Raw genomic sequence first — 56,772 nt, 5'->3', positions numbered from 1 at the left:
TTTCTATATCGACGAGCTTGTTTTTATCGAATTCAGTAGGGTGTAATGGCAATTGTAAACGGTAGGATTTATCCTCAAACTTATAATCAAAATAAGTGAATTCTTCAGCAACAATAGGTGTCGAACTGCATGTGGAATTTCGGTTTTCTAATTCCTTCAAATATTTTTTTTCACTTAACCGTTCTGTGAATTTCTTGATGCCGATGTTCTTCTTTAATAAGAAGGAAGCTTCCCAAACCAACCATCTATGAGAGTGCCTGTATTTCTGATAATCACCGTAGTTATGATATTTTATTATAAAGCTAGGGCATCTGACCTTATAGATGGCAAATGCAAGAACAAAGAAAAAGGAAGATAACCAGAGTAACTGCCATGTGAATGGAAGGCTAAAGTTTAATATAATTTCCTCATTTCCAATGCTTAAATGTACAGGGCCATTTATACTGCTCAAAAATGATGCAATGAGTGGTACGATAGAAAACCATAATACCAAGTACCGTAATATAATCATTTGGAAGAAATCACGATATTCCTCCCACCTTTTAGGCTTAAACACAGTAGAGTATCCTTTTTTGATAGATAGGTAATATTTAAAAATCATAGAGTTGGTCTTGAATAGCCGCTATCAGAAAACAATATTCAAGACCATACCATAAGCACTCATAGATGTTAACATGACGATGTGCATCATCAAGCAGAGTTTTTAAGTTGAATATTAACGCCATTTTGCAGCCATTACAATATGCTTTATATTGCAACCATATGAAAAATATAACATTTTATAATTATAAATCGTATTCGGTCTTTTTTTATGTTGTTGATTTATAAAATTTTTATTCGTTAACTCGAAAAAACTAGAATTTTACTCGAATTTTGATATTCGGTCTTTTATAGCATTACGTATTCTTTTCCCCTCGTATTGAGATATTTCAGCGTCATCATTTCCGACGTATGCCCCAGTAATTTCTGCGCAAAATCCCTCCCTCTTTCCTTCTCATACAGCCGCCCGGCCAGGCTTCGGATCTCGTGGAACGTCGGCGGATTTTCTTCAAACTCCAGCCCAGAAGCTTTTCGCGTAGCAACAAACTTTTTCGTCAATCCATCTGGGTGCAATGAGCCGTCCGGGCTATTTTTCCGGATGCCGGCACCGAGCATAAAGCCTGTTGTGCTGGCCAGCCGACAACGATCGATCACAGTGCCGAGACGCAGATTTACCGCCTTCAGCTCTAGGTCGAGGGGGAGGGAGATTAGGGCGCCAGTCTTGCCCTGTTCTACCTGCAGGCGGCCGTCTACTACATGGTCAAATTGCATCTGCGTCAGATCTTCGCGCCGCTGCCCGGTGACCAGTGCCAGATCCATAGCCAAACTGAACCACTCCGGCATAGCGGATGCTGCTTCTCGTGTGGGGAGGTATTGCGCCAACTCCAGCCGTTCGCGCTTCACCACGACTTTTGCCGCACGTGTAGGCGTAACGGGTTATTTTCGATATGTCCTTCAACAATAGCTTCACGAAATATGTCAGATAATACGGATCTCATAGTTGCAGCCATCGTTTTTTTGTCCTATGGAATCCAAAGTTCAAGGAATTCAGCAACGTGGCGCGTGGTGATCTTGGACATAACCATATTACCCAGATGTTCGCGGATAATGGCGAGTTGCCCGGTGCGCACCTTGTAGGTGTTCCTGGCCAACTGGCGCCGCTTGAAAATCACATCGTAACGGTCGAGCCAGGTATTTAGCGTGTACTCGTGGCTAAGAATGAATTTCTACCCTTCGGCACGGCAGCAAATACCAACGTTTTACCTAATGCAGATTACCAGGCGCTGCCAGCGCGCGCTGTATTGTCGGTTTCTGTTTCACCGACAAATAGACCTGATAACAACACAATGATAGGGGCCAATGTTGATAATACCAACTATCAGTTAACAGGTTTGATGTTGTTAGTTATGGTATTGATTTGACAAATAGCAGTACAAGAAAAGGGGCGTATGGATTTACTTGGTTTGCATTTGGAAAATAAACGCCCGTTTCTTAGTTAATATCAATTACTTTTTTTTGATATAAGTCCTCTAATTGTTCTTTGGGCTGGCATTTCATAAAACTTATGACTTGCCATGCTTAAAAATATAAGTAGTAACATGAATGAAATTAAACTTATTGGTGAGTAAAACACTCTTCTATCAAGACCAAATATATCAATAGTTAATGCAAAGACAATCTGCAGAGGGAAGTGTATAAGATAAGAGGAATAACTTAAGTTTCCTACCCAATTTATTTTCTTTAAAAAGTTTTCATTTTCACAGCTAATGAATGCCAAAAATAAAATCAAGCTAGTAAACCCGAAGGCAGTTACAATAAATGCATTGTGGGTGTGAAAGTAAAAAATAAGTCCCCAGCTAACTAGTAAACAAGAACTAGCAATGGTTATGCATAACCCCCTATTTAACTTATTGATTAGTTTGTCTGTGACGGTGAATGCGGTCGCGCCACAAAAGAAAGAAAATAATCCTATGCCAATTTTATAATTAAACTGGAAGATATAGAACCCAGAGAGCACGAAAAATGGAATTGAAAAGTATCGAAGTTTACCAAAAAGGCATGTGATGAAGAAAATTGTGTAAAGCATTATCTCTATTGATACAGACCATACAGGGGCGTTGAATGACCAACCATCTTCCATTCCCCAGGCAGGAATCATAAGTATGTTTAGGAGTGCATGGAATGTATTATTTATTTGATAAACAAAATAGGAATTATGTGATTTTATATATAGTAATTGAAGTGCTGCTACGCAAAGGAAAGTGAGAATGTATAATGGGTATAGGCGACTTAACCTGTTCAAGGAAAATTCTACCATGCCAATTTTTCTTTCCGCTATTTTTTTAGAGTAAAGCCAATAAAAAATGAACCCTGAAATACAGAAAAAAAGCTCAACAGCAAGGTCGCCGTGAAGATAAAAAATGTAAAGATAATTGTAGAGTGGTTGTTTATCTACTATGAAATTGCTTGGTTTGTCGCCAATATAAAAAAAGTGCTGCCAATGCCAAAAAACTACCGAAAGAGCTGCTAACCCTCTTAATACGTCAAGGGAATATATCTTTTCGGGTAAATACCTGTTCATTTAAATACCTGCTGTTTTTATACAGACCATGAAAATTATGATTGTTATTTTAATAAAATAAACATTCTCAATTGTACTATTAAACAGCCAATAAGCTCTACCTTTTTGGAGAGTTATCTATGTCAAGTGAAGGATTGCCAGTCGATGGTGTTGTCAGTGTTGGCGTGGACCTTGGCCCTCGCAACACGGAGCAAGCCGTCGATGTTGCTAAAAGCAGCTTGTCGGCCGACAGCGCTGCCCATTCGGCAGATGCTGCATTCAAAAGTTTAGCCGTCAAGCCAAAGACGCAGTATCAGGTGCAGATGCCGCTGCTGACCGTGCAGAAGCCGCAGCAGATAACGCCCAGAACATCGTTGACGCCAACACTTATTACATCACTCCCACAGATCCAGATGGGACGATTGCGGGTATTGCTGGAACATATTAAGGTAATCATGAAGTTACGTTGCTGCGACTCAATCGACTTACGCTGATTTTGCTTCATCTGCCGGGCTGTTTAATGCATTGACCGGCGAAGTGATGGGATATGAAAGTGGTCGAGTAGTGCAAGCGGGCGTATCCCCGACAGGAACACTGGCTGACTTGAGTGGGACATCGAACTATCTCTGATCGGCACGACCTACCTTGCTCAGGCGGGTAACCTTAACGTCTGTAACGGTACGTTTGCGAGTGCGCGTTGTTTAAACCAGGCAACGGAGAACGACGCGATTTTAATTTCAAACCGCGCATAAGCATGGCCGGGATGGACCCCGGCCCCTTTTGGATTTTATAATTTAATTTCGATTAGTATGTTATCTTACTTATTTTCTCCAGTGGTACTTCCGATACTTTACCATCTTTTTCAGTAATGAAAACACTATCACTTGTCCTAAGTAATAGTGAGGTGTTAACCTCTTTCTTATCCTCTAGATAAATGGAAATTTTAGTTCCGCCGCCATACTTTATTTCCTTTAAGATGGCTCCATATACCTTCTCATTAAACAAGAATAATGGAGTGCTGATTAAATAAAATAAAGTTGTAAAAACACACACTGTAGTAAAGTATTTTTTGTCAATTAGAGGTAGTGACGTGCATATAAAATAAGTAAATGAAACGAAAAATAAAAACAAGTGAATTGGGATTGGTATTTCCTTACTCACCGAAAAATAAGGTAGCGCTGCAATGATAATGGATGAAATAAATGCAACCACAATGGCGACCGTAAGTTTTAGTGGCTTTTGTGAGGTGTTAAATAACCAATGAATAGTCTTTGGAGTTTTGTTTTTTAATTGCAATGAGTCAACGATTTTGCTTTGAATTTCATTTGCCCACTTATTTGATGATAGATTTATTTTTACTATAAAATAAAACATAATATATACGGTGGCACATAATAGCATGACCGAGAAACTTATTGATGCTATTGTGACCTCTAGGTATGGTGATCCCTCTGCTGGGATTCTAAATCCATTCGATAACGCATAGAAGTAAGTTGCATATTCGCTTAGAAAACCAATGTATCCCGATCCGCTAAGCGCACTAACTATTCCGGCTAGAATTATTTTTATTGGTATTGAAAATCTCGAGGCGGTTTTAACTGTTTCTATGTTCATTGGTATTTGAAAGGTCCATGATTGGATTTAATTAATGCTAGTGATTATATGGATGGTTCTTTGTTTTTTGAAACTGGATTTCTATATTAAAAAAATTGTAGTGCAGTGTTTTTTTATAACAGAAATTTCAATTAAAGTACAAGTTATTTATGTGAAAGGTCTATGAAACTTGTGGCCGTTATATTCTAGGGTAATCAATTAACCTTGAGTATGTTATTGGGGTGATATAAATACTAGATCTTAAGATTCAAATCGATCATTGAAATCGATCGTATCGCTGACTATTTTCTTGCATTCTTTTTAATCAAATTTGAAAGGTCGAAAGCCAAGGCTGCTTCTATAGCGAAGCCTTGTGTTTTGAACGGTGTTTCCGATACTAATGGACAGCGTTGACTGTGCCAGGCGTACAATCAGTGTTGGCGTTCTTCATTTTCGCGGATGGCAAACATGATAATGCTGTGATGGTCAGGCACGGGGAATCGGTCATTTTCTGTCAGAAAGAAGGTTTGAATACCAGAAATGTTTAATCTGCCCATTGCTGCTCTCCGGGATGGTCAGATATTAATTATAGTTGATAGGGGAAAGAGAACGGTTGATGAATTGTGATGACCGGTCAATGTTATGGGTTTTTTAGGGATGCGCCTGTGTTCGAATTTTTATCGAATCGATCCGAGATTTTTAATAAGTGTTTGAATGTTAAGGGCGGTTAACGAAGGTGTTTTTGATGGGGTTTTAATCTTTATGGGTGTTATCTATTTGAAATTAAATGATTTGTTTTTCTGGTTGCGACTAAAGGAATAGTATTCGGTGTTTTTTATGTTATTGATTTTAAATGATTATTTAAGGCTGGCTCGAATTTTGATATTCAGTCTTTTTCCAGCATTACGAGCTCTTTCCCCCGCGTATTGAGGTATTTCAGCGTCATCATTTCCGACGTATGCCCCTTCTGCGCAAAATCCCTCCCTCTTTCCTTCTCATACAGCCGCCCGGCTAGGCTACGGATCTCGTGAAATGTCGGGGGGAGGGGGCTTTCCTCAAAATCCAGTCCAGAGGCTTTTCGCGCGACGTACCTCTTCTGTAGGCTAACGCGGCAATAACTAATAGAAATGAAAATCATTCGCAGATAATTTATATTGTCTGGATAGTTGGCAGCGCCCAGCGCTTAACAGACTTTAATAGCATAGAGAAAGAAGGCAATGAATGCTGTTGGCATGATAACCACTCCGCGCGTACTGGTCGTCGATGACCATCGTAAAATCCGTGAGCCGCTGGCCGTTTATCTGCGTCGTCAGGGTTTTGACGTGCGCACCGCCGAAAATGCTGCCGCCATGTGGCTGCTGTTAAAACGGCTCTCTTTTGAAATTGTTATTCTTGACGTGATGCTGCCTGACGGCGACGGCATGGAACTATGCCAGCAACTGCAACGACGAACCCACATACCTGTGATTCTGCTGACGGCGCGTGACGCCACCGACGATCGGGTTCGTGGGCTGGATTTCGGTGCGGACGACTATGTGGTCAAACCCTTTGAGCCACGCGAACTGGTGGCACGTATCAACAGCGTACTGCGGCGCAGCGCATTCGGGGCGGTTACCGTTCCTGCCGACGAAGCAGCTGTGCTGCTGGCGTATCGCTTTGCCGGGCTGCATTTTTTGCCCTCCACCGGCTTGCTGAGCAGCGATGAGGGGTCTGGCATCGCCTTAAGTACGATGGAGGGGCGACTGTTGGTAGCCTTCCTGAATCACCCCAATACCGTGTTAAGCCGCGACCGCTTAATCGATCTCTGCGTATCACCGGGCAACGATATTTTTGACCGCGCCATCGATCGTCAGGTGAGTCGCCTGCGCGGCAAGCTGGCGCATTTTCTGCGTGACAGAGAGGTGCTGATTACCGTCTGGGGTAGCGGATATCGGTTGGCAGCCGACGTCAGTGAAATGCGCACATGAAATGGCTTAATAATCTGCTGCCGAAACGGATGGCCAATCAACTGACGTTACTGCTGGTGCTGGCACTACTGATCTCCAATGTTATTGCCATAGTTTATATTCAACTGACCGGTGCGCTTATTCATCCGATGTCTCGTGCCAATGCATTGGAGCGTCTCGGTATCGCGTATCAGGCGGTGCAGCATCTGAGCCCAACTGACAGCGAAATACTGCTGCGAACCATTGATACCAGCGATGCCCATTTTTGGGTCGATACACGACCTGATGTCCCTTATTTCCCGATGCGCAGTGAAGAACAACGTTTGGTTGCCGACCTTACTCGTTTGGCACCTTCCGCCAGTCATAGTGTGATGCAGTTGGAGCGTACTGATGGAGGGTTGGCGCGTGAGCATTTGTTCCGTTCGACCGGCTGGCAACCGCTACGGTTGCGTACCAGCATCAAGCTGCCGGACGGCCGCTATCTGAATGGCGTTCAACACCCCCAGCAGGCTTATGAGTGGAGCCGCCTGCTAGCCTATGCGCTGCCGGTCACCAGCATGCCGGTGCTCCTGATCGTAATATTCTTTATGCGTCGGGTAGTACAGCCAGTGAAGTCGCTGGCGGAAGCCACTGAACGTGTCAGCCGTGGCGAGTGGATTACGCCGCTACCGCTGCGTGGCCCACAGGAAGCCCGCGAACTTACGCAAGCATTCAACCTGATGCAGGAGCGCCTCGCCCGGCATGTGGAGGGCCGAACCCGCATGCTGGCCGCCGTCAGCCACGATCTTAATACACCGATCACCGAGCTGCGTTTGCAGGTTGAACTGTTGGAGGAGGGGCCGGCGCGCGACGATATGCTGGATAGTTTGCAGGAACTCAGCGCTATGGTCAGCGAGACGCTGAAGTTTGTACGCGGGGATGCCTTGCAGGAAAAAACCGTCAGCATGTCGATTACCCGTTTGCTGGACGATTTAGCCCGCCGCTACCGCACTCTTGGTAAACCGGTTGAATGGCCGGGCGCTGAGCAGATTGAGATCTTATGCCGCCCCTTGTCATTGAAGCGAGCGCTGACCAATCTGATCGATAATGCGCTGATTTATGCGGGAGAGGCGACTCTCAGTCTGACTCAGGATGCGGACAATGTGCGGATTGAGGTGTTGGATCATGGGGCAGGGATTGCCCTTTCGGAACTGGAGCAGGTATTCGAGCCTTTTGTGCAGTTGCCCCACCAGAGTATGCTCGAGGATAAGGGGATTGGCGGTGGGCTGGGGCTCGGGCTGTCCATTGCCCGTGCTACTGTACATGCCCACGGTGGCGAGCTGATCCTTGAGAATCGTCCGCCTGCCGGGTTATGTGCTGTCGTTATACTACCGAAAATTTAGAAGGTAACGGTGCTGCCAAACCAGAAAGTCCGACCATAGTTGACGGTACCGTAGGTTTCATCGTCGAGGCGTTTATCATTCAGGTTGTAAATGGCACCATTCAGTGTTACTGCCTTCGTCAACTGGTATGAAGTGCCTATATCCGCAGTCGTGTAAGCCGGTGCCGGGGTACCATTTACCGTGGTGCCAAACTCTTTGCCGTAATAGTTCACTGCCGCCCAGGTTTGCAGATGTTCATTGATATTCCATTCGCTGCGCAGACTGGCTTTGCGTTTAGGTGTTAATGCCAATGGCGCACCGGTATTGGCGCCACTTTTTTGCTCAGAATCAGTGTAAGTAAAGTTTCCCTTCAACGACACAGACGGCACAATTTGCCAGCGTCCGTTCAGCTCAACGCCTTTAATCACTGCTTTGTCGATATTCACCCGTTCCATAATGATGTATCGGCCCCACATCTGGTCGGTGGTGACAGTGGAGAGCTTATCTTTGAAGTCGTTGTAGAACACCGTTGCGCCTGCGGAAAGGTTATCGCGATTGTTCCAGAGTGCTGACAACTCATAGTTGGTGCTGGTTTCTGGCTTCAGGCCGGAATTACCGAACATCACATAGGTGTTGCGGCGCAGAACGGCGTAATCATCGATCACTGCACGTAGCTCAGGGGCTTTAAAGCCGCGTGCAACGCCGCCTTTCAACGTCCACTCGTCACTCACGTGCCAAACACCATATAAGCGTGGGTTGACGTGGTTACCGTACTGCTCGTGGTGATCGAGACGCAGGCCGGTGGTCAAGGCAAAATTCTCGGTCAGACGCCATTCATCTTCGGCGAATACCGCTTTTTGCACCACATCAAATTTATAGTTTTTCCGATCGCCTGCAGCCTGGTTCCAGTCGGTTAGGGCGCTCTCATTCCACTGCACGCCGCTGGTGATGACGTGGTAATCGGTAGGAACAATCAGTTTGGCATCAAAGACGGTATTTTTTATTTCCGGTTTACGCCCGAGGACGTCCGTTTGCGTACTACTGGCAAGCCCTTCGCGGCTGGTTTTTTCCTGTGACAAACTCAGATTACTGGTGGCCCAGCCCCAGCGTCCTTCGTGTGATGCCGACCAATGATCACGGTTATTTTTTTGTTCGCGTGTCGCCCAGTTGGCGCTGACCCCGTCGCCATTTTTCAGACGGGTCACACCACCTTCCAGCAGAAAATCCTGATTAGGCGTCGGTGTGAAGGACAGCCTCGCAGTGATGTCTTTATGTTTTGCTTTGGTAAAACCATTGGTGGTCTGGACATCATCATCTGCCTGGCGATCGAGATAGCGCCCCCATACCTGTAACCCCAGCACGTCCGACATCAGCGGACCATTGAGATAGAACTGAGTCTGACCGGCATTGCCCTGGTCACTGTGTTGACGCGCAGAGTAATCGTAAGAGAGTGAACCGCCCCATTCACGCGATACCTTGCGGGTAATAACGTTGATCACGCCGCCGATAGCATCAGAGCCATACAGTGATGACATTGGGCCGCGAATCACTTCGATACGCTCGATAGCAGCTGCGGGTGGCACAAAGCTCTGCTCATAACCGCTGTTGCCGTTAACGCGTGAATCGCGTCCGCTCTGGCGCTTACCATCTACCAGCAGCAGGGTATAGTCGGCCGGCATGCCGCGAATGGAGATATCGGTTTCATTGGCGCTGCCATTGACTACGACACCTTCCACATCACGTACGGCATCGCCCAGATTCTGGAAAGAGCGTTTACGTAGGTCCTTACCGTCGATCACGGTGATAGAAGCCGGGGCATCCTCCTGCGTTTGTTCGTAACCGGCTGCCGTCACTACGATTGTCTGTGAGTCTGAGGTATCGGTTGCTTCGTTTGCCCAGGAGCAGGCGGGCAGAAGTAGCGTAAGTTTGATGATGACAGCCAATGGTTGGCGATGAAAATGGGGATGCATGATAAAACGTCTCTTGTGTGATTTATATCAAACGCGAATCATACGCATCCGTATCTGCATAAATTGGACAAAGTGAGACAACTTCCCGGTTGGGCTGACGGCTCTTACTGCAGGCGATTTAGACGGGCGGGTTACGTCTGGCCAAGATAGCTGCGTCTCTATTGATAATACCAACACGGGGGTACTGCTGGACCTTTCCTGCCTGATGGTGCTTACGCACCTGTCAGCCCTGAATGAAAGAGCAAATTGTTGACCTTGCAATGAAAAATACCGGTATTCGGAATACTGTACGGGCGCTGCATATCGGCATTAATACCGTTGTGCGCACGTGAAAAGACTCGCTTCCAAAAATGCCTTTCGTTATCGATCAGTGCTGGTTTCGACTGTATCCGTACCGCGCTTTAGAATACGTGGACGGGTCGTGCGAGTTTGAGGGCGAGCCGGTTATTTGATGACCGGTCGTTAATGTATTTTTATGTCGAATTTTTCCGAATCGTTCCGAGAATTCTGCCAACCAACTTTACCCCGCAATTGATAGCGGGGTTTAAAGATGGGTAGAGTAGTCTGATAACTATGGCTTATCCTTGACTAGCCACTTCGGTATTTAGTAAGGATAATAATTCGGTTATAAATTTTTGCGGTGCCTCTAGCATTGGGCTATGTCCGCAATTTTTGATTACGGTCATACTGACGTTTTTTAATTGTTGCGATAGCGTAACCCATGGCTCCATGGGAGTTATCATATCATGTTCCCCCCAAATAAAGTGGGTGGGAGTGGCCATTTTATTAAGAGTGTCTGGGACATCATACTTTCTACTGAACGATAACCATCTTACGATGTTTTTATGAATCTGTTCATCACTGAAAAGATGAGAAATCTCATCTATTCCACGTTGTGGCACTTTGCTTTTATCAAAATAAACATTGCTCATCAAAGAACGAGCATATTTAGTATCGCCCGTACGCAGTTCACTTAATGATACGCCGGCATCCGCTTCAATCTGGCCTGGCGCTCCACTCATAAAAAGGCCTTTAACCTGAGAGGGCGCGAGGGATGCGTAATGTAAAGCAATTAATGCACCCAATGAGTTGCCTACTAAATAAGGTGCTTCATTACAAGAGGCGATCACCTGATCCAGCGAGTCTTTTGCCTTTTTATAGCCGCTACCAAAAGTTACAGGTATTGATTCATTGAATACTATAGGACTATATCCATGATCAACCATGCTCTCAATAACTGAGTTCCATATCCAACCCCCGGCAAATAAACCAGGCAGAAAAATAATTGGGTGGCCAGAACCAGTCTTGGTATATAACATGATAATTATTTCCTTTTGCGATTTTTTGAGGTTTTTTTCCTAAGCGTGAAGGTGCCTACCACCGGTTAATAAAAGGTAACAATTATGATGATCTTGGCTTTCTATTTGACTCACTGATCTGTTTTTGATGATACATCGATATTAATAATCATACAATGTTACTTGGCAAAAAATATTACTCTGCAATAGATATGATTAATAGGATAACTGTATTTTTGATTTAATGTTTTTTTTGGGGATTTTTTCTGATTGTGATTAATAGCTTGGTTTGTTATTTATTTAGGCCTTATTAAGCTATCAATATTCATGATCTTTTGAATTAGATGTGTCACCAAGGGCACATCGCCAGTCATGCGATATCCCGCAAATAAGTTGATAAAGTCCGCTCGCTGTATATGGATACAGTAATAATGAAAAAGGGACCAAAATGACAAATTTGATTATTGATGAGAATAACTGTGTGACGCTAACCCCGGAGCAGGCAAAAGCGTTAACCAAGGTAGTGGTAGGGGGTGGGTTCGAAGGTGCCGTCCTTTTAAACAAGTACCTCGGGCGTTTACCGTTGCCGATTGATCCGGCGATTGTGTACGACGAAGTACTGCATTCCGCCGCAGCCTACTACTTGGCTATCTCCCTGGAAGGGCGTTGCTTCTCTGGCGTGGGTGTGCCGGTTGTTGATCAAGATGGCGTCAGTTGGGCATTTAAATACTCGTTTGATATGGAGGAAAGTTATGGTGAACAAATAACGACCCAACACATGACGGTAACCTCTCCAAGCTAAGTACTCAAAAAAGCCCTGGCAAATTTGCCAGGGCTTTCTCGTTGCACTGGGTAATATCTTCCCTTTATAAACCTCATTGACTCCTTTGCCGACCTTAAGCATTATCGAGCGATGAAATATACCTTGCTCACCTCTACCACAACCACGACAACCGCCTTTTTCTGGCGGGCCGTGAGGGTGTGCGTGAGCTAAAAACGCAGTTCCCCAAAGCCCCGCCAGCAATGGCCGGGGTGTCTTTATGCTCCGTCCTGGTTGGTAACGACGGAGATTCACATGCAACAACATCATCACCGTACCGCACTTTTGATCATTGATATGCAGCTCGGCATGTACGAGGGACCGGAGTCGCCTTATGAAGGCGAACGCGTTCTGACTAATATCAACGCGCTGATTGGTAGGGCGCGCGATGCGGGCTGCCCCATATTCTTTGTGCGCCATGCCGGGCCAGAAGGGTCACCGATCGCAGCAGGCAGTCATTTTTGGCAACTACACCCGCGTCTGGCAATCGATGCGGCAGTGGACAGGGTTATAGATAAAAACCGGCCCAGCTGTTTCTATCACACGGGGCTGGCCGAGCAGTTGAACGAAGGGGGCATAACCCGGTTAGCGATAATGGGAATGAAAACGCAATATTGCGTGGATACCGCCTGCCGGCAGGCTGGTGAGCTGGGATTTCAAACGCTACTGATCGCTGATGCGCACACTTGCAGCGATACGCAGGCGCTGAGTGCCGAGGCGATAATCAGGCATCATAATCTGACTCTCTCGGGTCCTTTTGCCCAGTTGATACAAACTGCGGACGTGCAGTTCTGAAAAAACGGCGGGCCGAGGATTTCGGTTCGCCGATCAATTCGGAACACGCCGCTGGCCCCGGTAGCCGTAGCTTTGGTACTATCCCTCCCACCCAAACAGTCAATGGTGTATTACATTGAAAATCCAAGCGTTATTATTTGTTGCCGTCGCCGGTCTGGCTGGCTGCAGCCAAGAGGGAACCTCAGTGAATCAACCCAAGAAAAACAAGGGTGATCATACGGAAGTGTTACTGGTTAACAGTGCGCTGGTGGATTGCATGGGCGTCTCCCCAATGAAATGCATGCAGGTACGTCATTCAATACAAGGGCAGTGGGAAATGTTTTATAGCCAGATTGAAGGTTTCAACTTTGAACCGGGCTACCGCTATCGCCTGAAGGTTAAGGTGACCCAGGCTGAAAACGTACCGGCCGATGCGTCCTCATTGCGCTATACGCTGGTTGAACAGTTGGAAAAGAAGAAGGTCTGATTACGCCCCGGCAGGTCAGGGCCGAAAATCCTGACCTGATGGCCGTGTACCCAACTGGCAAGGTACTTTTCGCCGTAAACTCCCCAGGCCATCACGCTTTATGGTCTCCCTTTGTGGCCAGAGTTTACCGGGCGAGACTGGTCTGCTCACTGGGCTTGTTGCGATTCTGCAATGCGCCTGTCTTAAGTATATTGTGAAAATCAGGTATATTGTCCTTCGGTTTTTAGCTACCAAGACAAAATTACTATGATTATCAAACCTAAAATTCGTGGTTTTATCTGCACCACCGCTCATCCGGCAGGCTGTGAAGCCAACGTCCGCGAGCAAATTGCTTACGTTAAATCCCGTGGCGAACTGAAAAACGGGCCTAAAAAGGTGCTGGTGATTGGTGCCTCTACCGGTTACGGCCTGGCGTCACGTATCAATGCTGCGTTCGGCAGCGGTGCGGCCACCATCGGCGTATTTTTTGAAAAGCCGGGCAGCGAAGGCAAAACCGGTTCTGCCGGTTGGTACAACTCTGCCGGTTTTGATAAGGCAGCTAAAGAAGAAGGCCTGTACGCGAAAAGCATTAACGGCGACGCTTTCTCCAACGAATGCCGTCAGACCGTTATTGACCTGATCAAACAGGACCTGGGTCAGATCGACATGGTGGTTTACTCGCTGGCTTCCCCGGTGCGTAAAATGCCGGAAACCGGTGAAGTGGTGCGCTCGGCGCTGAAACCTATCGGCGAACCGTACAAATCCGTGGCGCTCGACACCAACAAAGACGTGCTGGTAGAAGCCGTGGTTGAACCTGCCAACGAGCAAGAAATTGCCGATACCGTCAAAGTGATGGGGGGCCAGGACTGGCAGCTGTGGATGGACGCGCTGGACGAAGCCGGCGTGCTGGCAGACAACGTACAGGCTGTAGCTTATTCCTACATCGGTACCGATCTGACCTGGCCAATCTACTGGCACGGTACGCTGGGCAAAGCAAAAGAAGATCTGGATCGCGCGGCTCAGGCCATCGATCAGAAGCTGAAGGCCAAAGGCGGCGCGGCTTACGTTGCGGTGCTGAAGTCGGTAGTGACTCAGGCTTCCTCGGCCATTCCGGTAATGCCGTTGTACATCGCCATCGTCTTCAAAATCATGAAGGCTCAGGGGATCCACGAAGGTTGCATCGAGCAAATCCAACGTCTGTTCGCCACCAAACTGTACAGCGGTACCGCACCGGACACCGACGAGAAGCATCGTCTGCGTCTGGACGACTGGGAACTGCGTGACGACGTGCAGAACACCTGCCGTGAAATTTGGGCGCAGATCAACGACAACAACATCAATGAGCTGACCGATTATCAGGGCTACAAGGCCGAGTTCCTGCGTCTGTTCGGTTTTGGTCTGCAGGGTGTTGATTACGAAGCAGATCTCAGCGGTGAAGCGAAGTTCGACGTGATCGAACTGGTCTAAACCTATCGAGTATTCGGAAAAAGCCGGGTTATCCCGGCTTTTTTACGTCCATACCTGCCTGTTCCCGTCGCTACTCATCAGTCCACTTGATCGTTGACAGCAATAAGTTATCGTTTTACGATAACTTATTGCTGTTTTCCAAGGATGAACTTGTTATGGCTGCCGTGCCACGGATCCACCTTCCACTTTACGTACGTTGCTTGTGTTTGTTGATCATGGCGATGCTGATTATCAGCACCGGCGTGGAGATGTTTATGATTATCCAGGGCTGGGTGCAAGGCGAAGCGTTCAACAGCATTGTGGCCGCCTATCGCGACTACTACCCGGAGTTGAATGCCTACGCCATCCCGCAGCAGCGCTGGGCGATTTTCACCACCCTGTTGCTGGATATGTTCGCCTACGTGCCTTATTACAGCGCGCTGCTGTGCGGTGCCGGGCTGTTTTATCAGTTTTATCGCGGCAATGTCTGGCACCGCAACAATATGCTGTTGCTGCAGATCATCGGCATTTTACTGATTGTCGATGTACTGTTCCCTTCATTGGCCGGCATGTTGCAGGTGATGATACTGACCGCCAGTGAAAAAATGCTGTTAATAATTTATTATGGCGTCAACAGCGAGTCGGTACGCTCGTTGATCGTAGGCTGCGCAATCCTGGTGTTTAGCCGGGTATTCCTGGAAGCGTTGCGGCTGAATGAAGAACAGCTTTCTTTCGTGTGAGAATAGAGTGGCGATAATAGTAAGTCTTGATGTCATGTTAGCCAAAAGGAAGATGCGATCGAAGGAGCTTGCGGAGCAGGTGGGGATCACGGAGCAAAATTTATCGTTGCTGAAGAACGGTAAAGTGAAAGGTGTCAGGTTGGAGACGTTAGATAAAATCTGCCGTATTCTCGATTGCCAACCGGGCGATCTGCTGGCCTGGGAACCTGATAGCGAAGGCTGATGCGGCGGCGCATTTTGTGCGCCGCTCTCTTTGCTGAATGTCATTGCCGCTGCGCTTGGCCGGTTTATTTGTTTGTTTTAAGTTAAATCACTCGCCACATTATTTAACAGTAATGCGTTTTGCCTTGGCATGGCCGCTGGGCGCATTCTGATTAATAAACTAAAAAAAGTGATTTTTTTATTTACCGTCACCGGCGGTTAAGTCTATTTTAAGGAGAATATATGGCATTGCGTCATGGGATCCCCGCGCTGATAATATTGCTGAGTGGTTGTAGCGCTATTCATGCAGATTCATCTTATTCGTCCTGGGAGCCGCCCGTGCGGGCAACGCGGGAACAAAAACAACGCATTGGCAGCGGTGAATCGGCCTATTCCGTATTGAACGAAGGCTCGCCCAGCATCGGCGGAACCCTGGACTGGTCCCGGTTATGGGATCGCTAATCAGCATAAATATATTATGCCTGCGAATTATAAGTCTCAATACTGACCATTTAATTAAGGTTTATTATTGTTCGGTTAATGTGTTTTCTCTCGGCCAACGTTTATTTTAATGGCAAATAATGCCTCTTTTGATTTTATGGAAATGAGCGCCTGCATGGGGCTTATTACAGGAGTTTATTGTGGAAAAAGGCATTCCCGTTATTTTTATATTCTTATTGTTTCCCTGGAGCTACCCGGCCACCGCCGCCCGTTATGATCGGGAGCATGAAGGGGTCTCGCCTGTGTTGTTTCGCAAGAAACTGAAAGAAGTGGCCCACGGCCTGTGGGACGAAATGGGTAATGAAAAACAGCGGTCGCTGGTGGCGACGCCAAGCGAAGACAATATGCTGGCCCTGCGTAAAGGCTGCAAGGCCCAGGGAAAAACTGCTTCTGCCACGGGTGAACCGCATCCGTCGGCCTTGCCACGCGAAGAACAGCCGTTGCTTATCGACGGCTGCTAGCCCCAACGGTATTAATGGAGTTTATGCTTTTGAAATTGACCTCTGTGATTGCGGCGGCGTTCACCTTGCTGGCGTCTTGCTGTTGCTATTCATTTGTCGACCGGCACGTTCAGCACGCAGCCTCTGAGGCGAAAGACGATGCCGTTGACTATCGGCAGCGGTTTAACGGGCTGTTGCAACATCTCTGGTACGTAGAGCAAATCCGTTCGGAACAGGCGCTGCTTGCCGATTTGCGGGCACAGCGAAAAGCGCTGGAGACCACCATCCATCGATTGGAATCCGAGTTACCCACGGCGGAGCACCGCCGGCACAAAGAACTCCTGTGCGGCTCGGCCTCTGTGGCGAACCCTTGCCTGCTGGTCAGGCGGTTGCCAATTCCAGTGATGGGGGCGCATCGCTTGTATGTCGGTACTTTTTGTCGCGCAAGGTTCAACTAAAGGCAGGTACTGGGCCGTGGGTGGAGTAGGATAAATTTAATGTTGGGAGTGCATCGATGAAACGGATTTTTTTGGCCTGCGTGGCGCAATGTTGTTCTTTCTCTTCACAAGCGCTGGTTGATTTGCAATACCATGCCGCCCAACCGCTGGATAACAAAATTTCTGAGGATTACCGGCAAAAGCGCAGCGGGCTACAGCATAAGATATGGAGCGCTGAAGGGGTGGCGTTGGCCAATGAAAAGGCGCTTGAACGGGAACGGCAACGGGGATCGACCGAAGAGGCGAACCGGCGGCGCAACAGCACGATGTTCGGTGAACGTCGTTGCGGCAATAAATCCCAGCAGGACGGAACGTGCCGGCTACCGGGCCGCGATAGGGCTTTCTCGAATCTCAAGCGCCGTTATTGATCCCCAGCAACATCGCCGGCATCCGGTCCAATAAAGTGTCGATAGCGGCGCGGGTTTTGGCCGGAAGATAACGAGTCTGTGGCCACACGGCATGAATATCGCTGGGCAGCAGGTGAATATCGCCGAGCACTGGCACCAGTTCGCCGCAGCGGAGATAGCGCGCCAGCAGCCAGTTTGGCAGCCATACCAGCCCGGCGCCGGCAATGGCGGCATCGGCCAGCGAATGCAGATCGTCGAGGCGTAGGCGGATATCGATGTTCAGTTTACTCGCAGCGGCATCGGCCTGGAGTTGGCGCCAACCGACGTCCTCACCAAACCGATGATAGGCGATGCCGCTGTGGCCATCGAGCGCGGCAACGCTTTGCGGGTTACCATGCGCAGCCAAATAAGCAGGCGCTGCACACAGTGCAAGGTGTTGGCCGCCCAGTCGACGGGCGATGATGTTCGCGCTGTCATTCAGCGGGCCGATACGTATTGCCAGATCAAAACCTTCCTCTGCCAAATCCGCCACCCGATCATTGAAGGCGATATCGACCTGCAGATTAGGGTAGCGACCGACCAACGCCATCAGCACCGGGGTGATGCAGTGGCGGCCCAGCAGTTTCGGCGCGCTGACCCGCAAAGTGCCTTGCGGTTCTCGCCGCCCGCTGTCCAGTTCGGCGTCGGCGGCATCCAGTTCGCTTAATGCGCGCAGGCAGCGATCGTAATAGGCCTGGCCCTCGTGGGTCAGGCTCAGACCGCGGGCGTTGCGGTGGAACAGCAAAACTCCGAGGCGCAGCTCAAGACGGGCGATACTTTTACCCACGGCAGAGCGGGTCAGGTGCAGGCGTTCGGCGGCCAGAGAAAAATTGCCGGCCTCGACCACCCGTACGAAGGTCGTAATGCCGGTGAGACGTTCGTTCATGGTCAAAATGGGGGTTCCTGTCAGGCTACACAGCCGGTCATTTAAGGCGCTCGTCAGCCTTCTTTAATCCTATAGCATAGTGGATATCGGGCGTCGGGATCCTCCCGCGCTCAAGGGCTATTGGGGTGACCATGAACAGCTTGTCTTTTATTACCGCCGGTGACGGCTGCAAGATTACCTACAGGTTTGACGGCGCGGCCGATAAACCGGTTCTGGTGTTATCCAACTCGATTGGCACCACAATGGCGATGTGGGACGATCAAATTGCGGCGTTATCCGCGCACTTTAGCCTGCTGCGTTACGACGGCAGAGGGCATGGCGCGTCAGACGCCCCGGCGGGAGCCTATTCGGTCGCCAGGCTGGGGCGTGACGTGATTGAACTGCTGGATGCGTTGCAGCTCGATAAGGTGTTCTTCTGCGGCCTGTCGTTGGGGGGCATGGTCGGGCAGTGGCTTGGCGTACATGCGCCGGAGAGGATCGAAAAGCTGGTTCTGGCCAACACCTCGTCTTATTTGGGGCCGGCTGGGCAATGGGATGCGCGGATTGCCGAGCTGCGACAGGCTGACATGCACGACGTCGCAGAAGGGTTTCTGGCCAACTGGTTTTCGGCAGCATACCGGCAGCAACATGCGGCGACGGTGGCCCGATTTCGCACTATGCTGCTGGCCACCCCCATGCAGGGATTGGCCGGGTGTTTTGCCGCCGTTCGCGAGCTGGATATGCGCCGTACGGCGGCATTGATCCTGGCACCGACGCTGGTGATCGCCGGCAGGGATGACACCGTTACCACGCTGCCGCAGGGTGAATTGCTGGCCCGTACGGTGCCGGGCGCAGAGTTACTGGTGTTGCCGGTGGTGCACCTGTCCAACGTCGAGTTGCCCGATGATTTTTTGGCGGCGATGTTGGATTTTCTGACCGGTTAGGCCGGCCGGCAATACTCTTTCAGCATGGCAAGGGCGTCCGGCTTCAGTTGGTAAAGATAGACCGGCCTGCCGGTGGTACCGTACAGAATACGGGTGCCAAGGATGCCGCTTTCTGCCAGATAGATCAGATATTTGCGGCAGGAAACGCGCGAGATGCCGATGGCGTTGGCCAGATTGTCGGTGGAGAACTCGCCGTCATGCTGCTGCTCAATCCATTCGCACACCGTACTCAGCGTGATGGTGGTCAGCCCCTTCGGCAGCTTCTTGCCTTCGCTGCTGCTGGGCTGGCGGCGCAGCAGGCTGTCGACGTCGCTTTGCGAAAACTCGCGTTGCGCCAGGATCTGCGACTGCTGTTGGTAGTTGTTCAACGCCTCTTTGAAACGGGTGAACTGGAAAGGCTTGATCAGATAATCCACCACGCCGTAGTGCAGCGCGCGCTGCACCGTGTCCACGTCGCTGGCGGAAGAAATGATAATGACGTCGGTTTTTTCGCCCAGTTCGCGCAGGCCGGGCAGCAGATCCAGCCCGTTTTCCTGCTGCATATAAATGTCCAGCAGCACCAGATCGACCGGGACGTTGGCGTCGGCCAGCAATGCGCGCGCCTGCGCCAGCGTGGCGACCGTTGCCTGGCAGTGAAAACCGCTGACCTGGCTCAAATAGTATTTATTGAGCTCCGCTACCATAGGATCGTCATCGATAATCAATACGTTAATCATGGGTTCAGTCCTTGGCCCGATAGGGGATATGCACAAAAAATTGGGTTAGCTCACCCGGTTCAGAGTCGAAATCAATGCTGCCGCCCAGCTTTTCCAGGCTGCTGCGGATCAGCGCCAGCCCAATACCGCGCCCCGGTCCTTTAGTGGAAAACCCTTGCTCAAAAATACGCGCGCCGATAGCCGGATCGATACCGGGGCCGTCATCACTGACAATACAGTGTAAGCGATCCTCATTGTGATGGAAGCTCAGGTTGATCTCATGCCCTTCAACGCCGTCGATGGCGTCGATGGCGTTTTCAATCAGATTGCCCAGCACGCTGATCAGCACATGGGTGGTTTCCGCATCGTCGGTTTCCGGCAGCAGGCTGGCCTCATCAATGGTCAGCTCAATACCGGCCTCATGGGCGCGGCTGATCTTGCCGATAAAGAAGCCCGCGACCTCCGGCGACTGGATCTTGCGCAGCAGTGCGCCGATTTCTTCCTGATAGTTGCTGGCAGTGTTGATGATGTAGTTTTCCAACTGCTGGTAAGCCTTCATGTGCAACATACCGAGGATAACATGCAGCTTGTTCATAAACTCATGCGACTGTACGCGCAGCGCGTCGGCGTAGTGCGCCATACCGCTCAGGCGCTGCACCAACTGGCTGACCTCGGTTTTATCGCGGAAGGTGGCGATGGCGCCGATAACCTGGCCTTTGACGATCACCGGCACGGTATTGGTTAACAGCTCGCTGCCGTTAAAATTAATCTGCCGGTCGCGCAGCGGCTTGCCGCTGGCCAGCACCTCCGCCAGATGCAACAGGGCCGGCCAATGCTTGCTGGCAGATTCCAGCAGCAAATTCTCAAGCGGCCCGCATTGACGCAGCAGCCGTTTGGCTTCGTCGTTGACGATGGTGATGCGCGATTGATTATCGACCGCAATCACGCCTTCTTTAATGGACTGCAGCATGGCGTTGCGTTGTTCGAACAGGTTGGAAATTTCGTAGGGTTCAAAGCCGAGCATGATGCGCTTCAGTGCTCTCACCAGGAAGAAGGTGCCGAGCGTGCCGACCAGCGCGGCGAAGGCGATGGTCCAGTAAATAATCCAGCGACTTTCGCCCACCACCCGGCGGACGGTATCCAGTGCGATGCCGAGCGACACCACGCCGATCTGCTGCCGCTGCGCGTCATAGACCGGGACAAAAACCCGCAATGATGGCCCCAGTGAGCCGCGAGTGATGGCGCTGTTGGTTTTGCCGTGCAGCGCCGGCTCCAGATCCTCGCCGATAAAATGCTGGCCGATGCGCCAGGGTTTGGGGTGCGAGTAGCGGATGCCTTTCATATCGACCACCACCACGAACAACAGCTCGTTCTGCTTACGCACCTGCTCGGCAAAGCGCTGGATTTCGCCGCTGCGATCCTGACGCTCAAGACCCTCGACCACGGTGGAAGAGAGCGCCAACGTATTGGCAATCGCCATGGCTTTTTGCTGTAACTGATCTTGCCCCTCTTGGTTCATCTGCACAAAAAACAGCGCGAACACCACCAGCAGCACCGAAGCAATAATGGCGGACACCATCAGCGTGAGCGTGGTGCTAAGCTTCAGTGGGATCCGTTGTTTGGGCATGGCGGTTCTCCGAATGGCGATATCAACGATTCTTGCGGGGAATAGGCTGCAGGGCAGTGACCGGCAGCAGGTTATAACATGCCGCCGCCGGGTGAGGGATTATTTTAGTTACAAAAGCCGCCTTCAGGGCTGATGGTAGATTTCCAGCGCCTGCTGGCCGCTGGCGCCCTGGTGGATGATCGCCATTAGCGCACTGACCACTTTTGACGGGTTGCTGTGCTGATAAACGTTACGGCCATACACCATGCCGGATGCGCCTTGCGCCATCAGTGCGGCGGATTTCTCCAGCACCGCGCCCAGTTCGCCTTTGCCGCCGCCGCGCACCAGCGTCGGGCAGCGTGCCGCTTCCACTATGCGGTGAAAATCGTCCACCCGCTCGGTCGGATCGGCCTTGATAATGTCGGCGCCCAGTTCACGCGCCAGCCGTACCAGAGGCACCATTTTTTCCACATCGCCCAGCGAGCCGTAAGCGGCGCCCTGGCCGGGCGGGGCCATCACCAGCGGTTCGATCATCAGCGGCATGGCGTAGCGATCGCAGGCATGGCGCAGTCGGCCGATGTTTTCCACGCACTGGCGGAAAATGCCCGGCTCATCGGGGATCAGGTACAGATTCACCACCACCGCTGCGGCATCCATTTGCAGCGCGGCGAGGATCGGTGCGTCCGGGTTATGCAGCACCGCCCACATTTCGCGGTGGCGGGCGGCGTTATAGGCATTGCCGACGTCGGTGCGCATCACCAGCGCCGGTTTGTCGCGCTGCGGCGAGCGTTGCAGCAAATCCGCCTGGCCGTAATTAACCTGAATGGCATCCGGCCGAGCGGCGATCAAGCTGCCCATGACCCGTTCGATATCCTCCAGGCCGATCAAAAAATCCGGTTCATTGGCGATGCCGTGGTCGATCGCCACATCGAGGCATTTGCCGTTATTAAACAGCCGGTTCATCCGTACCTTACTGTTGAGCTGCATGTCAGATCCTCCTGAAAATAGGGATATATCCAGTATCGCTGAGTAAGCATGGGCATGAAATGGGGAAACCGCAAACTGCGCGCTCGCTCGCACATTTACGAAGAAACCTGCGCGCCATTTTCTATTGCTGCGGGCGTTAACTGCGGCTGAGCGCAGTAAAGCCGGCGCAGGGCTGATGGCTTTTGCGCCATTTGTTAGATCCGTGTCATGTTTTTGTTACTTGGTCATTCCAAAACGCATGTTTCGCTTGTTTGAGTTAAAAAGTTTCAATAATCTCAATTATGAAATAAACATTTGATAATGGCGTGGAGACCTGAATTTACCGCCAAGGTGTATATTTCAATATGTTGTTTTTATTCTATTTTGAGATATCGATCAAAATTTTACACACCGCCCGAATACGCAGAAAAAGCGGTAAATCTGCCGTATCAAAGGGATAACATCGACCGGATTGTTGTTTGAATGTAAAAAATATTTTTCATTAGCTGTCAAATCAACAGGCATCTTCATTCTAACGATTAAAGGGTACAGAACATGAAGCTGAAGAAACTGATCGTCACCTCGGTACTGATGTGCATGTTGCCGGCCAGCGTGTTGGCGAAAGACATCAAGATCGGCGTTTCAATGGCTTATTTCGATGACAACTTCCTCACCATCCTGCGCCAGTCAATGCAGAACAAAATGAAGGCGGACGGCAACGTCAGCGGTCAGTTTGAAGATGCCAAAGGGGATATTGCCCAGCAAATTCAACAGGTCGAGAACTTTGTCAGTCAGGGCGTCGACGCCATCATCCTCAACCCGGTCGATACCCAGGGCGTGAAACCGATGATCAAACTGGCGGAAAGCGCCAAGATCCCATTGGTGTTCGTTAACCGTCGCCCGGAAGTCACGCTGCCGGCGGGCATGGCCTACGTGGGCTCAGACTCCAAACTGGCCGGCAAACTGCAGATGGAAGAGTTGGCCAAGCTGATGAACGGCAAGGGCAACGTGATGATTCTGATGGGGGAACTGTCCAATGAAGCGACCCGCGACCGTACTCGCGGTGTGGAAGAGGTGGCGGCCAAATACCCCGGCATCAAAATCCTCGATAAACAAACCGCCAAGTGGGGCCGTAAAGAAGCCGTCGACATTACCACCGACTGGGTGCTGACCGGTCAGCAAATTGATGCCATTGCCTCCAATAACGACGAAATGGCCATCGGCGCGATCCTGGCGCTGAAGCAGGCGAAGAAAACCGGCGTGCTGGTGGCCGGCGTTGACGGCACTCCGGACGCGCTGGAGTTCATCAAGAAGGGCGATCTGGCGCTGAGCGTATTCCAGGACGCCAAAGGTCAGGGTGAGGGCGCGGTGCAAACCGCCATTCAATTGGTGAAAGGCGAGAAGGTGGAAAGCAACGTCCTGATCCCGTATCAGCTGATCACCAAGGCCAATTATCAGGAATTCGCCGACAAGAACAGAAAATAAGCGTTAAAGCAGCGCGGCTATACCCTATGAATTTCATGCTGCAGCTAGGCGCCCAACTTGCTAATCCCCAGGCGCTTACTTTAGTAAGTAACAGGGGTAAGCAAGAGCAGGTAACAACGCTGCAGTTTGAAAGGCGACGGGTATATATCCCTTGCCGTATTTACCCGGCACACGGCGGTAAATACGGCAGGGATGCATTGACGAACGGCGGAGGTTATCAGTATGTATCCTTATGTTCTTGAGGCTGAAGGCATCAGTAAGCAGTTTCCCGGCGTGAAGGCGTTGGACAAGGTCTCAATTAAAATCAAACCAGGCAGCGTACACGCGTTAATGGGGGAGAACGGCGCGGGTAAATCGACGCTGATGAAATGTTTAATCGGCATTTATCACCCCGATGAAGGCACCATTAAAATAAAAGGCGAGCCGGTGATCTTCAGCGATACGCTACAGGCGCTGCATTCGGGTATTTCCATGATTCACCAGGAGCTTAACCTGGTGCCTTACATGACGGTGGCGGAAAACATCTGGCTGGGGCGTGAACCGGTGCGGCTTGGCTTCGTCAATCATGACGAGCTGAACAGGAAAACCCGCGATCTGCTGGCGCGGCTGAACATCAAGTTAAAACCGGAGACCCTGGTCGGCGAACTTAGCATCGCCAGCCAGCAAATGGTGGAGATCGCCAAGGCGGTTTCCTATAACGCAGACGTCCTGATTATGGACGAACCCACCTCGGCGCTGACCGAGAGCGAGGTCGGGCATCTGTTCGCCATCATTCGCGAGCTGCGCGAACAGGGTAAAGGCATTATTTATATCAGCCACAAGATGGACGAGATTTTTGCCATCACCGATGAAGTGAGTATTTTCCGCGACGGCACCTTTATCGCCTGCGATAAAACGGAAAACCTGACCAAGCAGTCGCTGATCACCATGATGGTGGGGCGCGAACTGACCCAAATGTTCCCCAAGTTCAACAACAATATCGGCGAGGAAGTGCTGCGGGTCGAAGGGTTGCGGCGTTCGGACTGGTTCCACGATGTTTCGTTCAGCGTTAAACGCGGCGAGATCCTCGGCGTCGCCGGGTTGGTGGGCGCAGGCCGCAGCGAGGTGATGGAAAGTTTGTTCGGCATGCACCCGGCGGACGGTGGCAGCATCTTTATCGAGGGTAAGGCGGCAAAGGTTGATTCTCCCTCAAAGGCCATCGAGCTGGGGCTGGCCTTTCTGACCGAAGATCGCAAAAAGTCCGGGTTGTTTCTGGTGCTGTCGGTGGTCGAGAACATGAGTATCGTCAACCTGTCGGAATACATCGGCAAGAACGGGTTTGTCAGCCATGTGCAAATGGCCAAAGACTGCATGGAGCAGATCAAAAAGCTCAACATCAAAACCCCGACCATGGATCAAATCATCAATAACCTGAGCGGCGGTAATCAGCAGAAGGTGCTTATCGCCCGCTGGCTGCTGGCACAGCCGAAAATATTGATTCTCGACGAGCCCACGCGCGGTATCGACGTGGGGGCGAAAGCGGAAATTTATCGCCTGATCAGCGAGCTGGCGAACCGTGGCGTCGCCATTATTTTGGTGTCCTCGGAATTGCCGGAAATCCTCGGCATGAGCGACCGGGTGATGGTCATGCACGGTGGCCGCATTACCGGCATTTTGGATAAAGAAGAAGCGGATCAGGAAAAAATCCTGGCGCTGGCCTCTGAATAACGCAAAGGTGAACCACCATGAGTAATGTAAAAATCGAGAAGCCGCTTGCGGGTAAAGCGCCACTGTTCTCTGGCCTGAGCGGCAAAATGCCGAAAGACACCGGCATCTTTATCGTGATGATCGGCATCGCGCTGATATTCGAAATTCTCGGCTGGTATATCCGCGATCAGTCATTCCTGATGAACCCCAACCGGCTGTTGCTGATCGTGCTGCAGGTGGCGATTATCGGCATTATCGCCGTTGGCGTTACCCAGGTCATTATCACCACCGGCATCGATCTTTCATCCGGCTCGCTGATTGCGCTGACGGCGGTGGTGGCGGCCAGCCTGGCGCAAACCTCCGACAGCATTTCACCGATGTACCCGGCACTGCTCGATTTGCCGGCGGCGATCCCGATCGGCGCGGGGATTGGGGTGGGCATCGTTTGCGGTTTCATCAACGGTTTCCTGATTACCCGCACCGGCATTCCGCCTTTTATCGCCACTCTGGGCATGATGGTGTCGGCGCGCGGCCTGGCGCAGTATTACACCCAGGGTAACCCGGTCAGCTTCCTGTCCGACGGGTTTACCTCGATCGGCCAGGGCGCGATGCCGGTGATCATCTTCCTGGTGATTGCGGTGATCTTCCATATTGCGCTGAAACATACCCGCTACGGCAAATATATCTACGCCATCGGCGGCAACATGACCTCGGCTCGGGTATCCGGCATCAACGTCAATAAATACCTGGTGACGGTGTATACCATCGCCGGTGGTCTGGCGGGATTGGCGGGCGTGGTGCTGGCGGCGCGCGTCAGCAGCGGCCAGTCGAGCATGGGGATGTCTTATGAACTGGACGCCATCGCCGCGGCGGTGATCGGCGGCAGCAGCCTGATGGGCGGCGTCGGGCGCATTACCGGCACGTTGATCGGCGCGGTGATCCTCGGGCTGATTAAAAGCGGCTTCACCTTTATCGGTGTGGACTCCTACATTCAGGACATTATCAAAGGCGTGATTATCGTCGCCGCCGTGTCGATCGACATGCACCGTAACCGCAAAAAACACTGATTGCCGTGAATTTCCGCCGGAGCAACCTGGCCGGCGGTATTTTTTTACCTCTGGGGAATCACCATGAAATACTTAAAAAAAATCGTGCTGGTGGCGGCGCTCAGCTGTTCCACCTCGGCGCTGGCGGAAACCATCGGCGTGTCCATGGCCTATTTTGACCAGAACTTCCTGACCATTATCCGCCACTCGATAGACAAAGAGGCCAAGGCGCGCGGTATCACCGTGCAGTTCGAAGACGCACGTGGCGACGTTGGCCGCCAGACCGATCAGGTGCAGAGCTTTATCAGTGCCGGCGTGGACGCGATTATTGTCGATCCGGTTAATTCGGCGGGTACGCCGGCCATCACCAAACTGGTGACCAAGGCGGGTATTCCGTTGGTGTACGTGAACCGCACGCCGGGCGACAGCAAGTTGCCTTCCGGCGTGGTGTTTGTCGGTTCCGACGAGAAAGAGTCCGGCACCCTGCAAATGGAAGAGTTGGCGCGCCTGGCGAACTACAAGGGCAATGTCGCGATCATGATCGGTAATCTGACCGATGCCGGTGCGCTGCAACGCACCAAAGACGTGGAGCAGGTGGTAGCGAAGTACCCGAACATGAAGGTCGTGCAAAAGCAAAGTGCCAACTACTCGCGCAGCGAAGGCATGGATTTGATGATGAACTGGGTCACTAACGGCGAACCTATCGATATTGTTGCAGCCAACAACGACGAGATGGCGATTGGCGCGATCATGGCATTGCAGCAGGCCGGCAAGCGTGACAGCAAGGTGCTGATCGGCGGCATCGACGCCACCCCGGACGGCCTGAAGGCGCTGTCTTCCGGCAAGATGCAGGTGACGGTATTCCAGGACGCGGTTGGCCAAGGCAAAGCCTCGGTCGACGTAGCGCAACGGATGATCAAAGGCGAAAAGCTGGAGCCGTATTATTGGATCCCGTTTGAACTGGTGACGCCGGCCACTATGCAAAAGTTCGTGACGAAGCAGTGACTCCGGCTGGTTGAGGTTAGGGCGCTGCTGATGCAGCGCCCTGGTTGGCACTGGCGTTATAAAGGGCGTTACCAGCCCTTCACCGCGTCGCCCTTGTAGATGTCGGCCGCGCTGGCGGCCACTTCATCGGTCTGATAGGCCTTGACCAAATCCTTCACGTTTTCGTTGTCTTTGTTATCGATGCGGGTGGCGAAGATATTGACGTAAGGCGAGTTTTTATCTTCGACAAACAGACCGTCCCTGGCCGGTGACAGGCCGATCTGGCTGGCGTAGTTGGTATTGATAATCGCCAGCGCGACCTGTTTATCGTCCAGCGCGCGCGGCAACTGTGGCGCTTCGATCTCGACGATTTTCAATTTCTTCGGGTTACCGACGATATCCAACGCGGTAGGCAGCAAGCCGACGCCGTCTTTCAGAACGATCAGCCCCTGTTTTTGCAACAGCAGCAGCGAGCGGCCGAGGTTGGTGGGATCGTTCGGCACGGCGATCTGCGCGCCGTCCGGCAGTTGGCTGAGCGAGGTGATCTTTTTCGAATAACCGGCTATCGGGTAAACGAAGGTGTTGCCCACCGCGACCAGCTTGTAGCCGCGCTCCTGAATTTGCTTGTCCAGGTAAGGCCGGTGCTGGAAGGCATTAATATCCAGATCGCCGTTGTTCAATGCCTCGTTGGGCAGTACGTAGTCATTGAACGTCACCACTTCCACATCCAGGTTGTACTTCTGTTTGGCGACCTTCTGTACCACTGCCCACATCGATTGATCGATGCCGGAGCTGATACCGACCTTAATATGATGGCTGTCTTGATCCGCTGGCCCGCAGGCGGTGAGCAGCAGGGTACCGGCTACCGCCAACGTTGCGGCGAGTTTTTTTAGCGTAAATGTCATTTTCCCAGAGTCCTTTTCAAAATAGCCTGCTGGTTATTGCAGGATAAGCAGTGACGATGACTCTAAGTAAACCTCTGGATAAAACAAAAGACGGATTCACTATGATTAATAGCGATTTGCTATGAGCAAGCTCAAGCGTCGGCGATCGTGAAATAACGGGAATCGGATTGCTCTGTTTGTGCCCCTGTTCTCCGGTTTGTTTTGACTGCGGATCCACCGGGTTATTATGATGTTCGCAGGCCCGGCAGGGGTAGAATTCACGAAAGGAAAATACAATGCGATTTAACATCTGGAGCAAGGCGCTGCTGCCGTTGGTGGTGTTGGCCTGCGTATCGACGGCGCAGGTGCAGGCGGCGGATCAGAGCCTGCAGGCGGCAGTTGAGCCCATCCCCAAAACATTGTTGGGTAACTGGCATGTCAGCAAAATTTTGCCGACGCAAACAGTGGGCTGCTGGGACGAACAGCAGGCAAAAAGCCTGGTCGGCGGCAAAATCAGTTATAAGGCCGATGGCTTCAACTGGAACGGCACCGCATTGAAAAATCAGGGGGCTACCCTCAGCACGGTTGAGGCGCAGGAGTTTGTCGAGGACAATTCCGGCAGCAGTTCCTACATTGACTTCCCGATGCTGGGCATCAGCACGCCTTCGGTTGAGCGGGTGACAATCCAGCACGCCGACACCGAGATTAAAGGCATTACCGATCAAGGCACCGAAGGCGTACCCGGCGACAACGTGCTGGTGAAAGACGCCAATACGCTGATTTTGTCGGTTTGCAATGTGTGGTTTGAAGTGCAGCGCGTGCGCTGATCCCCTCAGGCCCCGGCAGCGGGGCCATTCCCGCCAATATCCCCGTCCGAACGCTGCGTTTCTGAACTAAAATTAACCATAACGATATAACCCTGATGGGATATCGGAGCCTCGGCTCTCTACCGAGTCAATGACAGGAGGCGCTATGTGTTATCAACATATTTTAATTACCACCGATCTGAGCGATGACGGCAAACGGCTGGTTGAAAAAGGCGCGTTGCTGGCCGCTGCGCTGAAGGCCAAACTCTCCCTGATCTACGTGGACGTTCATTACGATACCTATCACGCAGCGATTGGTTTCTCGGAGAGAAGCTACGACGGCGTGTCTTTCGCCGACAAGATCAAGAAAGAGATGGAACCGATGACCCAAAATGTGAATTACCCGATCCACGAGGTGATTATCGGGCGCGGGGATTTTATTGAACAATTGCAGAACGCGGTAGTGGATAAAGGGATCGATCTGGCGATCTTCGGCCATCATCACGATCTGTGGAACAACCTGTTTTCATCGACCCGCCATGCCATCAATCAGCTGAACGTCGACGTGCTGGTGATCCCGATTAAACAGTAACGCATAAACAAACCGCGCCGCTGCGCGGTTTGTCGCCTTCAGGCTACCCAACCCCTCAAGATAAATGCGCGAAAGTTCTCTTTCTGCCGGCAAGCGGAACGGAGGGCGTTCATCTCAAAAACGACAAAAATCAGGTAACCCAACAAAAGTTAGCTTTTGAGAGGAATGCGGTTACCCGTTTGTTTTTACGAGATTATTGTAAGAATAAAATGCTTCATCATGCCTAATGGTTATTTTTGACTGCGTTAAACGGTAATCGCAGATTTTATGATGCGACGCATATCACAAAAAACACGTTGAAACCTTATACATCGGTATTACGATCGCCTTCCCAAATTCGATGGGAATATATAAAAGCCGCTTTACTGAGTGCTAAGCCCGTTATAAAACAAACGCATGTTTAAAAACAAACAAGTGTCCAATATGACCAGCAGAGAAAAACAGATATTGCAGCTTCTGAGACGCGATCCTTTGATCCCACAGCAGGAAATTGCCGATGTTTTAGGTATTAGCCGCTCTGGTGTTGCAGGACATATTATGAATTTAATGAATAAAGGATATATAAAAGGAAAGGGCTACATATTATCGGAACACAGCTACGTGGTTACCGTAGGTTCAACCAATATGGATGTCTGCGGTTATTCCTCGTCAACATTAGTGTATGAAGACTCTAACCCCGGAAAAATAAAATGTACCCCCGGCGGCGTCGGCAGAAATATTGCGCAGAATGTCGCTTTGCTAGGCCGTGAATGCCACCTTATTTCCGTCGTCGGCGACGATTTTTATGGTGAAACGCTCTTGGAGCAGGCAAAGCTGGCGGGGGTGCATATCGGCAACTTCCACAAGCTGCATGGTGAAAATACGTCGACCTATATCTCGTTGCTCGATGCCGGCGGTGAAATGTTGGTGGCTATTAATGATATGAGGATCCTGGAGAAGCTGACGCCGGCATTATTAGCGACGTCCAAAGACCTTATTCAGCATGCGGGCGTGTTGGTGGTTGACTGCAACCTCACCGAGGAGGCTCTGGCCTGGTTATTCGGCCATTGCGGCAACGTACCGATCTTTGTCGATACCGTCTCGGCGTTTAAAGCGCCAAAAATCCGCAGTTGGCTCTCGCATATTCATACTTTAAAACCGAATCGCCTCGAGGCCGAAATCCTCAGCGGCATGACGATTAGCGGGCCGCAGGATGCGCAACCGGTTGCTCACTGGTTCCATCAGCAGGGCGTACAGCGGCTGGCGCTCAGCATGGGGGCTGAAGGTGTTTATTACAGCGAGATTGACGGGCAAAACGGCTGGTCACGGCCGCTGATGGTCGACGTGGTTAATGTGACCGGTGCCGGCGATGCCATGATGGCGGGGCTGGCCCACTGTTGGCTGGAGGACATGACGCTGGCGGACAGCATCCGCTTCGCCCAAGGCTGCTCTGCGTTAACGCTTTTATCTGAATTTACCAATAACCCTAATCTGTCGAATGGCAGTGTCCAAAAACTGTTGGAGCTTCAATCATGAAAACGACCCTTATCACCCATGACTACCTGGATATTTCAGCGGAAGTGGCCGAAGCCCTGGCCAATAAGCGCCCGGTTGTCGCTCTGGAATCCACCATTATCTCCCATGGCATGCCGTATCCGCAGAACGCGCAAACCGCGTTGGAGGTTGAGCAACAAATCCGCGATAACGGCGCAGTACCCGCCACGATCGCCATTATAAATGGCCGCATGAAAGCGGGATTAACGCGTGCTGAAATTGAGCTGCTGGGCAAAGAAGGCCATAACGTGGCGAAGGTGAGCCGTCGCGATCTGCCGTTTATCGTCGCCGCCGGCAAGCACGGCGCCACGACCGTGGCCTCTACCATGATTATCGCCGAGATGGCGGGGATCCACGTATTTGCCACCGGCGGTATCGGCGGGGTTCACCGCGGCGCCGAACAGACCTTTGATATATCCGCGGATCTGCAGGAACTGGCGCGAACCAATGTCGCGGTGATCTGCGCCGGCGCCAAGTCTATTTTGGATTTAGGGCTGACTACCGAATATCTCGAGACGCACGGCGTGCCGCTGATTGGCTACCGGACGCAAACGCTGCCGGCATTCTTTTGCCGCACCAGTCCTTTCTCGGTGAGCATCCGGTTGGATGAACCTGCGGAAATCGCGCGAGCAATGACGACCAAATGGCAGACAGGACTGGGCGGCGGCATGGTTATCGCCAACCCTATTCCGGCGCAGTATGCGGTGCCGGAAGACAAAATTAATGCCGCCATTGAGCAGGCGGTGCAAGAATCCGTTGAGCAGGGCGTACATGGCAAAGACAGCACGCCATTTTTACTGGCGCGCGTAGCCGAGTTGACCGGCGGCGATAGCCTGAACGCCAATATTCAATTGGTGTTCAATAACGCCAAACTGGCGGCGCAGATCGCCTGCTGCTTCCAGCAGGCTGCGGCATAAGAGCTCGCCGTTTCTTAAGTTTTATTCGGTAAAAAAATCAATAAAAAAGCCAGCCTGAAAGGTGGCGGGGCACGCTTTGTCTCGCACTCCTTTCAGGTATCGACCTATCTATATCCTTTGACGTTCAAGTTGCCGCCAATAACGCTACAGCTTGAATGATGGGGATAAATTAAGGATGGATTTATGGACTTATTACGCAGCTTATTGGGTATCTTTATTCTTCTCCTTATCGCTTTTGTTTTTTCCAACAACCGAAAGAAAATAAGTTTAAGAACGGTGGGTGTGGCGTTATTTTTGCAGATAGTGCTTGGTGCCATTATGCTTTATATCCCGGCGGGGAAATGGCTGGTTAATGCGATAGCCGGCGGCGTTAATAAAGTGATTTCTTACAGCGATGCAGGCAGTACTTTTATTTTTGGCGGATTGGTGGGGCCAAAAATGAACGTTTTATTTGATGGCGCCGGGTTTGTTTTCGCCTTCCATGTGCTTCCCGCCATCATATTCATTACCTCTCTGATCTCGATTCTCTATTACCTCGGCGTGATGGGGTGGGTGATCAACCTATTGGGCTATGTTTTTCAGAAAATGCTGCGGGTCAGCAAGGTGGAGGCTTTTGCCGCCGTAACCACCATCTTTCTGGGACAAAACGAACTGCCGGCGGTGTTAAAGCCTTTCATCAACAAGATGAACCGCAACGAGCTATTCACGGTAATTTGCAGCGGAATGGCATCGATAGCCGGTTCTATGTTGGTCGGCTATGCCGGGCTGGGCGTGCCCATTGAATATTTGCTGGCGGCTTCGCTGATGGCGATCCCCGGTGGGATATTGTTTGCGCGCATGTTGAGCCCGGCCACCGAAGCTTCGCAGGTGGCGTTTAGCCAGATGTCGTTCAGTGACAAACGCCCGGCGAGCATTATTGAAGCGGCGGCGAGCGGTGCCATGCTGGGGCTGAAAATTGCGATCGGCGTTGCCACCGTGGTGATGGCGTTTGTGGCGTTGATCGCCCTGATCAATGGCCTTATCGGCGGCGTGGGTGGTTTGTTGGGTTGGCAGAGCCTGAGTCTGGGAAGCCTCTTCGGCTATCTGTTCTCGCCGTTGGCTTACATTATGGGTGTGAACTGGGATGATTCGGGATTGGTCGGCGGGTTGATTGGCCAAAAATTGGCGATCAACGAGTTCGTCGCTTACCTGAACTTCTCGGCGCACCTCAAGGGGACGGCGGCAGCGCTGGATCCCAAAACCATCGCCGTGATTTCCTTTGCCCTGTGCGGGTTCGCCAACTTTGGTTCGATCGCCGTAGTGGTGGGGGCATTCAGCGCAGTTGCGCCGGAGCGCGCTTCGGATATCGCCCGTTTAGGGATGCGCGCCTTGCTGGCGGCGACGCTGTCCAACCTGATGAGCGCCACCATCGCCGGGTTGTTCATCGGCCTGGGCGCGTTGACGATAGCGTCATGACCAATACCAGACTCTTGCTCTGCCTGGCGCTAAGCACCGGGGTTTTATCAGGTTGCTGGGCCTGGCTGGCCGGGCAACTTCAGCTTGCGGGCTGGATAGGCTTTTTAGGCTGCACTACCTATTTCGCCATCCCGAAAAAAGGCCCGGCCGGTTTGCTGCGTGGCATGGCGGCCAACATTAGCGGCGTGCTATGGGCTGCCGGCACCATCCTGTTAACGGCCTCGGCGGGCGCAGTGTACGGCGGCATTCTGACCGGCCTGATTTCGTTTGCCCTGTGCGCACAATCCCGCTTGCCGCTGCTGGGTTTTGTGCCTGGCAGTTTTATTGGCGCTTGTGCCATGTTTGGGGCGTCGACCGACGGGCTGGCGGTGATTGAAGCGTTATGCCTGGGCGGCGTGATGGGGTATTTGATGCAAGCAGGCGGCCTGTGGCTGGCAAACTTTCGACGGCCTTCGAAGACGCGTCGATAAGAATTTCGTGCTGTAAACTTGCGCATTAGATAAGTGAGTACTAATGTATTGTCATGAATGAAAATGAGATCTTCAAAGCGCTGGCGGATCCCACCCGTCGCGCCATCTTCGAAAAGCTGGCGATTGGCAGCATGAATGCCAGTGCGCTGCGCGAAGGCATGCAAATCAGCCAATCGGCCATGTCCCAACACCTGGCGGTGCTGCGCCATGCCGGGCTGGTGTGCGAAGAGCGGCAGGGGCGTTTCGTCAATTACGAAGTCGATCCCCAGGGTCTGGCGCTGATCGCCCGTTGGCTGGATAAGTACCGTGCCTTCTGGCCGGCGCAGATAGACAAGTTGCACCTTTTGCTCAAGGACATGGACCAATGAACGACACCGGCTGCGAAACACGGGGCGAGCCTTTGGTTCTCGAATACCGGCTCGACGCACCGCCGGAGAAAGTCTGGCGGGCGCTCGGCATCCCTGAGTTGCGTGAACAATGGTTGCCACAACAGGTATTGGCCGATGCCGAGCCGGTCGTTTCGATACCGGGTGAGGAAATCCGTTACCGGATGCGCGATGACGAACCGCCATTCCTCGAAAGCACGGTGACGTTGCAAATCCGGCCCGGCGCCGATGGTGGCTGCCTGTTGCGCATTATCCATCTTCTGGACGACGCACGCCTGACGGCGGCCAACGACAGCGGCCAACCCCTTATGTGCGCCGCCTGACCCCTTCATTCATCAACTGTATCTGCAAAACGGAGTTCACCTATGCGTGAAGCGATGCTGCTCGTCCCGACGGTGGTAGAACAATCCAGCCAGGGGGAAAGATCCTTTGATATTTACTCGCGGTTATTGCGCGATCGCATCATCTTTCTGAATGGCGAAGTCAACGACGCCATCGCCGAACTGGTCTGTGCGCAGTTGCTGTTTCTCGAGGCGGAGAACCCGGAAAAACCCATTCACCTCTACATCAATTCACCTGGCGGCGCCATTACCAGCGGCTTCGCCATTTATGACACCATGCGATTCATCAATGCGCAGGTGCATACGCTGTGCATGGGAACCGCCCGCTCGATGGGGTCGTTTCTGCTGATGGCGGGGGAGCCGGGCCACCGTGCGGCATTACCCAATGCCAGCCTGCATGTTCATCAGCCGTTGGGCGGTTTTCAGGGCCAGGCATCGGATATTTTTATTCATGCGGAAGAGATGCGGCGCACCAAGGACCTGGTGATCCGGCTGTATGCCGAACATTGCGGCCACAGCGCTGAAGAGGTTGAACACGTGCTGGATCGCGACCGCTTTATGACGGCCGACGAGGCGGTTGAGTGGGGTTTGGTGGATCGGGTGCTGGTGCGGCGGTAGCCGGGGGACAAGGGAAAAGATTTCACCTGTGCCACAGGATATGGTGTATTTTGCGGGGTGAGTTTTAGTCGGGGATTCCGTATAATTAAGCTATATTTTGTGTGTTCTCAAGATAAGGTGTTTTCAGTGAAAAAGACCAGTCTGCAAGCCAAAGTAGCCTACTGTGCCAAGACGCGTCGTTCTAACTACGCTGCCAGCCTGCGTTTAGAAGGTTATGAAGTCACAGAGGCGGAGTCTAAACGCGAGCTACCCGAACGCGAAGCTGTTTTACGCACGTATCGGAAACTGGCCTAACTTTTGGACAAGTACGGTACCGGACAAGATCCCTACTGTTACCCTGGTAGTAGCACGCTACGTAATCGGTTAAACCTTCAGGATGATGTGTTACTCGTACAGGCCGAACGTGATCTTTCAGAGATTGCGGTTGACCAGATCGATTTTTCCCTTCCTCCTTATGATCTGAGCTACCTTCAGCAAATTCACCGTAGTTTATTTTCCGATATTTATGATTGGGCTGGTGAGCTTCGCACTATTGACATCTCAAAGGGCGACACGCGTTTTTGCAGCCTTACTCGAATCGAGCCAGAGGCTGCCAAAATCTTCGACATCATGGCGCGGAAGGATTGGTTTGAAGGGTGGGAGCGTTCAGCCTTGATCGATACAGTGGCCGAGCTATTTGGCGATCTGAATATGATCCATCCTTTTCGGGAGGGTAACGGCAGAGCTCAACGCGTTCTGTTCGAGCATATCATCGTCAACGCGGGCTTTACGATCAGTTGGTGGCCTGTCGAAGAGGCTGAGTGGATACGCGCTAACATAGCGGCGGTCATTTGTGATTATGGGCCATTGAAAGCTGTGTTCGAGAAATGTATTGGGGAGCCGATCGGTGAGATGAAAGAAAGACCGGATACTTCAGTTTAGACTGGCACTGTTTTCAGGGAGGAGATCAAAATCATGGTGTCATCTTTTCGTAAAGTAAAAACTTATTATTGATATGATTTAATTGTTATGTAGGAGGGCAGATGAAAGCATATACTACCCGGAAAATTCAAAAGTGCGTGGAACTAAAACGAGCATGCTTACATGACCAGCTTAAAATGTTAATACTGCTATATACTCAGAGATAACATGAGATAACCCTTTCGCATTAAATGGTCCTCTCGTAAAGAAATAAGACTCATCATCGCATATGGGGATAAAGCATCTTGAATAATACTGTTCTGATTGATTAAGTTGTCGAAGGTTGTCGATTGATTCAATTCCTTGAATTCTTTTACTATGTATGCGTATTCGTATGATAAACCATGTCTCTGTTCCAAAGATGTAAACAAATCACAGTAATATATCCTTTGTCCGGCAGGATAGGAGTCAATCATTTCTGCTAAGCTGCTCAACACCATTATATCCCATGTTTGAAACGGCCAAAGCATAGAATACTCCCTTTTCATTTTAAGGATATTTGGAAAAGAAAGTTTATAGTTTTCCGGTGTTGGTGTGAATAATTTATTTTCGATCATCCATTTCTTCCACTTTCGATAGTCTCGATCGAAATAGAATTTTCGATTAGCCAAGTATTCAGAACAAAGCCCATGAGCTTTGTTCTTTAAATATAAAAGTTTTTGACGCTGGCGATAGAGATTCTGGCAATTAGTTTGGAATTGAATATAAATCCTATCAAACATCTTAGTTATAGACGGATGTTTGATCCATGACCATGTCGGTTTATTGGACTCATCCGTATAATGACGACATACTATACTTCGGTCATCTTGATATGCCAGTTCAGGTATATTCTCAGAAAATGAATATATTACAGATATTACACGATTTCCGATAAATCCTTCGAGTACTACATAGTCATCAGTATCTATTGATATAGATACATTTTCACAGGCTATATCTCGTTTGGGATAAATTAGTTGGCTTTCTTTAAAGGTTACTCCAGTATAGGTGTATTCCATTTCTTTATGGATACTAGGTAAGTGAATTTTCTTTGAAGTCAGAGATTTTTTAACTGATTGCAGTGATCTGCTTTTCCTCTCAGCTTTTTTCTTCTGTTTCTCTAGTTCTATCTTTTCTAGATATTCAAGTTTTTTTGTTTCAAGGGTAGAGTGATAGATCCATTCGTACTCTACAAGGTTGTCACTAACCAGTGCAATCCATTCAGTGATGCTGTTGCCTTCATTTAGAGGAAAATAGTACTCAATTGAATCAATCTGATTATCAATATAGTACTGTCGCTTTTCCTCTTCGCACTTGTGAGTAACACAAACTTCAATAGCCACCTCGCCAGTTCCTGTTCTCAGGTATACATCTGCTAGATAGGGGCCGATCCTGTATTCACGAACTGACTCATTAACCGCCGTGGCCTGCTCTGGAACTATGAGGTCTTCTCCGTTAACTTCAATCTCGTTTTCGGGGAGAGTGATCTCCGATAGAGAAGCAAAATGCAACTGCATCGCGATATGCAATTGTGTCATCTGACAGTCCCGGCTTTCCTCTTTAGTTGTGTGGGAGAAATGGTGCTGAATAATCATACCATTGTTCTTTGCTACTAGGTCGTCACCACAGTTCTTACAAATGCATTCACAGTGTTTGCCGTTAGGAACGGCATCAACGTGGACTATCTTGTTCGAATCTTTGTGAAGGGCATACTCAAATAGCATATTTGGGGTTCGCATCCATGCTTAGATTTATACTGAAAGGCCTAGGCCGCTCTCAACCAGGTCATAATCGAATGTCTATCTATTGATCGCAGACCATTCATCGAGCTTGTCGACCCATTCTTGCATCATTACCTTTCTTTCATCAAGGTAGGTTGACCCGCTCCCCGTATGTGATCCATTCATATGCGCTGTTAAGAGATGTTATGAATGCTGCAGACATAAAAATCCACGCAACTGCGTGGATTTAAAGTCTATTTTCTGCTTCCTGAGACGGTAAGAGACAGCCAGAAACAACAGATTATATTTAGACGTTGAACAAGAAGTTCATCACGTCGCCATCTTTGACGATGTAGTCTTTGCCTTCTGAACGCATCTTGCCGGCTTCTTTGGCGCCTTGCTCACCCTTGTAGGTGATGAAGTCCTCAAACGCGATGGTTTGCGCGCGGATAAAGCCTTTCTCGAAGTCGGTGTGGATCTTGCCGGCCGCTTGCGGGGCGGTAGCGCCCACCGGGATGGTCCAGGCGCGCACTTCTTTTACGCCGGCGGTGAAATAGGTTTGCAGGTTCAGCAACTCGTAACCGGCGCGGATCACGCGATTCAGACCCGGCTCTTCCAGGCCCAGCTCGGCCATGAATTCGGCGCGGTCTTCGTCTTCCAGCTCGGCGATGTCGGATTCCACGGCGGCGCACACGGCAACCACTACGGAGCCTTCGGCTGCGGCGATTTCGCGCACTTTGTCCAGGTACGGGTTGTTCTCGTAACCGTCTTCGTTGACGTTGGCGATGTACATGGTCGGTTTCAGCGTCAGGAAGCTCAGGTAGCGGATGGCCGCTTTATCTTCTTCGGTCAGGTCCAACGCGCGCAACATACCGGCGTTTTCCAGCTGCGGCAGGCATTTTTCCAGCGCCACCAGTTCGGCTTTCGCGTCTTTATCGCCGCCTTTGGCTTTCTTCTGCACACGGTGAATGGCGCGTTCGCAGGTGTCGAGATCCGACAGCGCCAGCTCGGTGTTGATGACTTCGATATCGTCAGCCGGATCAACCTTGTTGTTCACATGGATGATGTTGTCGTTTTCGAAGCAGCGTACCACGTGGCCGATAGCTTCTGTTTCACGGATGTTGGTCAGGAACTGGTTGCCCAGGCCTTCGCCTTTGGATGCACCCTTCACCAGGCCGGCGATGTCGACGAATTCCATGGTGGTTGGCAGGATGCGCTGAGGCTTGACGATCTCGGCCAGCTTGTCCAGACGCGGATCGGGCATCGGCACCACACCGGTATTAGGTTCAATGGTACAGAACGGGAAGTTGGCTGCTTCGATACCCGCTTTGGTCAACGCGTTGAACAGGGTGGATTTGCCTACGTTAGGCAGGCCGACGATACCGCATTTGAATCCCATGTTGTTATCACCTTAAATATCTTGACTATCAGCTGGTTAGGGTTAACCCGCTGCATAAATGGCAGAATAATGCGGCCATTATACACGTAATGGCCGTTTTTCTCGATCTGGCTGTATAGGGGAGGAAAATGCGGCGGCGGGGCCGCTTTGCATTGAGATTTGGATCACATTTACACATACTGCGCTTCTGATTCACCTACAGGAAACGCGCCGGATGTCCTTCTTGCCCAGTCCACCCTGAGTTGCCTCTCTCTGCCGCGGTTTGCCGCGCCATGCGGCTCTGGTTCCCGTTCTGCGGGGATGTGTTTTTTATCTGTCAGAAGCGAATAATTCATGTTTAACCTGAGCAATATCAGGCTGTCGGACGTCAAGAACGAGGTCCTGGCGGGCTTTGTGGTGGCGGTATCGATGATCCCGGAAGCGGTCGGCTTTTCGCTGGTCGCCGGGCTTTCCCCGATCGTCGGGCTGCACACCGCTTTTATTATCGGCCTGGTTACGGCGCTGTTCGGCGGTAAGCCGGGCATGGTGTCGGGTGCTGCCGGTTCGATCGTGGTGGTGCTGATGAGCCTCGCGGCGCAGCACGGCATGGGATACGTGCTGTGGGCGACGATTTTCGCGGGCGTTATCCAAATCCTGATTGGCGTGTTCCGGTTGGGCAAATTTATTCGGTTGGTGCCGCTGCCCGCCATACACGGTTTTGTTAACGGCCTGGCGATTGTCATCATGCTGGCACAACTGCATATGATTGCCGGGCAGGGGCCGCTGATGTACGGGCTGGTGGCGCTGGCGATCCTGGTAGTGGTGTTCTTCCCCCGGCTGACGCGCGTGATCCCGGCTTCGCTGGCGGCGCTGATCCTGGTTTCCGCATTGGCGATCGGGTTCAATCTGCATACGCTGCGGGTCGGCGATCTGGCGGATATTTCCGGTGCCTTGCCGCATTTCAGCTTGCCGATGGCGCCGTTCAGCCTGGAAATGCTGAAAGTGGTGCTGCCGTACGCGTTGGTGATCGCCCTGGTCGGCCTGATTGAATCACTATTGACCATGACGGTGCTCGACGAAATGGGCGGCAAGAAGGGCAACGGCAACCGCGAGAGCATCGCTCAGGGGGCAGGCAACACGATTTGCGGTCTGTTTGGCTGTTTTGCCGGTTGCGCGATGATTGGGCAGTCGATCATCAACTTCACCTCCGGCGGCCGCGGGCGTATTTCCGGCGTAGTGGGTGCATTGCTATTAATCTTGTTTGTGGTCAGCCTGTCGGGCTATATCGGCCTGCTGCCGGTGGCGGCGCTGGCCGGGGTCATGCTGGTGGTCTGTTACAACACCTTTGAATGGAGTTCGCTGCGCCGTCTGCGCCGCATGCCGAAGATGGATGCGCTGGTGATGTTGCTGGTTACCCTGATCACCATCTTTACCGATCTGGCGGTGGCGGTAATCAGCGGAGTGATTATCTCGGCGCTGGTATTTGCCTGGCAGCAGGCGCGCATCCGCGTTCGTCAGCGCCAGGTGGAGGGCGATGTGGTGGTGTATCAACTCGACGGCCCGCTGTTCTTTGGCTCCACGGCGGCGTTTGCCGACCTGTTTGAACCGAAAAACGATCCGGAAAACGTGGTGCTGGATTTTGCCGGCACCCGGGTGATGGATTCCAGTGGGGTGGAGGCGATCGACAAGCTGACGGCGCGTTATCTGGCGGCAGGCAAATCCATCCGCCTGCGTCATCTGAGCGGCGATTGCGTGCGGCTGCTGAAACGGGCCGGCCCTTTTTGCAGCCATGAGCTGGATGACCCGCAATATTATGTGGCAGAAGAAGGGTATCAGACCGATGACAGTAACGTCGGCGAAGAAACCTTTAAGATACGGACGTAACGCCGCTAGCAGCGGGCGGTATGCCCGCTGCGGCAAGCATCAGGCCTGCGCCTTGAAGCTGTGCAGGCGGCGAACGGTTTTCTCCAGCCCGTCAGTCATCAGAACTTCGGTGCAGCGGGCGGCTTCATCTATCGCTTCATCAATCATTTTTTGCTCGCTGGCCGGTGGCTTGCCGAGCACAAATCCTACGACCTTGTTTTTATCGCCCGGATGGCCAATGCCAATGCGCAAACGGTAGAAGTTCGGGTTATTGCCGAACTTGTTCTGAATATCCTTCAACCCGTTGTGGCCGCCGTTACCGCCGCCGAGTTTGATTTTGGCGACGCCCGGCGGGATATCCAGCTCGTCATGCGCCACCAGGATTTCGTCCGGCTCAATGCGGTAGAAACTGGCCATCGCCAGCACCGCTTTGCCGCTTAGGTTCATAAAGGTGGTCGGTACCAGCAGGCGCACATCGTTACCCGCCAGGTTCAGCCGTGCGGTGTAGCCGAAGAACTTGCTCTCTTCCTTCAACTGCTGGTTATGGCGCTGGGCCAGCAAATCTACGTACCAGGCGCCGGCGTTGTGCCGCGTCTGGGCATATTCAGCGCCCGGATTCGCCAGGCCGACTATCAATTTAATACTGCTCACTGGGAAATTCGCTATGATCGAGATAATGGAAAGGGCATTAGTCTACCTGCCGCCGCCACGAATGACAAAATCCTGATGCCCAGCCCCGAGTATTGATTCAGCGATAGACTGAAAATTGAATAATTCATTAGAAAAACAATTCAATTTGTCGGCTAACAAGCAGGATAAGGTAAAGATTTGTCACGTTTTCTTTACCATTTGTGATCGTCTCCGCAAACCCCTTGTCGGACCAGGGGCTATACTTAATTTATCAAAGTGGGTTAACCCTTTGCTGAGTTATCCCGGTTGGCATAAAGCGCAATGGAGGTGACAAATGAAACGTAGAAACGCGTGCAGAATGGGCAACTTTTTTATGGGGCTGGGGCTGGTCGTGATGATCGGCGGCGTCGGATACAACATTCTTGCTGAAGTATCGCAGCTCGATTTACCGCAACTTTTCGCCCATGGCGCCATCATGAGTATTTTCGTGGGTGCGTTGTTGTGGCTGGTCGGTGCCCGTCTCGGCGGTCGCGAGCAGGTTGCCGATCGTTACTGGTGGGTAAAACACTTCGATAAACGCTGCCGCAACGATCAGCATCGTTCGTCGCATTGATTAAAAAAACGAAAGGGAGCGGCATTACGGCAAAGGAGATCTGCCGCGCACTCAGGTCTAAGGTCATGTTTGACTACGAGTAGAAAACCCGTTGCTGCTTGCGCACCAACGGGTTTTTCTTTTTCTGCTGCCGGGCAATAGGCTCTTCCGGTACGGCAGGACACCGCACCGAAAGGGAACGAATTAATGCTCGAACATCGCAGAGATTGACTCTTCATTGCTGATACGGCGGATGGCTTCAGCCAGCATGCCTGACAGCGTCAGAGTACGTACGTTTTTCAGTGCCTTGATTTCTGCAGACAACGGAATGGTGTCGCAGACGATCACTTCATCAATCACCGAGTTCCTGATGTTTTCAACGGCGTTACCGGAGAAGATCGGGTGCGTCGCGTAGGCAAATACACGCTTGGCACCGCGTTCTTTCAACGCTTCAGCCGCTTTACATAAGGTACCGCCGGTGTCGATCATGTCGTCAACCAGCACGCAGTCACGGCCTGCCACGTCACCAATGATGTGCATCACCTGAGAAACGTTCGCACGCGGGCGGCGTTTATCGATGATAGCCATATCGGTATCGTTGAGCAGTTTGGCGATAGCGCGGGCGCGCACTACGCCGCCGATGTCCGGGGAAACCACGATTGGGTTCACCAGATTCTGTTGCAGCATGTCTTCCAGCAGGATCGGGCTACCGAACACGTTATCTACCGGAACATCGAAGAAGCCTTGAATCTGTTCAGCATGCAGATCCACCGTCAATACGCGGTCAACCCCTACGCTGGAGAGGAAATCGGCGACAACCTTGGCCGTGATTGGCACACGCGCAGAACGCACGCGGCGATCCTGGCGGGCATAACCGAAGTAAGGGATAACAGCAGTAATACGACCTGCGGAGGCGCGACGCAGGGCATCTACCATAACAACCAGTTCCATCAGGTTGTCGTTGGTAGGGGCACAGGTGGACTGGATGATGAAAATATCACCGCCGCGTACATTTTCGTTGATTTGCACGCTCACTTCGCCGTCGCTAAAACGACCTACAGCGGCGTCACCAAGGCTGGTGTACAAACGGTTGGCAATACGTTGTGCTAGTTCCGGGGTGGCGTTACCAGCAAAAAGCTTCATATCAGGCACGAGAAGAACCTCAGGCATGCGTCCAGAGAAGATATTGTCGTACGGCCTTCGATAAGGGGCAGTTAACGATGCCGGCGCAATATCATACGGGTGTGTAAAAAACTAACTTGAAACCGCAGCGGCGCAGGGATTACAGGGCCAGGTGTGCATGACCCTGCGCAGCGAAACGAGAACTACGGTTCAATCTGCCCGGAACGGATGCGATGTAGTGGAGAGACGTTAACGCCACGCGCTACAAAACCACACAACCACTCCGGAGCTTGATTTAACACCTGACGGGCGGCGATTTCTGTGTCGAATTCAGCAAACACACATGCACCTGTGCCAGTCAGGCGTGACGGCGCGTATTCTAACAGCCAAGAAAGAAGCTGTTCAACCTCGCGAAAACGTTTTCTTGCTATTGGTTCGCAATCATTTGCGTAAGTTGCCTGCAACAGCACATTTAACGGGCGAACCGGGGTGTCTCTTTTTAATTCCGCGTCGCCAAAAATAACCGGGGTAGGGATGCTGACGCCTGGATGCGCCACCAAATACCACTTTTCCGCCGGATTTGCCGGCTGCAACCGTTCGCCGATGCCTTCGGCAAACGCCGCATGGCCGCGCACAAAGACCGGAACGTCGGCACCCAGGGTCAACCCCAGCTCCGCCAACTGCTCGTCGCTCAGCCCGCAATGCCACAGCTCATTCAACGCCACCAGCACGGTGGCGGCGTTGGACGAGCCGCCGCCCAGCCCTCCGCCCATCGGCAGGCGCTTATCGATACTGATATCGGCGCCGCGCGGGAGCGTTTTGAGCCCGTGGCTATCGCAATGCTGTTGCAACAAGCGGGCGGCGCGGACAATCAGGTTTTGCTCGTCCGGCACGCCATCGACCGGCGTCAGCAGGCGGATGCGGTCATCCTGCCGCACGTCGAGGGTCAGCGTATCGCCGTAATCCAGAAACTGGAACAGCGTCTGCAGCAGGTGGTAGCCGTCTTCGCGCCGGCCGGTAATGTACAAAAACAAATTAAGTTTAGCGGGAGATGGCCACTGGCGGATCATTTGAGGGTCCAGTTATCCATTTTCAGTTTGATGCGTTGATCGCCCTGTTTCAGTTCCAGGCGGCTTGGCAGCTGCGGCTTGAGATCGCTGTTGTAATCCTGGTAATCCACGGTCCAGGTCTGGCTGCCTTGCCGATAAGTCAGTTTGCTCAGGCGGTACTGGTCATCCAGCGTGAAATCATTGGCCTCGCCCGGCAGGCCGAGCATCCACTGACGCAGGTTATCCAGCGGGATCGCCATGCCGGTCAGTTTGCGGATCATTTCTTCGGCGTTGTCGCTGACATAGCGTTTGCCCTGGTTGTCCGTCAACTGCACCACGTTTTGCTGTACGTTCAGGTCAAGTTCGGTGCTGCCAAGCGGGTTGGTCAGCAGCAGGCGGTAACGTTCCGGCGAATATTGCTGCCAGAAGAAGCGCGCATAGACTTTTTTCTGGTCTGACAGATAGGCGAAAGAGCCACGGGTCTGATATTGCCCGAGCTGTTGCACCGCTTGCTCGTGAGCGCGCCACTGCGGTGAGGTTGGGCTGGTCGCCGGGCCGCTTGGCTTGGTGGTGGTACAGGCGGCCAGCACCAGGCTGGCCAGCGGGATCAGACGTAGCAAACTAACTTTGCGGATTGGCATAACTTTCTCTTGTCCTTTTGTCCTTGCGGGCATGCGCAGCGAAATCTTTTTTCAGCGTTCACGCTAGCGGGGGAACGCGATAGCGTCAACACGCCCCGTTCTGAATATCACCGTCTTTTTGCGGTGATAACAAGCGCTTTGACGGCCGGGTGGCTGAGCTTTGGGTTGCCATAAGATTAACACAATCGCCCGGTCGTGCTGCGCTGGCCGCGAGAATATCTTCGGTTACGGTCCACGGCGGCGTTGTGCCAAAGCAACATATATTAGCAATTAAATTAATGTTTAATGGATAGTAACGGCGTATTTAGGCGTATTTCATTCGATAACTAGCGCAAATTGATTAATTTTATTTATGCAATTTACTGGGGGGATGTCTATGCTGGTAAAGCCAAATGGATAGCAGGGCTATCCTGCTGCGCATCATCTGCGTCACGCAAGCGATGCGGGCATCTCAACCCCTACACATAATGAAATAAGGTATTTCGTATGAAAAAGCGTTTTTCTCTGTTGGCAGGAATGCTGTTTGCATTAACGATGCCGGCGCATGCCGCCGAGAATACCGAACCGAAAGCGATCGGGCCAAAGCATGGCGCTACCTTGATTCCCAAGGCGCGTCAGGTGATTTGTGAACAGGACGGCGGTTACAACCACCCGGATGATGGCTCGAACATGCCTAATGCGGCCTGCAGAAATGCCTTTTTGTACAAAGCGGAGACTATTCCTATTTGGGAACGCCGCCAGATGTTTACCGAATGGCCCGCCTACTCGCAAAACCTGCAAGGTACCCAGCATCCGTCAGACAAGGTCCCCGATGGCCAACTTTGCTCGGCGGGCATCGCCAAGTTTGAAGGCATCGACCAGCCGCATGCCGACTGGCAGGTGAGCAGCGTCTCGGTAAAAGACGGCCAGGCTACGCTGTACTTCGACGCCACCCAGGTGCATGAGCCGAGCAAGTGGACGGTGTCGCTTGCCAAGCCGAGTTTCAATGCTGCCACGGATAAGTTGAAATGGAGCGATCTGACACCGCTTGAGGTGACTAAAGTGATAGTTCCGCCGCCGGCCAAAGGCAACCATGTCAAATATGCCGGCGTCTACCAGATTGACGTCAAGATCCCGGCCGATCGTGCCGACGGGAAGCAAACACTGTTGTATGTGCAGTGGGAACGGCAGGACCCAGCGAGAGAAACCTTTTTCAGCTGTAGCGACGTAAGGTTCGACGGGGAATACGCAGCTAAATAAGCCACGGCAGCCTAAAGGTGCCGGCGCAGCATGCCGGCACCCTAACCGGCGATGAAGAGAGCTCTGCTTACTATTTGGGCGACCCTAAGCGTTCAATCAGGATAACTTATTGATGAATACTGTGCGGATCGTCGCGTTTCAAACTAAAATTTAGTGTGCTTATTGATCTGGATATAATTTAACTTTTTGAATTTATTATTATTCATTGATTGGTTTCGGCTATATCAGTGATTGAACGGAAGATGCGGTTGTTACTTTTATTGATCCCGCGCATCAAGTAGAATGCCGTTCAACGAGAACCCGTACCAACAGAAGTATTACTCGAAGCAATGACCCTGCTGGCGTTAGGTATAAATCACAAAACCGCTCCGGTTTCTCTGCGTGAAAGGGTGACCTTCTCCCCAGAGTCTATCGATCAGGCGCTGACCAGCTTGCTCCAACAACCGTTGGTGCAGGGCGGAGTGGTGTTGTCTACGTGTAACCGCACCGAGCTTTATCTCAGCGTGGAGCAACAGGAACACCTTCACGAACAGCTGGTCGCCTGGTTGTGTGAATACCATCACCTGCGCCCGGAAGAAGTGAGCAAAAGCCTGTACTGGCACCACGGCAACGACGCCGTGAGCCATCTGATGCGCGTAGCCAGCGGGCTGGATTCGTTGGTATTGGGCGAACCGCAAATCCTCGGGCAGGTGAAAAAAGCCTTCGCCGAGTCGCAACGCGGCCAGTCGCTTTCCGGCGAGCTTGAACGTCTGTTCCAAAAATCCTTCTCCGTCGCCAAACGCGTGCGCACCGAAACTGAAATCGGCGCCAGCGCAGTTTCCGTGGCCTTCGCCGCCTGTACGCTGGCGCGCCAAATCTTCGAGTCGCTGGCCGATCTGAACGTGCTGCTGGTCGGCGCCGGCGAAACCATTGAATTGGTGGCGCGTCATCTGCGCGAGCATAAAGTGCGGCATATGATTATCGCCAACCGTACCCGCGAACGCGCCCAGTTGCTGGCAGACGAAGTCGGCGCTGAAGTGATCACGTTGCCGGAAATCGACGAACGTCTGGCGGATGCCGACATCATCATCAGTTCTACCGCCAGCCCGCTGCCGATCATCGGTAAAGGGATGGTGGAGCGTGCCCTGAAAGCGCGTCGCAACCAGCCGATGCTGCTGGTGGATATCGCCGTGCCGCGCGATATCGAGCCGGAAGTGGGTAAGCTGGCGAATGCTTATCTGTATAGCGTGGACGATCTGCACGCTATCATTCAAAGCAACCTGGCGCAGCGCAAAGCCGCGGCGGTGCAGGCGGAAACGATCGTTCAGCAGGAAAGCACCAATTTTATGGCCTGGCTGCGCTCGCAGGGCGCGGTGGAAACCATTCGCGACTATCGCTCGCAGGCCGACCAGATCCGCGCCGAAATGGAAGCCAAAGCGCTGGCCGCCATCGCGCAAGGCGCGGACGTGGAACAGGTTATCCACGAACTGGCCCACCGGCTGACCAACCGCCTTATTCATGCCCCTACCAAATCCCTCCAGCAGGCCGCCGGCGATGGCGACGTGGAGCGGTTGCAATTATTACGCGACAGCCTCGGGCTGGATCAGCATTAGTTTTCTCTTTTAACAGGGTTTAATACCACGCATGAAGCCTTCTATTGTTGCCAAACTGGAAGCGTTACAAGAGCGCCATGAAGAAGTGCAGGCGCTGCTCGGCGATGCCGGCGTTATCGCCGAGCAGGATCGGTTCCGCGCCCTGTCGCGCGAATACTCGCAACTGACCGATGTCAGCCGCTGTTTCCTGGAATGGCGTCAGGTGCAAGAGGATCTGGCTACCGCAGAAATGATGCTGGACGATCCTGAAATGCGCGAGATGGCGCAAGAAGAGATGAAGCAGGCCAAGGCGGCGACGGAAGAACTTGAACAGCAGCTGCAAGTGTTGCTGCTGCCGAAAGACCCGGACGACGAACGCGGTATCTTCCTGGAAGTGCGCGCCGGTACCGGCGGTGACGAAGCGGCGATCTTCGCCGGCGACCTGTTCCGCATGTACAGCCGCTATGCTGAAACGCGCCGCTGGCGCGTCGAGATCATGAGCGCCAACGAAGGCGAACACGGCGGTTATAAAGAAGTGATTGCCAAGGTCTCCGGCGACGGCGTCTACGGCCAACTGAAATTTGAATCCGGCGGTCACCGCGTACAGCGCGTACCCGAAACCGAGTCTCAGGGGCGTATTCATACCTCCGCCTGCACCGTGGCGGTGATGCCGGAAGTGCCGGAAGCCGAACTGCCGGAGATCAATGCGGGCGATTTAAAAATCGATACCTTCCGCTCCTCTGGTGCCGGCGGTCAGCACGTCAACACCACAGATTCGGCGATCCGTATCACCCACTTGCCGACCGGCATTGTGGTGGAGTGTCAGGACGAACGTTCGCAGCACAAGAACAAAGCCAAGGCGATGTCGGTGCTGGGCGCACGCATCCGTGCTGCCGAAATGGCCAAGCGCCAGCAGGAAGAGGCGTCAACCCGCCGCAACCTGTTGGGCAGCGGCGATCGTTCCGACCGTAACCGTACCTACAACTTCCCGCAGGGAAGGGTGACCGATCACCGCATCAACCTGACGATTTACCGTCTGGACGAGGTGATGGAAGGCAAGCTGGACATGTTGATTCAACCGATCGTGCAGGAATATCAGGCCGATCAGCTCGCTGCGCTGTCCGCAGAGCTTGAGTAATGGATTATCAATCCTGGCTGAAGGCAGCAAGTGCGCGGCTGACGCAGAGCGAAAGCGCCCGACGTGATGCCGAGATCCTGCTGGGCTTCGTGACCGGCAGGGCCAGGACCTTCCTGATGGCGTTTGGTGAAACCGTTTTGACGCCGCAGGAACAAGAACAGTTGGAAAGGCTGCTGGTGCGCCGCGAACGCGGCGAACCTGTGGCTTATTTGATTGGCGAGCGCGAATTTTGGTCGCTGCCGCTGTCGGTATCACCTGCAACCCTGATCCCGCGTCCGGACACCGAATGCCTGGTGGAACTGGCGCTGGAGCGCTTGCCGCCTTCTCCCTGCACTATCCTCGATCTGGGCACCGGCACCGGCGCCATTGCATTGGCGCTGGCCAGCGAACGCCCGGATTGCGCGGTGACTGGCGTTGATTTACAGCCGGAAGCGGTGGCGCTGGCGCAGCATAACGCGCAGAAGCTGACAATAGGTAACGCGCAGTTCTTGCAAGGCAGTTGGTTCGAACCACTGGCCGGCCAAACTTTCGCCCTGATCGCCAGTAATCCGCCTTATATCGACGCCGCTGACCCGCATCTGGCGCAAGGGGATGTGCGTTTCGAGCCAAGCAGCGCGCTGGTGGCGCAACAGCACGGGCTGGCGGATTTGGCCGCCATTGTGCAGCAGGCACCGCATTATCTGCAGTCACAGGGTTGGCTGTTGCTTGAACATGGCTGGCAGCAGGGGGAAAGCGTACGCGCGCTGCTGCAGGCTGCCGGTTTTATTTCGGTCGCTACCCACCGTGACTACGGCGATAACGATCGCGTGACGTTTGGCCAATGGCCGCAGTAACTGAAAACCAACAATAACGAAGCACACAGCGAATAAAAAGGAAGCGATATGGCAGTCTACACGGCGTTAAAACATCTGCATCTGTTGACGGTCGCCCTCAGCATTACCTTGTTTGTCTTGCGTTTTTTCTGGAAGTGGCGCAACTCGGCCATGCTGAACAAGCGCTGGGTGAAGATAACGCCGCACGTTAATGATACGGTGTTGTTCGCCAGCGGCATTGCGCTGGTGGTGATGTTCAAGCTTTATCCGCTGCTGGGCATGGACTCATGGCTGACCGAGAAGCTGTTTGGCGTTATTATCTATATCCTGCTTGGCTACGTCGCATTGGGCAAGAAGACCAAAAGCCAGAACCTGCGCACTTTGGCGTTTGTGCTGGCGTTGGGCTGTCTGTACCTGATAATTAAACTTGCCACGACGAAATTACCCTTTCTGATGGGATACTTATGAGTAGCATTGCTGATTTTGAATTTAACACCTCGCTGCTGAGCGAGGGCGTAATCCTGGTATCGCAGTCGGTGCGGCGTGATTTCCCCGTCGCCGAAGTCGAACGCAAGCTGCAACAGCTGGTCGACGACGCGCGCGCGGCCATGCCGCAGGATCTCAACCAGGAACAGCAACTTGACGCACTCATTGAGCTGTTCTTCAAAACCTGGGGTTTTGGCGGTGCAGGCGGCGTGTATCGCCTGTCCGACGCTATCTGGCTCGACAAGGTGCTGGAGGGGCGTCAGGGTACGCCGGTCTCGCTCGGCACCATTTTCCTGCATATCGCCCATCATCTCGATTTGCCGCTGTTGCCGGTTATTTTCCCCACTCAACTGATCCTGCGTGCAGACTGGCTGGATGAAGAAATGTGGTTGATCAACCCGCTGAACGGCGAAACGCTGAACGAGCATCAGTTGGAAGTGTGGATCAAGGGCAATCTGGGTCTGGGCGCTGAGCTGGAAGACGACGATCTCGATGAATCAGAAAACGTCATGGTGGTGCGTAAAATGCTGGATACGCTGAAAGCCTCCCTGATGGAAGAAAAACAGATGGAATTGGCCCTGCGCGCCAGCGAAACGGTGCTGTGCTTCGATCCGGACGATCCTTACGAGATCCGCGACCGCGGGCTGATCTACGCCCAGTTGGAATGCAACCATATCGCGATTTCCGATCTCAACTATTTTGTCGAACAGTGTCCTGAAGATCCGGTCAGCGAAGTGATCAAAGTACAGATCCACTCGATTGAACCTAAACAGGTTACGTTGCATTAATTCATTTAAAATACCCGGTGAATTTCAAGCCGCGGCCTGGAAGGCGACGGGTATAACATCAACAAAGGCGAAAGCATGAAACAGAAAGTAGTTAGCATTGGCGACATCAACGTAGCGAACGATCTGCCGTTTGTGCTGTTTGGCGGGATGAACGTGCTGGAATCGCGCGATTTGGCGATGAGCATCTGCGAGCACTACGTCACCGTGACGCAAAAACTGGGCATTCCTTACGTTTTCAAAGCCTCTTTTGATAAAGCCAACCGTTCTTCCATTCACTCGTACCGTGGTCCGGGTCTGGAAGAGGGGATGAGAATCTTCGAAGAAATCAAAAAAACCTTCGGCGTGAAAATCATCACCGACGTGCACGAAGCGTCACAGGCGCAGCCGGTATCCGAAGTGGTTGATGTTATCCAACTGCCGGCCTTCCTGGCGCGCCAGACCGATCTGGTTGAAGCTATGGCGAAAACCGGCGCGGTGATCAACGTCAAGAAGCCACAGTTCGTCAGCCCAGGCCAAATGGGCAACATCGTCGACAAGTTCAAGGAAGGCGGTAACGATCAGGTGATCCTGTGCGATCGCGGCAGCAACTTTGGCTACGATAACCTGGTGGTCGACATGCTCGGCATCAACGTGATGAAGAACGTGACCGGTGGCCATCCGGTGATCTTCGACGTTACCCACGCCCTGCAGACCCGTGACCCGTTTGGCGCCGCTTCCGGCGGTCGTCGTGCGCAGGTTGCCGAACTGGCGCGCGCCGGTATGGCGGTAGGTCTGGCCGGTCTGTTCATTGAAGCGCACCCGGAGCCGAACAGTGCCAAGTGCGACGGCCCATCCGCGTTGCCGCTGGACAAGTTGGAGCCGTTCCTGGTGCAGATGAAAGCCATCGACGATCTGGTGAAGAGCTTCCCAGAGCTGGATACCAGCAACTAAGCCGGTTTCCGCATCTAAAAAAGCCCGACTTGTCGGGCTTTTGCTTTTTTAAGCGTCCAGCGCCGCCAGCGCTTCCGGCAGCGTTGAATAGAAATGCAATTTTCCTTCGATCGGTTGCACCCGCGCCCGCGCCAGCGTTTTCAACGGCTGGAACGGAATATCGGTGATCGCCAACTGCTTGCCTGCAGGCAAGGCCTCAATAAAACGTTGCAGGGCGGTTAAGCCCCCGGCGTCCAGCACCGGCACCGCGTCCCATTGCAGCACAATCACGTCATAGTTTTCACTGAGCGCCAGCAATTCATTAAAAATGCGCTCGGCGGCGGCGAAGAACAGCGGGCCGTTCACTCTCAGCACCAGGCGGCCGTTTTCGGCGCTCAGTTCGCTCAGCCGGGTCATGCGCGCAATGCGGCGCATAAACAGCAGCGAGGCCAGCACTATGCCCACGGTAATGGCGATCACCATATCGAACAGCACCGTCAGCGACATGCACAGCAACATCACCAGAATGTCGTCCTTCGGCGCTCGGCGCAGCAGATAAACCACCTTGTGCGCTTCGCTCATGTTCCAGGCCACCATCAGCAACAGCGCCGCCATCGCCGACAACGGCAACCAGGACAGCCACGGCGCCAGCACCAGCAATGCCAGCAGCACCAGCAGCGCATGGATGATGGCGGCCACCGGCGAGGTAGCGCCGGCGCGCACGTTGGCTGCCGAACGGGCGATGGCGGCGGTGGCGGTAATGCCGCCAAAAAACGGCGCGATGAGATTACCCGCGCCCTGGCCGATGAGTTCGGTGTTGGAGTTGTGTTTTTTGCCGGTCATGCCGTCCAGCACCACCGCGCACAGCAGCGATTCAATCGCGCCCAGCATCGCCATGGAAAACGCCGCCGGCAGCAGGGCGGAGAGGGTCTGCCAGCTCAGCGGCATCGGCTTGCCGTCAGCGGCCGGCAGATCCCACGGCAGCATCAGCTGCGGCAAGATCGGCGGGATGCCGTGCCCGCGGCTGCCATCGGCCAGCAGGTAACTGAAACGGGAACCGATGGTCGCCACTTGATGGTCAAACAGCGCCAAAATGCCCATGACCGCCATCCCCGCCAGCAGCGCGGGCAGGTGGCCGGGCACCCGTACGCCGAGCTTCGGCCAGAGCACCAGTATCAGCAGCGTGACTGCGCCGATCAGCGTATCGCCGATATCCAGCGTGGGCAGCGCCTGCAACAGGGCGTAAACCTTGCCGACATAATTTTCCGGCATCGCCGCCAGTTGCAGACCGAAGAAATCCTTCACTTGCAGGGTGGCGATGGTGATGGCGATCCCGGAAGTAAAGCCCAGCGTGACGGACAGGGGAATATATTCAATCAGCCGGCCGAAGCGAGCCAACCCCATAATCACCAGAAACACGCCGGAAAGCAGGGTAGCGATCAGCAGGCCGGAAAGGCCGAACTGCTGCGATACCGGGTAGAGGATCACCACAAAGGCAGCGGTGGGGCCGGAGACGCTGTAGCGCGAACCGCCGCCGATGGCGATCACTATTCCGGCGACTGCCGAAGTGTAAAGTCCGTACTGGGGGGGCACGCCGCTGGCGATCGCCAGCGCCATCGCCAGCGGGATGGCGATAATGCCGACGGTGACGCCGGCGATGGCGTCTTTAAGCAGGCGTTGCAGGGAATAGGGTTCTCGCCAGCAGGCGTCAATCAGCGCGCTGAACGGCCGAATGCCGTTAATTTCATGCGTTTTCATCTAAGGTGCGGACCAAGTCTATAAAAGAGAACGGAATGGCGGGCCAGGTAAGGTCCGTCTCGAATAGCTGATAGACAGACTACGCCAGTTGCGGCGGCGATTCCTAGATATACATCAAAGGGACGCAGAAAATCGGAGTTACGCTATTTTGGTTGGGTGGGGTAAGCGGGAAAACCAGACCGGCCGCGGGTAAGGCGGCCGGCAGGGTAAATATAAAGAGACTTTTACCGCTTAATGCACCGAGGGCAGGGATAAACCGAGAAAATGTGCCAGCGTGCCGACCAGCAGGTTATGGTCCTCCAACTGCGGTGAACCGGAGATGCTCAGGGTGCCGATGCAGCCTATGCCCGCCAGATTGATGGGAAAAGCGCCGCCGTGCACCGAGTAGTCACGCACGCTCAGGCCATAGCGCTCCTCCAGCGTCGCCTGCCGCTGTTGCAAGCGCAGGCCGATAGCGTAAGAGCTTTTGTGAAAGTGATTCACCACGTTGCGTTTGCGTCGCACCCAGTCGGCGATGTCCGGCGTGGTGCCAGGCATCGCGTAATAGAACAGCGTCTGCCCGGCCAACTGGATTTCGATGGCGATACTCAAACGCCGCTGCTCTGCGGCGGTCTTCAGCGCCGTGCCCAGTTCCCAGGCGGTTGCATGGTCAAAATGGCTAAAGGTCAGCGTGGCTTCCTGTTCGCTGAGCGCACGCAACTCATCATCAGTATTCATGGCTACCCCCGTTAATCTTGGCTGCGGACAGAGTATCCCGAACTGAAAAAACGGGATAGACAGCTTGGCGATAACTTAGAACCGCAGCCGGGCAATATAGCTGCCGCCGGGGCCGACAGTCAGGCCGCCAACGTGTGCTCGCGGAATGCGGCCAAGAGCTCCTCGGTGAATTTCAGGCGCTTTTGACGATCGGTCAGGTCCAGCATGAACTTCAGCTTGGTCGGCCCATCCAGGCGATAAATTTGCGGATTGCTCTGCAGCAGGCCAATCAGGTAACCCGGATCGACCCGATTCTTCTCGCCAAACTCGATAAACCCGCCGCGCTCGTTCCCCTCGATACGCTTAATCCCCAGTTTCTGCGCATGTTGGCGCAGCGCCGCGCTTTGCAACAGGTTGCGCGCCGGATCCGGCAGCAGGCCGAAGCGGTCAATCAGCTCCACCTTCAGTTCTTCCAGTTCGCCGTCGTTTTTCGCGCTGGCGATGCGTTTATAGAACGACAGCCGGGTGTTCACGTCCGGGATAAAATCGTCCGGCAGCAGGGCCGGCATGCGCAGCTCCACTTCGGTTTGGTTGCTGGTGAGATCTTCCAGCGACGGCTCGCGCCCGTTTTTCAATGCGTCGACCGCGCTTTCCAGCAGCTCCATGTACAGCGAGAAGCCGACGGTGGTCATCTGCCCGCTTTGATCTTCACCCAGCAGCTCGCCCGCGCCGCGGATTTCCAGGTCATGGGTCGCCAAAGCAAAGCCTGCGCCGAGATCTTCGAGCGAAGCGATGGCTTCCAGCCGTTTGTGCGCGTCGGTGCTCATGGCCTTTGGATTCGGCGTCAGCAGATAGGCGTAGGCCTGATGGTGCGAACGGCCTACGCGGCCACGCAACTGATGCAACTGCGCCAGCCCGAAGCGATCGGCGCGCTCGATGATAATGGTATTGGCGCTGGGAATATCGATGCCGGTTTCGATAATGGTGGTACAGACCAGCACGTTAAAACGCTGGTGGTGGAAATCGTTCATCACCCGTTCCAGATCGCGCTCGCGCATCTGGCCGTGGCCGATGGCGATACGCGCTTCCGGCACCAGCTCAGCCAGTTTCTCCGCGGCCTTCTCGATGTTCTCCACGTCGTTGTACAGATAGTAAACCTGGCCGCCGCGCAGCACTTCACGCAGGATCGCCTCGCGAACCACCAGGCTGTCGTACTCGCGCACGAAGGTTTTCACCGCCAGGCGGCGGGCCGGCGGGGTCGCGATAATCGACAGGTCGCGCATGCCGCTCATCGCCATATTCAGCGTACGCGGGATCGGCGTGGCGGTTAGCGTCAGGATATCCACATCGGCGCGCATCGCCTTGATGCGTTCTTTGTGGCGCACGCCGAAACGGTGTTCTTCATCGACGATCAGCAGCCCCAGATCTTTCCAGCGCAGATCGCTCTGCAACAGTTTGTGGGTGCCGATAATAATGTCCACTTTGCCGTCGACGGCGTCGTCCATGATCTGTTGCTGCTCTTTGGCGCTGCGGAAACGCGACATCATCTCGATGCGAATCGGCCAGGTGGCGAAGCGATCGCGGAAGTTGTCGAAGTGCTGCTGCGCCAACAGCGTAGT

58 protein-coding genes and 3 pseudogenes (2 of these 61 running past the window's edge) are annotated in these 56,772 nt (G+C 52.7%); 39 read left to right on the top strand and 22 right to left on the bottom strand.

Going from position 1 to position 56,772, the window contains the following annotated elements:
- A protein-coding gene (locus ACUTSW_RS06250; protein ID WP_445583955.1) for a hypothetical protein crosses the window boundary here: on the bottom strand, nt 1–556 show its 5' portion. Its footprint begins 185 nt before the window's first position; only the first 556 of its 741 coding nucleotides appear in the window; its start codon is at nt 554–556; the stop codon falls past the left edge of the window.
- Between the two features lie 332 nt (nt 557–888).
- Nucleotides 889–1,745 (bottom strand): annotated as a pseudogene (locus ACUTSW_RS06245) (tyrosine-type recombinase/integrase); the annotation flags it as partial.
- Nucleotides 1,746–1,748: 3 nt separating this feature from the next.
- Between ACUTSW_RS06245 and ACUTSW_RS06240 the strand changes: the two are divergent.
- A complete protein-coding gene (locus ACUTSW_RS06240) occupies nt 1,749–1,961 on the top strand; it encodes a hypothetical protein (protein WP_153034617.1) in 213 nt (70 codons plus the stop codon).
- 80 nt (nt 1,962–2,041) lie between these two features.
- Here ACUTSW_RS06240 and ACUTSW_RS06235 read toward each other — a convergent pair whose 3' ends face one another.
- Complete coding sequence (locus ACUTSW_RS06235; RefSeq protein ID WP_445583954.1) at nt 2,042–3,121, bottom strand: acyltransferase family protein; 1,080 nt, start codon at nt 3,119–3,121, stop codon at nt 2,042–2,044.
- Between the two features lie 119 nt (nt 3,122–3,240).
- Here ACUTSW_RS06235 and ACUTSW_RS06230 point away from each other — a divergent pair, with 119 nt between their 5' ends.
- A complete protein-coding gene (locus tag ACUTSW_RS06230) occupies nt 3,241–3,594 on the top strand; it encodes a hypothetical protein (RefSeq protein ID WP_445583953.1) in 354 nt (117 codons plus the stop codon).
- 310 nt (nt 3,595–3,904) lie between these two features.
- Here ACUTSW_RS06230 and ACUTSW_RS06225 read toward each other — a convergent pair whose 3' ends face one another.
- From ACUTSW_RS06225 to ACUTSW_RS06215, 3 genes and pseudogenes are all read right to left on the bottom strand, one after another.
- A complete protein-coding gene (locus tag ACUTSW_RS06225) occupies nt 3,905–4,714 on the bottom strand; it encodes a hypothetical protein (RefSeq protein WP_445583952.1) in 810 nt (269 codons plus the stop codon).
- Nucleotides 4,715–5,124: 410 nt separating this feature from the next.
- On the bottom strand, nt 5,125–5,250 hold the full coding sequence (locus tag ACUTSW_RS06220; RefSeq protein ID WP_277881111.1) for a hypothetical protein: 126 nt from the start codon (nt 5,248–5,250) through the stop codon (nt 5,125–5,127).
- Between the two features lie 329 nt (nt 5,251–5,579).
- Nucleotides 5,580–5,795 (bottom strand): annotated as a pseudogene (locus ACUTSW_RS06215) (tyrosine-type recombinase/integrase); the annotation flags it as partial.
- A gap of 130 nt (nt 5,796–5,925) precedes the next feature.
- On the opposite strand from ACUTSW_RS06215, the gene ACUTSW_RS06210 reads away from it, so the two are divergent.
- Both ACUTSW_RS06210 and ACUTSW_RS06205 read left to right on the top strand, forming a co-directional pair.
- Entirely contained in the window at nt 5,926–6,660 is a 735-nt protein-coding gene (locus tag ACUTSW_RS06210) for a response regulator transcription factor (RefSeq protein WP_445583951.1), read from the top strand.
- The gene (locus ACUTSW_RS06205; RefSeq protein ID WP_445583950.1) at nt 6,657–8,021 is read left to right on the top strand and encodes an ATP-binding protein; all 1,365 of its coding nucleotides are present in this window, start codon (nt 6,657–6,659) and stop codon (nt 8,019–8,021) included. The genes ACUTSW_RS06210 and ACUTSW_RS06205 overlap by 4 nt, the downstream gene beginning before the upstream one ends.
- On the opposite strand, the gene ACUTSW_RS06200 is transcribed toward ACUTSW_RS06205, so the two are convergent.
- Complete coding sequence (locus ACUTSW_RS06200; RefSeq protein ID WP_445583949.1) at nt 8,018–9,853, bottom strand: TonB-dependent receptor domain-containing protein; 1,836 nt, start codon at nt 9,851–9,853, stop codon at nt 8,018–8,020. The genes ACUTSW_RS06205 and ACUTSW_RS06200 overlap by 4 nt on opposite strands.
- 350 nt (nt 9,854–10,203) lie before the next feature.
- Here ACUTSW_RS06200 and ACUTSW_RS06195 point away from each other — a divergent pair.
- Nucleotides 10,204–10,299 (top strand): annotated as a pseudogene (locus ACUTSW_RS06195) (IS1-like element transposase); the annotation flags it as partial.
- A 249-nt stretch (nt 10,300–10,548) separates the two neighbouring features.
- Here the strand turns inward: ACUTSW_RS06195 and ACUTSW_RS06190 are convergent.
- Nucleotides 10,549–11,289, bottom strand: coding sequence for an alpha/beta fold hydrolase (locus ACUTSW_RS06190; RefSeq protein ID WP_445583948.1), 741 nt, complete (start codon nt 11,287–11,289; stop codon nt 10,549–10,551).
- Between the two features lie 427 nt (nt 11,290–11,716).
- Between ACUTSW_RS06190 and ACUTSW_RS06185 the strand changes: the two genes are divergently transcribed.
- From ACUTSW_RS06185 to ACUTSW_RS06145, 9 genes are all read left to right on the top strand, one after another.
- Nucleotides 11,717–12,070 carry a hypothetical protein gene (locus ACUTSW_RS06185; protein WP_062870514.1) on the top strand — a complete coding sequence of 118 codons (354 nt, stop codon included), beginning with the start codon at nt 11,717–11,719 and terminating at the stop codon, nt 12,068–12,070.
- A gap of 273 nt (nt 12,071–12,343) precedes the next feature.
- Entirely contained in the window at nt 12,344–12,883 is a 540-nt protein-coding gene (locus ACUTSW_RS06180) for a cysteine hydrolase family protein (RefSeq protein ID WP_445583947.1), read from the top strand.
- Nucleotides 12,884–12,998: 115 nt separating this feature from the next.
- On the top strand, nt 12,999–13,349 hold the full coding sequence (locus ACUTSW_RS06175; protein ID WP_020438857.1) for a DUF4377 domain-containing protein: 351 nt from the start codon (nt 12,999–13,001) through the stop codon (nt 13,347–13,349).
- Between the two features lie 246 nt (nt 13,350–13,595).
- A complete protein-coding gene (gene fabV / locus ACUTSW_RS06170) occupies nt 13,596–14,795 on the top strand; it encodes an enoyl-ACP reductase FabV (protein WP_445583946.1) in 1,200 nt (399 codons plus the stop codon).
- 155 nt (nt 14,796–14,950) lie between these two features.
- Complete coding sequence (locus tag ACUTSW_RS06165) at nt 14,951–15,514, top strand: DUF2975 domain-containing protein (protein WP_062871324.1); 564 nt, start codon at nt 14,951–14,953, stop codon at nt 15,512–15,514.
- 7 nt (nt 15,515–15,521) lie between these two features.
- Complete coding sequence (locus ACUTSW_RS06160) at nt 15,522–15,737, top strand: helix-turn-helix domain-containing protein (RefSeq protein WP_006316720.1); 216 nt, start codon at nt 15,522–15,524, stop codon at nt 15,735–15,737.
- A 619-nt stretch (nt 15,738–16,356) separates the two neighbouring features.
- Nucleotides 16,357–16,677 carry a hypothetical protein gene (locus ACUTSW_RS06155; protein WP_062870516.1) on the top strand — a complete coding sequence of 107 codons (321 nt, stop codon included), beginning with the start codon at nt 16,357–16,359 and terminating at the stop codon, nt 16,675–16,677.
- Nucleotides 16,678–16,700: 23 nt separating this feature from the next.
- Complete coding sequence (locus tag ACUTSW_RS06150) at nt 16,701–17,114, top strand: hypothetical protein (RefSeq protein ID WP_445583945.1); 414 nt, start codon at nt 16,701–16,703, stop codon at nt 17,112–17,114.
- Between the two features lie 56 nt (nt 17,115–17,170).
- The gene (locus tag ACUTSW_RS06145; protein ID WP_445583944.1) at nt 17,171–17,521 is read left to right on the top strand and encodes a hypothetical protein; all 351 of its coding nucleotides are present in this window, start codon (nt 17,171–17,173) and stop codon (nt 17,519–17,521) included.
- Here the strand turns inward: ACUTSW_RS06145 and ACUTSW_RS06140 are convergent.
- Entirely contained in the window at nt 17,505–18,425 is a 921-nt protein-coding gene (locus tag ACUTSW_RS06140; RefSeq protein ID WP_445583943.1) for a LysR substrate-binding domain-containing protein, read from the bottom strand. The two genes, ACUTSW_RS06145 and ACUTSW_RS06140, sit on opposite strands and share 17 nt — an antisense overlap.
- 131 nt (nt 18,426–18,556) lie before the next feature.
- On the opposite strand from ACUTSW_RS06140, the gene pcaD reads away from it, so the two are divergent.
- Nucleotides 18,557–19,348, top strand: coding sequence for a 3-oxoadipate enol-lactonase (gene pcaD / locus ACUTSW_RS06135; RefSeq protein WP_445583942.1), 792 nt, complete (start codon nt 18,557–18,559; stop codon nt 19,346–19,348).
- On the opposite strand, the gene dcuR is transcribed toward pcaD, so the two are convergent.
- From dcuR to ACUTSW_RS06120, 3 genes are all read right to left on the bottom strand, one after another.
- Nucleotides 19,345–20,064 (bottom strand): two-component system response regulator DcuR, encoded by a 720-nt coding sequence (gene dcuR / locus ACUTSW_RS06130; RefSeq protein ID WP_004943147.1) that lies wholly within the window; start codon nt 20,062–20,064, stop codon nt 19,345–19,347. The two genes, pcaD and dcuR, sit on opposite strands and share 4 nt — an antisense overlap.
- Nucleotides 20,065–20,068: 4 nt before the next feature.
- Entirely contained in the window at nt 20,069–21,670 is a 1,602-nt protein-coding gene (locus ACUTSW_RS06125; RefSeq protein ID WP_037432692.1) for a sensor histidine kinase, read from the bottom strand.
- A gap of 123 nt (nt 21,671–21,793) precedes the next feature.
- Entirely contained in the window at nt 21,794–22,636 is an 843-nt protein-coding gene (locus ACUTSW_RS06120; RefSeq protein WP_197912796.1) for a class I fructose-bisphosphate aldolase, read from the bottom strand.
- Between the two features lie 534 nt (nt 22,637–23,170).
- Here ACUTSW_RS06120 and ACUTSW_RS06115 point away from each other — a divergent pair.
- The 4 genes from ACUTSW_RS06115 (at nt 23,171) to ACUTSW_RS06100 (ending at nt 27,837) form a co-directional block, all read left to right on the top strand.
- Nucleotides 23,171–24,100: a sugar ABC transporter substrate-binding protein gene (locus ACUTSW_RS06115; protein ID WP_063197830.1), complete on the top strand. Its 930-nt coding sequence runs from the start codon at nt 23,171–23,173 to the stop codon at nt 24,098–24,100.
- Nucleotides 24,101–24,322: 222 nt separating this feature from the next.
- Nucleotides 24,323–25,807, top strand: coding sequence for a sugar ABC transporter ATP-binding protein (locus tag ACUTSW_RS06110; protein WP_006316728.1), 1,485 nt, complete (start codon nt 24,323–24,325; stop codon nt 25,805–25,807).
- A 17-nt stretch (nt 25,808–25,824) separates the two neighbouring features.
- Complete coding sequence (locus tag ACUTSW_RS06105) at nt 25,825–26,853, top strand: ABC transporter permease (protein ID WP_004943164.1); 1,029 nt, start codon at nt 25,825–25,827, stop codon at nt 26,851–26,853.
- A 63-nt stretch (nt 26,854–26,916) separates the two neighbouring features.
- The gene (locus ACUTSW_RS06100) at nt 26,917–27,837 is read left to right on the top strand and encodes a sugar ABC transporter substrate-binding protein (RefSeq protein ID WP_006324765.1); all 921 of its coding nucleotides are present in this window, start codon (nt 26,917–26,919) and stop codon (nt 27,835–27,837) included.
- Between the two features lie 68 nt (nt 27,838–27,905).
- Here the strand turns inward: ACUTSW_RS06100 and ACUTSW_RS06095 are convergent, their stop codons facing one another.
- The gene (locus tag ACUTSW_RS06095) at nt 27,906–28,721 is read right to left on the bottom strand and encodes a MetQ/NlpA family lipoprotein (RefSeq protein WP_006324766.1); all 816 of its coding nucleotides are present in this window, start codon (nt 28,719–28,721) and stop codon (nt 27,906–27,908) included.
- 275 nt (nt 28,722–28,996) lie between these two features.
- Between ACUTSW_RS06095 and ACUTSW_RS06090 the strand changes: the two genes are divergently transcribed.
- From ACUTSW_RS06090 to ACUTSW_RS06040, 11 genes are all read left to right on the top strand, one after another.
- Nucleotides 28,997–29,527 (top strand): hypothetical protein, encoded by a 531-nt coding sequence (locus ACUTSW_RS06090; RefSeq protein ID WP_445583941.1) that lies wholly within the window; start codon nt 28,997–28,999, stop codon nt 29,525–29,527.
- Between the two features lie 145 nt (nt 29,528–29,672).
- Entirely contained in the window at nt 29,673–30,098 is a 426-nt protein-coding gene (locus ACUTSW_RS06085) for a universal stress protein (RefSeq protein ID WP_013812494.1), read from the top strand.
- Nucleotides 30,099–30,494: 396 nt separating this feature from the next.
- Nucleotides 30,495–31,613, top strand: a complete 1,119-nt coding sequence (locus ACUTSW_RS06080; protein WP_062870526.1) for a PfkB family carbohydrate kinase — start codon at nt 30,495–30,497, stop codon at nt 31,611–31,613.
- Nucleotides 31,610–32,548, top strand: coding sequence for a pseudouridine-5'-phosphate glycosidase (locus tag ACUTSW_RS06075; protein ID WP_445583940.1), 939 nt, complete (start codon nt 31,610–31,612; stop codon nt 32,546–32,548). The genes ACUTSW_RS06080 and ACUTSW_RS06075 overlap by 4 nt, the downstream gene beginning before the upstream one ends.
- 183 nt (nt 32,549–32,731) lie before the next feature.
- Nucleotides 32,732–34,003 (top strand): NupC/NupG family nucleoside CNT transporter, encoded by a 1,272-nt coding sequence (locus tag ACUTSW_RS06070; RefSeq protein WP_445583939.1) that lies wholly within the window; start codon nt 32,732–32,734, stop codon nt 34,001–34,003.
- Nucleotides 34,000–34,473, top strand: a complete 474-nt coding sequence (locus ACUTSW_RS06065; protein WP_445583938.1) for a DUF1097 domain-containing protein — start codon at nt 34,000–34,002, stop codon at nt 34,471–34,473. Before ACUTSW_RS06070 ends, ACUTSW_RS06065 begins: the two co-directional genes overlap by 4 nt.
- Nucleotides 34,474–34,526: 53 nt before the next feature.
- Nucleotides 34,527–34,841, top strand: a complete 315-nt coding sequence (locus ACUTSW_RS06060) for an ArsR/SmtB family transcription factor (protein WP_197927520.1) — start codon at nt 34,527–34,529, stop codon at nt 34,839–34,841.
- The gene (locus tag ACUTSW_RS06055) at nt 34,838–35,182 is read left to right on the top strand and encodes an SRPBCC family protein (protein ID WP_445583937.1); all 345 of its coding nucleotides are present in this window, start codon (nt 34,838–34,840) and stop codon (nt 35,180–35,182) included. Before ACUTSW_RS06060 ends, ACUTSW_RS06055 begins: the two co-directional genes overlap by 4 nt.
- 42 nt (nt 35,183–35,224) lie before the next feature.
- Nucleotides 35,225–35,818, top strand: coding sequence for an ATP-dependent Clp protease proteolytic subunit (locus ACUTSW_RS06050; protein WP_062870531.1), 594 nt, complete (start codon nt 35,225–35,227; stop codon nt 35,816–35,818).
- Between the two features lie 126 nt (nt 35,819–35,944).
- The gene (locus ACUTSW_RS06045; protein WP_079250996.1) at nt 35,945–36,112 is read left to right on the top strand and encodes a YhfG family protein; all 168 of its coding nucleotides are present in this window, start codon (nt 35,945–35,947) and stop codon (nt 36,110–36,112) included.
- Nucleotides 36,113–36,115: 3 nt separating this feature from the next.
- Nucleotides 36,116–36,739 carry a Fic/DOC family protein gene (locus tag ACUTSW_RS06040; protein WP_434462889.1) on the top strand — a complete coding sequence of 208 codons (624 nt, stop codon included), beginning with the start codon at nt 36,116–36,118 and terminating at the stop codon, nt 36,737–36,739.
- 188 nt (nt 36,740–36,927) lie between these two features.
- On the opposite strand, the gene ACUTSW_RS06035 is transcribed toward ACUTSW_RS06040, so the two are convergent.
- Nucleotides 36,928–38,355: a hypothetical protein gene (locus ACUTSW_RS06035; RefSeq protein WP_445583936.1), complete on the bottom strand. Its 1,428-nt coding sequence runs from the start codon at nt 38,353–38,355 to the stop codon at nt 36,928–36,930.
- A 433-nt stretch (nt 38,356–38,788) separates the two neighbouring features.
- Nucleotides 38,789–39,880 carry a redox-regulated ATPase YchF gene (gene ychF, locus ACUTSW_RS06030; RefSeq protein ID WP_062870535.1) on the bottom strand — a complete coding sequence of 364 codons (1,092 nt, stop codon included), beginning with the start codon at nt 39,878–39,880 and terminating at the stop codon, nt 38,789–38,791.
- A 333-nt stretch (nt 39,881–40,213) separates the two neighbouring features.
- Between ychF and ACUTSW_RS06025 the strand changes: the two genes are divergently transcribed.
- Nucleotides 40,214–41,743: a SulP family inorganic anion transporter gene (locus tag ACUTSW_RS06025; protein ID WP_445583935.1), complete on the top strand. Its 1,530-nt coding sequence runs from the start codon at nt 40,214–40,216 to the stop codon at nt 41,741–41,743.
- A gap of 39 nt (nt 41,744–41,782) precedes the next feature.
- Here the strand turns inward: ACUTSW_RS06025 and pth are convergent, their stop codons facing one another.
- Complete coding sequence (pth, locus tag ACUTSW_RS06020; RefSeq protein ID WP_004943204.1) at nt 41,783–42,373, bottom strand: aminoacyl-tRNA hydrolase; 591 nt, start codon at nt 42,371–42,373, stop codon at nt 41,783–41,785.
- A gap of 313 nt (nt 42,374–42,686) precedes the next feature.
- Between pth and ychH the strand changes: the two genes are divergently transcribed.
- The gene (gene ychH / locus ACUTSW_RS06015) at nt 42,687–42,965 is read left to right on the top strand and encodes a stress-induced protein YchH (RefSeq protein WP_004943205.1); all 279 of its coding nucleotides are present in this window, start codon (nt 42,687–42,689) and stop codon (nt 42,963–42,965) included.
- A gap of 183 nt (nt 42,966–43,148) precedes the next feature.
- On the opposite strand, the gene prs is transcribed toward ychH, so the two are convergent.
- The 3 genes from prs to lolB form a co-directional block, all read right to left on the bottom strand.
- Entirely contained in the window at nt 43,149–44,096 is a 948-nt protein-coding gene (prs, locus tag ACUTSW_RS06010) for a ribose-phosphate diphosphokinase (RefSeq protein WP_004943207.1), read from the bottom strand.
- A gap of 173 nt (nt 44,097–44,269) precedes the next feature.
- A complete protein-coding gene (ispE, locus tag ACUTSW_RS06005) occupies nt 44,270–45,136 on the bottom strand; it encodes a 4-(cytidine 5'-diphospho)-2-C-methyl-D-erythritol kinase (RefSeq protein WP_062870537.1) in 867 nt (288 codons plus the stop codon).
- Complete coding sequence (gene lolB, locus ACUTSW_RS06000; protein WP_062870538.1) at nt 45,133–45,756, bottom strand: lipoprotein insertase outer membrane protein LolB; 624 nt, start codon at nt 45,754–45,756, stop codon at nt 45,133–45,135. The genes ispE and lolB overlap by 4 nt, the downstream gene beginning before the upstream one ends.
- Before the next feature lie 486 nt (nt 45,757–46,242).
- On the opposite strand from lolB, the gene ACUTSW_RS05995 reads away from it, so the two are divergent.
- The 7 genes from ACUTSW_RS05995 to kdsA all read left to right on the top strand — a co-directional run bounded on the left by ACUTSW_RS05995 (nt 46,243) and on the right by kdsA (nt 52,720).
- Complete coding sequence (locus tag ACUTSW_RS05995; RefSeq protein WP_445583934.1) at nt 46,243–46,995, top strand: lytic polysaccharide monooxygenase; 753 nt, start codon at nt 46,243–46,245, stop codon at nt 46,993–46,995.
- A 329-nt stretch (nt 46,996–47,324) separates the two neighbouring features.
- Nucleotides 47,325–48,587 carry a glutamyl-tRNA reductase gene (hemA, locus tag ACUTSW_RS05990; RefSeq protein WP_006324808.1) on the top strand — a complete coding sequence of 421 codons (1,263 nt, stop codon included), beginning with the start codon at nt 47,325–47,327 and terminating at the stop codon, nt 48,585–48,587.
- 31 nt (nt 48,588–48,618) lie between these two features.
- The gene (prfA, locus tag ACUTSW_RS05985) at nt 48,619–49,704 is read left to right on the top strand and encodes a peptide chain release factor 1 (protein WP_004943225.1); all 1,086 of its coding nucleotides are present in this window, start codon (nt 48,619–48,621) and stop codon (nt 49,702–49,704) included.
- Entirely contained in the window at nt 49,704–50,537 is an 834-nt protein-coding gene (prmC, locus tag ACUTSW_RS05980) for a peptide chain release factor N(5)-glutamine methyltransferase (protein WP_445583933.1), read from the top strand. The genes prfA and prmC overlap by 1 nt, the downstream gene beginning before the upstream one ends.
- Before the next feature lie 48 nt (nt 50,538–50,585).
- Nucleotides 50,586–50,984, top strand: coding sequence for a SirB2 family protein (locus ACUTSW_RS05975; protein ID WP_062870541.1), 399 nt, complete (start codon nt 50,586–50,588; stop codon nt 50,982–50,984).
- On the top strand, nt 50,981–51,790 hold the full coding sequence (gene sirB1, locus ACUTSW_RS05970; RefSeq protein WP_004943232.1) for an invasion regulator SirB1: 810 nt from the start codon (nt 50,981–50,983) through the stop codon (nt 51,788–51,790). The genes ACUTSW_RS05975 and sirB1 overlap by 4 nt, the downstream gene beginning before the upstream one ends.
- Nucleotides 51,791–51,865: 75 nt before the next feature.
- On the top strand, nt 51,866–52,720 hold the full coding sequence (gene kdsA, locus ACUTSW_RS05965) for a 3-deoxy-8-phosphooctulonate synthase (protein ID WP_004943235.1): 855 nt from the start codon (nt 51,866–51,868) through the stop codon (nt 52,718–52,720).
- A gap of 48 nt (nt 52,721–52,768) precedes the next feature.
- Here kdsA and dauA read toward each other — a convergent pair whose 3' ends face one another.
- The 3 genes from dauA to mfd all read right to left on the bottom strand — a co-directional run.
- Nucleotides 52,769–54,457, bottom strand: coding sequence for a C4-dicarboxylic acid transporter DauA (gene dauA / locus ACUTSW_RS05960; RefSeq protein WP_445583932.1), 1,689 nt, complete (start codon nt 54,455–54,457; stop codon nt 52,769–52,771).
- A 231-nt stretch (nt 54,458–54,688) separates the two neighbouring features.
- On the bottom strand, nt 54,689–55,174 hold the full coding sequence (locus ACUTSW_RS05955; RefSeq protein ID WP_004943239.1) for a heme-degrading domain-containing protein: 486 nt from the start codon (nt 55,172–55,174) through the stop codon (nt 54,689–54,691).
- A 119-nt stretch (nt 55,175–55,293) separates the two neighbouring features.
- A protein-coding gene (gene mfd, locus ACUTSW_RS05950) for a transcription-repair coupling factor (RefSeq protein WP_063197793.1) crosses the window boundary here: on the bottom strand, nt 55,294–56,772 show its 3' end. The gene runs 2,001 nt beyond the window's last position; 1,479 of the gene's 3,480 nt are visible here — the last part of the coding sequence; its start codon lies beyond the right edge, outside the window; the stop codon is at nt 55,294–55,296.

It is taken from the genome of Serratia sp. TSA_198.1, assembly GCF_052686505.1.
This window is presented reverse-complemented; position numbering and strand designations above follow the sequence as displayed.

Bases quoted from the DNA above. Each gene is read 5' to 3' on its own strand.
- ACUTSW_RS06235 (WP_445583954.1), bottom strand. From the start codon at position 3,121: ATGAACAGGTATTTACCCGAAAAGATATATTCCCTTGACGTATTAAGA.
- ACUTSW_RS06230 (WP_445583953.1), top strand. From the start codon at position 3,241: ATGTCAAGTGAAGGATTGCCAGTCGATGGTGTTGTCAGTGTTGGCGTG.
- ACUTSW_RS06225 (WP_445583952.1), bottom strand. From the start codon at position 4,714: ATGAACATAGAAACAGTTAAAACCGCCTCGAGATTTTCAATACCAATA.
- ACUTSW_RS06220 (WP_277881111.1), bottom strand. From the start codon at position 5,250: ATGGGCAGATTAAACATTTCTGGTATTCAAACCTTCTTTCTGACAGAA.
- ACUTSW_RS06210 (WP_445583951.1), top strand. From the start codon at position 5,926: ATGATAACCACTCCGCGCGTACTGGTCGTCGATGACCATCGTAAAATC.
- ACUTSW_RS06205 (WP_445583950.1), top strand. From the start codon at position 6,657: ATGAAATGGCTTAATAATCTGCTGCCGAAACGGATGGCCAATCAACTG.
- ACUTSW_RS06190 (WP_445583948.1), bottom strand. From the start codon at position 11,289: ATGTTATATACCAAGACTGGTTCTGGCCACCCAATTATTTTTCTGCCT.
- ACUTSW_RS06185 (WP_062870514.1), top strand. From the start codon at position 11,717: ATGACAAATTTGATTATTGATGAGAATAACTGTGTGACGCTAACCCCG.
- ACUTSW_RS06180 (WP_445583947.1), top strand. From the start codon at position 12,344: ATGCAACAACATCATCACCGTACCGCACTTTTGATCATTGATATGCAG.
- fabV (WP_445583946.1), top strand. From the start codon at position 13,596: ATGATTATCAAACCTAAAATTCGTGGTTTTATCTGCACCACCGCTCAT.
- ACUTSW_RS06165 (WP_062871324.1), top strand. From the start codon at position 14,951: ATGGCTGCCGTGCCACGGATCCACCTTCCACTTTACGTACGTTGCTTG.
- ACUTSW_RS06150 (WP_445583945.1), top strand. From the start codon at position 16,701: ATGCTTTTGAAATTGACCTCTGTGATTGCGGCGGCGTTCACCTTGCTG.
- ACUTSW_RS06145 (WP_445583944.1), top strand. From the start codon at position 17,171: ATGAAACGGATTTTTTTGGCCTGCGTGGCGCAATGTTGTTCTTTCTCT.
- ACUTSW_RS06140 (WP_445583943.1), bottom strand. From the start codon at position 18,425: ATGAACGAACGTCTCACCGGCATTACGACCTTCGTACGGGTGGTCGAG.
- pcaD (WP_445583942.1), top strand. From the start codon at position 18,557: ATGAACAGCTTGTCTTTTATTACCGCCGGTGACGGCTGCAAGATTACC.
- dcuR (WP_004943147.1), bottom strand. From the start codon at position 20,064: ATGATTAACGTATTGATTATCGATGACGATCCTATGGTAGCGGAGCTC.
- ACUTSW_RS06125 (WP_037432692.1), bottom strand. From the start codon at position 21,670: ATGCCCAAACAACGGATCCCACTGAAGCTTAGCACCACGCTCACGCTG.
- ACUTSW_RS06120 (WP_197912796.1), bottom strand. From the start codon at position 22,636: ATGCAGCTCAACAGTAAGGTACGGATGAACCGGCTGTTTAATAACGGC.
- ACUTSW_RS06115 (WP_063197830.1), top strand. From the start codon at position 23,171: ATGAAGCTGAAGAAACTGATCGTCACCTCGGTACTGATGTGCATGTTG.
- ACUTSW_RS06110 (WP_006316728.1), top strand. From the start codon at position 24,323: ATGTATCCTTATGTTCTTGAGGCTGAAGGCATCAGTAAGCAGTTTCCC.
- ACUTSW_RS06105 (WP_004943164.1), top strand. From the start codon at position 25,825: ATGAGTAATGTAAAAATCGAGAAGCCGCTTGCGGGTAAAGCGCCACTG.
- ACUTSW_RS06100 (WP_006324765.1), top strand. From the start codon at position 26,917: ATGAAATACTTAAAAAAAATCGTGCTGGTGGCGGCGCTCAGCTGTTCC.
- ACUTSW_RS06095 (WP_006324766.1), bottom strand. From the start codon at position 28,721: ATGACATTTACGCTAAAAAAACTCGCCGCAACGTTGGCGGTAGCCGGT.
- ACUTSW_RS06090 (WP_445583941.1), top strand. From the start codon at position 28,997: ATGCGATTTAACATCTGGAGCAAGGCGCTGCTGCCGTTGGTGGTGTTG.
- ACUTSW_RS06085 (WP_013812494.1), top strand. From the start codon at position 29,673: ATGTGTTATCAACATATTTTAATTACCACCGATCTGAGCGATGACGGC.
- ACUTSW_RS06080 (WP_062870526.1), top strand. From the start codon at position 30,495: ATGTTTAAAAACAAACAAGTGTCCAATATGACCAGCAGAGAAAAACAG.
- ACUTSW_RS06075 (WP_445583940.1), top strand. From the start codon at position 31,610: ATGAAAACGACCCTTATCACCCATGACTACCTGGATATTTCAGCGGAA.
- ACUTSW_RS06070 (WP_445583939.1), top strand. From the start codon at position 32,732: ATGGACTTATTACGCAGCTTATTGGGTATCTTTATTCTTCTCCTTATC.
- ACUTSW_RS06065 (WP_445583938.1), top strand. From the start codon at position 34,000: ATGACCAATACCAGACTCTTGCTCTGCCTGGCGCTAAGCACCGGGGTT.
- ACUTSW_RS06060 (WP_197927520.1), top strand. From the start codon at position 34,527: ATGAATGAAAATGAGATCTTCAAAGCGCTGGCGGATCCCACCCGTCGC.
- ACUTSW_RS06055 (WP_445583937.1), top strand. From the start codon at position 34,838: ATGAACGACACCGGCTGCGAAACACGGGGCGAGCCTTTGGTTCTCGAA.
- ACUTSW_RS06050 (WP_062870531.1), top strand. From the start codon at position 35,225: ATGCGTGAAGCGATGCTGCTCGTCCCGACGGTGGTAGAACAATCCAGC.
- ACUTSW_RS06035 (WP_445583936.1), bottom strand. From the start codon at position 38,355: ATGATTATTCAGCACCATTTCTCCCACACAACTAAAGAGGAAAGCCGG.
- ychF (WP_062870535.1), bottom strand. From the start codon at position 39,880: ATGGGATTCAAATGCGGTATCGTCGGCCTGCCTAACGTAGGCAAATCC.
- ACUTSW_RS06025 (WP_445583935.1), top strand. From the start codon at position 40,214: ATGTTTAACCTGAGCAATATCAGGCTGTCGGACGTCAAGAACGAGGTC.
- ychH (WP_004943205.1), top strand. From the start codon at position 42,687: ATGAAACGTAGAAACGCGTGCAGAATGGGCAACTTTTTTATGGGGCTG.
- ispE (WP_062870537.1), bottom strand. From the start codon at position 45,136: ATGATCCGCCAGTGGCCATCTCCCGCTAAACTTAATTTGTTTTTGTAC.
- lolB (WP_062870538.1), bottom strand. From the start codon at position 45,756: ATGCCAATCCGCAAAGTTAGTTTGCTACGTCTGATCCCGCTGGCCAGC.
- ACUTSW_RS05995 (WP_445583934.1), top strand. From the start codon at position 46,243: ATGAAAAAGCGTTTTTCTCTGTTGGCAGGAATGCTGTTTGCATTAACG.
- hemA (WP_006324808.1), top strand. From the start codon at position 47,325: ATGACCCTGCTGGCGTTAGGTATAAATCACAAAACCGCTCCGGTTTCT.
- prfA (WP_004943225.1), top strand. From the start codon at position 48,619: ATGAAGCCTTCTATTGTTGCCAAACTGGAAGCGTTACAAGAGCGCCAT.
- prmC (WP_445583933.1), top strand. From the start codon at position 49,704: ATGGATTATCAATCCTGGCTGAAGGCAGCAAGTGCGCGGCTGACGCAG.
- ACUTSW_RS05975 (WP_062870541.1), top strand. From the start codon at position 50,586: ATGGCAGTCTACACGGCGTTAAAACATCTGCATCTGTTGACGGTCGCC.
- sirB1 (WP_004943232.1), top strand. From the start codon at position 50,981: ATGAGTAGCATTGCTGATTTTGAATTTAACACCTCGCTGCTGAGCGAG.
- kdsA (WP_004943235.1), top strand. From the start codon at position 51,866: ATGAAACAGAAAGTAGTTAGCATTGGCGACATCAACGTAGCGAACGAT.
- dauA (WP_445583932.1), bottom strand. From the start codon at position 54,457: ATGAAAACGCATGAAATTAACGGCATTCGGCCGTTCAGCGCGCTGATT.
- ACUTSW_RS05955 (WP_004943239.1), bottom strand. From the start codon at position 55,174: ATGAATACTGATGATGAGTTGCGTGCGCTCAGCGAACAGGAAGCCACG.